Here is a 56,218-nt window from a genome sequence, read left to right as displayed (position 1 = left end):
CCGGCAAGCTGCTCGTCGTCGACTGCGGCGTGCTCTTCCCCGAGGAGCACCAGCCCGGAGTGGACGTGATCCTCCCCGACTTCACCTCGATCCGGGACCGGCTGGACGACATCGTGGCGATCGTGCTGACCCACGGCCACGAGGACCACATCGGCGGGGTGCCGTATCTGCTCCGCGAGCGGGCGGACATTCCCCTCGTGGGCTCGAAGCTGACGCTGGCGTTCCTGGAGGCCAAGCTCAAGGAGCACGGGATCAAGCCGCGTCCGGTCCGGGTGCGCGAGGGGGACCGGCGCGGCTTCGGCCCGTTCGACTGCGAGTTCGTGGCGGTCAACCATTCGATCCCGGACAGCCTGGCGGTGGCGATCCGGACCGCCGCGGGCCTGGTGCTGCACACCGGCGACTTCAAGATGGACCAGTTCCCGCTGGACGACCGCATCACCGACCTGCGGGCCTTCGCCCGGCTCGGCGAGGAGGGCGTCGACCTGTTCCTCACCGACTCCACCAATGCCGAGGTGCCCGGCTTCACCACCTCCGAGCAGGAGCTGAACCCCGCGATCGAGCAGGTGCTGCGGACCTCCCCGAAGCGGGTCATCGTCTCCAGCTTCGCCAGCCATGTGCACCGCATCCAGCAGGTGCTCGACGCGGCGCACCAGCACGGCCGGAAGGTCGCCTTCGTGGGCCGGTCGATGGTCCGCAACATGGGCATCGCCCGGGACCTGGGCTATCTGAAGGTCCCGAAGGGCCTCGTGGTCTCCGTGAAGGAGCTGGAGAAGCTGCCGCCGAGCAAGATCGCCCTGGTGTGCACCGGGTCGCAGGGCGAGCCGATGGCCGCGCTGTCGCGGATGGCCAACCGCGACCACATGATCCGGATCGGTGAGGGCGACACCGTCCTGCTGGCCAGCTCGCTCATCCCGGGCAACGAGAACGCCATCTACCGGGTGATCAACGGGCTGACCCGGTGGGGCGCCAACGTCGTCCACAAGGGCAACGCGAAGGTGCACGTCTCGGGGCACGCCAGCGCCGGTGAGCTCGTCTACTGCTACAACATCGTCAAGCCCCGGAACGTCATGCCCGTGCACGGGGAGTGGCGTCATCTGCGGGCCAACGCCGAGTTGGCCGTCCGTACCGGGGTCGACCCCGACCGGGTGGTCATCGCCGAGGACGGCGTGGTCGTCGACCTGGTGGACGGGCGGGCCTCGATCACCGGCAAGGTGCCCGCGGGGAACATCTACGTGGACGGCATGGAGGTCGGCGGAGCCACCGAGGCCTCCCTCAAGGACCGGGTCACGCTCGCCGAGGAGGGCGTCGTCACCGTCGTGGCGATCGTGGACGCCGACACCGGGGCCCTGGCCGAGGCGCCCGACTTCCTCGCCCGCGGTTTCGTCCACGACGACGCCACGTTCGAGCCGGTCGTCCCCGTCATCGAGAAGACGCTGGCGAAGGCGGCGGAGGAAGGCGTCGGGGAGGCCCACCAGCTCGAACAGCTCATCGCCCGCGCCGTGGCGGCCTGGGCCTTCCGTACGTACCGCCGCAAGCCCCTCATCATCCCCGTCGTCATCGACGCCTGAACGGGGCCGGCCGCCCGAGGCGGGCCGGCCGGTTCCCCCCTCGGGGCCCTTTGCGGCGGTACGGGACGGAATCACCCCCGCGTGGTGGGGTACCTGGTCCCGGAGGCGCGGCCCCACCGGCCCATGCAGGCGGCCGGAGGAGGAGGCAGCCTGGAGGGTGAGGGGCGCGGACGGCGAGGCCGGCGGGCCCGTGGCCGAAGGTCCGAGAGGCGTGATGGATCATGATGTTCTGGTACGACCACGATGTCGGCGGGTGGGGCTGGTTCGCCATGTCCGTGGGGATGATCCTGTTCTGGGGGTTGATCATCACGGGCGCGGTGATGCTCTTCCGGTCCCTGGGGAACCGCTCGGAGCAGCCGCAGCGGCCCGTGCCCCCCTCAGCGGAGCAGGTGCTCGCCGAACGCTTCGCGCGCGGCGAGATCGACGACGAGGAGTACCGGCGGCGTCTGGACACCCTCCACTCCGCGGGACCGCCCCGGAGCTGACCGGCCGGGTGTCCCGGCCGTGCGGGAACCGCCGCGGCCGGCGGCGGGCCGGGGGCCCGCCGCCGGCCGCTGCCGTGCCGGCCCCCCGTGCGTCACGCGGCGGTCGTGACGGTCACCGGGGCTTCGGCGTCCGCCGTTGCGCACTCGGGGCAGAGCAGCCGGCGCTCGGTGCCGTACAGCGCGGGGCCGATGACCGGGCCGCGGCGGACGGTGCGGAGCCCGATCCGGGTGTGCTCCCGGCAGACTCCGGTGCCGCAGGTGGCGCAGACGCCGGTGGCCGGGGCGGTGTCTCCGTGCAGGGCGCAGGTGAGGCAGTTCATGACAGTCTTCCTTCCGGGCCGGCGGCCGGCGCGGGGGTTCCGAACCGGTCGCGCCAGGCCAGCGATACGTAGACGAGGCCGATGAGAACGGGAACCTCGATCAGGGGGCCGACGACACCCGAGAGCGCCTGGCCGGAGGTGACGCCGAAGGTCGCGATGGCGACAGCGATGGCGAGCTCGAAGTTGTTCCCGGCGGCCGTGAAGGCCAGGGTCGCGGAGCGCGCGTAGGGCAGGCCGATGCCCTTGCCGAGGGCGAAGCTGCCGAACCACATCACCGCGAAGTAGACGAGCAGGGGGAGGGCGATGCGGGCCACGTCCAGCGGCTGGGAGGTGATCGTCTTCCCCTGCAGGGCGAAGAGGACCACGATGGTGAAGAGCAGGCCGTAGAGGGCCCAGGGGCCGATCCTCGGCAGCACCTTGGTCTCGTAGGACTCACGGCCCATGCGGCGCTCGCCGATGCGGCGGGTGAGGAAGCCCGCCAGCAGCGGGATGCCCAGGAAGATGGCGACGTTGAGCGCGATCTCCCCCATCGAGATGTCGAGGCGGCTGCCGTCGCCGAGGCCGAGCCAGCCGGGGAGCAGGTCCAGGTAGAACCAGCCGAGGAGGCCGAAGGCGAGGACCTGGAAGACGGAGTTGAGGGCGACGAGGACGGCTCCGGCCTCGCGGTCGCCGCAGGCCAGGTCGTTCCAGATGATGACCATGGCGATGCAGCGGGCCAGGCCGACGATGATCAGCCCGGTGCGGTACTCGGGCAGGTCGGGCAGGAAGATCCAGGCGAGGGCGAACATCACGGCCGGGCCGACGAGCCAGTTGATCACCAGTGAGGAGACCATCAGCCGCTTGTCGCCGGTGACGGCGTCCAGCTTGTCGTAGCGGACCTTGGCCAGGACCGGGTACATCATGACCAGGAGCCCGAGCGCGATGGGCAGCGAGATACCGCCGACCTCCACCGAGGCCAGGGCGTCGTTCATCCCGGGGACCAGGCGGCCCAGGCCCAGGCCGGCGGCCATGGCGATCAGGATCCACACCGCGAGGAAGCGGTCGAGGGTGGACAGCCTCGCGGCGACGGAGGAGCCCGGCCCCTCCGCGGTCGGGGCGAGAGGCGGGTCGGTGCGGGTCACGGGCAGGACCTCTTCGTGTCGGTGGCCTGGGAGGCGCGGGCGGTGCGGGCCAGCTCGGCGAAGGAGACGGCCAGGGCTTCGATGACGTCGGGCCGCAGCCGGTAGTACGTGTAGCGGCCGCAGGGCTCGGTCTCGACGACTCCGGCCTCGCGGAGCACGCGCAGATGGTTGGAGAGATTCGTCTGGCGGGCGCCGGTCTCCTCGACCAGGTGCGTGGTGCAGAGGGTCTCGTTCGCGAGCAGCGTCACGATCCTCAGTCTGAGCGGGTCCGCCAGCACCCGGATCAGTTCAGTGTCGACTGACGTCATCATGGGCTGATACTTTCACATCAGTGCCGGATGATGCCACTGGCCCCGGCCCCGGCCCCGGCCCTGGGTCTGGGTCTGGGTCTGGGCGTCGCACCTGTGCGCTCCGGCACGGTCCGCCCCTACGGCAAGAGAGAACCTGTGATGACCGACAAGCCCTCCGTGCTCTTCGTCTGCGTCCACAACGCCGGCCGCTCCCAGATGGCCGCCGCCTGGCTGACCCACCTCGCGGGGGACCGCGTCGAGGTCCGCTCCGCCGGTTCACAGCCCGCCGGCGAGGTCAACCCCGCCGCCGTGGAAGCCATGCGCGAGGTGGGCATCGACATGTCCGCGGAGGTGCCCAAGGTGCTGACCGTGGACGCGGTGAAGGCATCCGACGTCGTGATCACCATGGGCTGCGGCGACACCTGCCCCGTCTTCCCCGGCAAGCGCTACCTGGACTGGAAGCTGGACGACCCGGCCGGGCAGGGCGTCGACGCCGTGCGGCCCATCCGGGACGAGATCAGGAACCGGATCGAGGGCCTGATCGCCGAGATCGCCCCGGACCCGGCGGCCTGAGCGCCGCGGGCGGACCGGGGCGGGCCGTCTCCGCCGCCGTCCCCCGCGGTTGAGCCGCCGTCCGCCGGACCAGCGGATTTCCTCCGGGGCGGGCGCCCGCCCCGGGGCGCCGGCCTCGGGTCCGGGGCGGGGTGGCGCGGCCCCGTCAGCCGCAGCAGGAGCCGCCCCCGGCGGCTGCGGCCGCCGTGCCGGTGGCCGCCGGGGCGCCCTGGGCGTCCGCGGGCTTGACCGCCCGGATGATGGCGGACCGCATCCCCTCGGCGACGTCGTGCGCCGGGGTGATCTCGACGGCGCCGAACCCGGCCGCCTCCAGCCCCGCGCGGTACTCGGCGTAGGACAGTGCCCCGGCGATGCAGCCCACGTAGTTGCCGCGCTCGGCGCGCTGCTCGGGGGTGAGGTGGTCCTCGGCCACCACGTCCGAGATGCCGATGCGCCCGCCGGGCCTCAGGACGCGGAACATCTCGGCGAAGACGGCGGGCTTGTCCACGGACAGGTTGATCACACAGTTGGAGATCACGACGTCGATGGTGCCGGCGGGCAGCGGGATGGACTCGATGGTGCCCTTCAGGAACTCGGCGTTGCGGGCGCCGGCCTTCTCGGCGTTGGCCAGCGCGAGGGCCAGCATTTCCTCGGTCATGTCCAGCCCGTAGGCCTTGCCGCCCGGCCCGACCCGGCGCGCGGAGAGCAGGACGTCGATGCCGCCGCCCGAGCCCAGGTCCAGCACCCGCTCGCCTGCGCGGAGCTCGGCGACCGCCAGCGGGTTGCCGCAGCCGAGGGAGGCCGCCACCGCGTCCTCGGGGAGTGCCGCGAGGTCCTCGGCGCCGTAGGTGCGGGCGCCGAAGCTCTCGTCGATCTCCGTGGACCCGGATCCGCAGCACGCCGTGCCGCCCCCGGTCACCTGGAGCGCGGCGGCGGCGTATCCGGCACGGACGGTCTCGCGCAGGTCGGACCGGTCACTCATGGGGACTCCCCTCGATCTGGTCTGTATTGATGCTCGTGGAATCAAGAGTGAGGCCTGAATCGAAGACCGTCAACATAGAAGCATGTCGAAATGGAGTCCTTCCGGCCTCCGGGCGTCCTGCGGGGCGGGCCGATGGTGCCCCCCGGGACGACTTTCGTTGCGCGTGACCGCGACGAAAGACGGTGTCGCCGGGACGGCCCGCTGCCTAGCGTGGCCCCGTGGACGTACGGGAGAGGGTGCGGGACGCCCGGAAACTGCTGTTCGTGCGGGCCGACTGGCCGGGGCGGCGGATCGCGGGGGAGCTGGTACTGGCCGCGCTGCTGGCGCTGTCCGGAGCCGGGATGGAGGCGCTGGGGGACGCCGGGGGTCTCCGTGTGGCGGCCGCCGCGCTCGCGGTGGCCCTGCTGTCCCTGCTGCGGCGGGCGCTGCCGGCGACGGTGCTGGTGGTCGCCGCCGCCCTGTCCGGCGTCCTTCCCGGGTTCACTCCGCTGCTGATGGCCGCGGGCTGGTCCGCGGGCCGGCGGATCGAGGGGGTGGGCCGGGCCCTGGGGGCGTTCGGCGCGGCGTTCGTCCTGAGCACGGGGCTGACGGTGCTGGACGAGAACCCGGGGTTCGGGACCGCGCTGCCGGTCCTGATCGTCTTCTCCGCCGTCTTCTTCCTGGCGACGACGGTGGTGCCCGGCCTTGCCAGCCGTTACTGGTCGCAGCGCCGCACGCTGCTGCACACCCTGCGCGAGCACAACGCCCAGCTGCTGCGCGAGCGCGCCATGGTCGTACGGCAGGCGCGGCTGCGGGAACGGCAGCGCATCGCGCAGGACATGCACGACAGCCTCGGCCACCAGCTCGCGCTGATCGCCGTCCACACCGGGGCGCTGGAGGTGGACCGCGAGCTGACGGGACGGCAGCGCGAAGCGGTGGGCGTGCTGCGCGAGGCGTCGGTGGCCGCGATGCACGAGCTGCGCGAGGCCGTGGGGATTCTGCGGGACGGTACGGAAGGCCCGGAACCGGCCGCGGACGCACAGCCGGCGGCCCGCGGTGTGGCGGGCGTCGAGGGGCTGGTGGAGGCGTCGAGGGGCGCCGCGACACCGGTCGGACTGGTGCGCTCGGGCGAGCCGCGGGAACTGCCGCCGGCTGCGGGGCACGCGGCGTACCGGATCGTGCAGGAAGGGCTGACGAACGCGCACAAGCACGCGCCGGGTGCCCCGATCACCGTGCAGCTGCGGTACGAGCCGGACTCGCTGGTGGTCGAGGTGGCCAACGGACCGGTGCCGGTGGCCGGGCCCGTCCCGGTGGCCGCCGGAGCCATGGGGACGGGGCCGGACGGCGGCCGCGGCGGGCACCGTGGGCACGGTGACGGTGCGGCGGGGGGTGCGGCGGGCGGTGCGGTCCTGCCGGTGGCGGCTCCGGTCGGCAGCGAGGTGAGCGGCGGGCAGGGACTCCCCGGACTGCGGGAACGGGCCCGGCTGGTCGGCGGGATGGTGCACGCCGGCCCGGTGGAGGGCGGCGGCTTCCGGCTGGCGGGCGTGCTGCCGTACCAACCGGAGCCGGGAGCGGCCCGGGAACGGGGCGTGAGCGCCGGAGCGGGCCCGGCGGGCGCGTACGGCGCCGTGAGTGCGGTGGCGGCGGAGTCCCGCGGAGCGGGCGGGGCGGTGCCTGCCGGTCCGGCCGTCCTTCCCGCCCCGGGTGCGGCCGCCGGGACCGCCGGTACCGCGGATCCCGGCTCGTACGGGCCGCCGCGGGAGGTCTCCGGCGCGACCCGCGGCGGGAGCAGGGCCGGGGGCGTGGCCGCCGGCTGCGGGATCGCCGTACTGCTGCTGGTGGTGATGGCCGGTCTGCTCGGGTATGGCGTCGTCAAGCTGGTCCAGGCGCTGGACGAGTCGATGATCTCGCCCGGGACGTATCGGTCGGTGCGGGTGGGGGACTCCGAGGCGGCGGTGCGGAAGCGACTGCCGGACGGGAGTCCGTGGCTGACGGACGGGCTGGAGGAGCAGGGACCGCGCCGGCCGGAGGGTTCCCGCTGCCTGGCGCTGCTGTCCACCGAGTCCTCGTCGGACTGGAATGTCGATCCGGCGTTCCGCTTCTGCTTCCGGGACGGAAGACTGGTCGAGAAGCGGGCCTACGACGCCCGGCTGTAGCCGGCCCGTGCGGGGCGGCGCGGCCGCGCGGGCACGGTGCGCCGCGGTCCCGCCCGGAATCGGATGCGGGCGCGCCTTCGGGGGCGCCGCTCGGGGAAACGGCCGTCGGACAGGAGAGCTGTGATCAAGGTCCTCGTCGTCGACGACGAGCCGCTCATCAGAGCGGGCATCAGAATGATTCTCACCTCGGACCCCGGTATCGACGTCGTGGCGGAAGCGGGCAACGGCCGGGAGGCGGTCGGACTGGCCCGTGCGCACGGCGTCGACGTGGTCCTGCTGGACCTTCAGATGCCGGTGATGGACGGCCTGTCGGCCCTCCCCGAGCTGCGGCGGGCCGCACCGGCCGCCCGGGTGCTCGTGCTCACCACCTTCGGGGAGCGGGAGAACGTCCTGCGGGCGCTGGGAACGGGCGGGGCCGGATTCCTCCTGAAGGACTCGGCTCCGGGGGAGCTGATCCGGGCGGTGCGGGCGGCGGCCGCGGGAGACGCCTATCTGTCACCGGCGGCGACACGGCATGTCGTGGACTCGCTGGCGTCGGCGGGAGCGGACCGCGCGTCCGCACGGGCGGAGGAGGCGCGGCGCCGCCTGGAAACGCTGACCGAGCGGGAGCGCGAGGTGCTGGCCCTGCTGGGCGAGGGGCTCTCCAACGCGGACGCGGGGGCGCGCATCCATATGAGCGAGGCGACGGTGAAGACGTACGTCAGCCGCATCCTGGCGAAGCTCGGCTGTGAGAACCGGGTCCAGGCGGCGCTGCTGGCCCGGGACGCCGGTCTGGGGGCGTAGACGGCGCGGGCGCGGCTTCTCCCGGGAATTCCGCGGGTCCCGACCGGTGTCCGGCGTCCGGCGTCCGGCGGGCGCGGGGAGTTCCGCAGGCCGGAGGGGCCCGGGGCCCGGGGCCCGGTGGAAGAGTTATCCACAGGGGAGTGCCCGGTGGCGGCGGGCGGGGGTACGGTCGGGGCAGTCGAGGACGGGCGCCGGTGTCGGACGGCGTTCGCGTGGCGGGGGAGGCGACAGGACATGGCGGAGACGTGCGCCGACGGGCCGGTGGAGACACGGGCCGGGGTGGAGGCCGAGCCGGCCGGGGCGGAGCCGCGGCGGGAGCGGCCGGGGCACCGCCGGATTCCGGTGGTGCCGGGTTTGGCGCCCCGGGTGGATGCCGTGGTCTCCCCCAAGCGGCTGGGGAAGGAACTGCGGGAGCGGGCACCGCGCTCGGCGCACGGCGGGCTGCCCTCCGGGCCGGAGCGGCCGGGTGCGGTCCGCGCGGTGGAGGAGTCGAACGCCGGCCGGCTGCCGGAGCTGACCCCGATCCGGGTGGGCCGGATGGCCGCGAGTCCCTTCGCCTTTCTGCGCGGCTCCGCCGCGCTGATGGCGCACGACCTGGCGGCCACGCCGGTCAGCGGGATCGGCGCCCAGCTGTGCGGTGACGCCCACGCGGCGAACTTCGGCCTGTACGGCGACGCCCGGGGCGGACTGGTCATCGACATCAACGACTTCGACGAGACGGCGCACGGCCCCTGGGAGTGGGATCTCAAGCGGCTCGCGGCCTCGCTGGTACTGGCGGGACGGCAGGGCGGGGCCGATGAGGACAGCTGCCGCGCCGCCGCGTACGACGCCGCCGGCTCCTACCGGCGGACGATGCGGCTGCTGGCGAAGCTCCCGGTACTGGACGCCTGGAACGCCATCGCGGACGAGGAACTCGTCTCGCACACCGATGCCCACGATCTGCTGGGCACGCTGGAGCGGGTCTCGGAGAAGGCGCGGCGCAACACGAGCGCGCGGTTCGCCGCCAAGTCCACGGAGCGGCTGCCCGACGGCTCCCGGCGTTTCACGGACGCTCCGCCGGTGCTGCGGCGGGTGGCGGACGAGGAGGCCGCTGCCGTGGCGGGCTCACTGGGCGAGTATCTGGGGACGCTGCCCGGGGACCGGCTGCCCCTGCTCGCGCGTTTCACGGTGCAGGATGTGGCGTTCCGGGTGGTGGGCACCGGCAGTGTCGGGCTGCGGTCCTATGTGGTGCTGCTGCTGGACCACCGGGCGGCGCCCCTCGTCCTCCAGGTGAAGGAGGCCAGGCCGTCGGCGCTGCTGCCGTACGCGGAGAAGGCGGCGCTGGATCCGCGGCTGGGCCGCCCGGCTCCGGAAACCGGCCACGAGGGCCGGCGGATCGTGCTGGGGCAGAAGCAGATGCAGGTGGTGAGCGACGTCCTGCTCGGCTGGTCCACCGTACGGGGCCGGCCGTTCCAGGTACGGCAGTTCCGGAACCGCAAGGGGAGTGTGGACCCGGCCGCGCTGACCGCCGCCGAACTCGACGACTACGGGCGGATGACGGGTGCGCTGCTGGCGCGGGCGCACGCGCACAGTGCCGACCCCCGGCTGATAGCGGGCTACTGCGGCCGGAGCGAGGAGCTGGACGAGGCGGTGGCGGCTTTCGCGGTGGCGTACGCGAACCGCACGGAGGCGGACCACGCGGAACTCGTGGCGGCCGTCCGGAGCGGCCGGATCGCGGCGGAGACGGGAGTCTGAGGCTTCGGGGAGGGCCGGGCGGGACGGGCGCGGAATGCGGCCGACGGCGGGTCGGAGGCGCGCCGGCGTTGCTCGTAGGCTGTACCGGTGACGAATCCGGAAGCCGAGCAGACCGAGCCCACGCCCGAGCCCACGCCCGAGCAGCGCGAGGCCGAGCGGGCGGCCACCCAGCGTCTGGAGCGGGCGGTGCTCGCGGCCGAGCAGGCGCTGATCGAGTTCGAGATCGCGGTGGAGACGTTCCGGGTCGAGGTGGAGAACTTCTCCCGGCTGCACCACCAGCGGCTCGGCCCGATGTACTCCCGGCTGGACGAGCTGGACGCCCTGATCGCGGAAGCGGTCGCGGCGCGGACGGGCAAGCCGGAGGACGTACGCCGGGCGGAGGAGCTGCGCGGTCTGGTGCAGCCGATGCCCGGGGTCGAGGAGCTGTTCCACGGCTGGGTGGACTCCGAGGGCATCCCGCCGGAGGCCGCGGCCATGCTCAACGAGCAGCCGGTGCGGCCGCCGGCCCGGGTGCGGCCGAGTGAGGAGGCCCGGCGGATCTACCGCGAGCTGGTGCGCAGGGCCCATCCGGACCTCGCCCGGGACGAGGCCGAGCGGCAGCGCCGGGACGCCTTCATCGTGCGGGTCAACGCCGCGTACTCCCTCGGAGACGAGGAAACGCTGCGGGGGCTCACCGAGGAGTGGGAGTCCGGTCCGCGTCCGGTGGAGCGCGCGCTGGACCGGAGCGAGGAACTGTACGCCCGTCTGGAATGGCTCGCCCAGCGGAAGGAGATGCTGGCCGGCCTCGCCTCGGAGCTGGAGTCGAGCGCCATCGGCCAGATGCTGAAGATGGCTCCCGACGACCCGGACAAGCTCCTGGAGGAGATCGCCGAACAGTTGCTGGCGCAGGTCTCCGAGCGCGAGGCCGCACTGGCGAAGCTGACCAGCGGCTAGTGCGGTGACCGAGCCGGTGACCGAGCCGGTGGCGGAGCCTCCCGCGGCAGCGGGTCCCCGGCGGCTGCCGCCGGGCGCGGCCCGGGGTGCCCGTCCCGGCGCGCGCCCGCCCCGGCGCGGGTGCCGGGCCCCTGCCGCCCGGCACCCTTCCGGGCCGGATCAGCGGTCGAAGTCCAGCTCCACCCGTTCCGTGGTGGGATGCGACTGGCAGGCCAGCACATATCCGGCGTCGAGCTCGTCCGGTTCCAGGGCGAAGTTGCGGTCCATTCGCACTTCTCCCGAGACCAGCAGGGCCCGGCAGGTGCCGCAGACACCGCCCTTGCAGGCGTAGGGAGCGTCCGCGCGGTTGCGCAGCACGGTCTCCAGCAGGGATTCGCCGCTCCGGAGACTGGCCGGTCCGGAGCGGCCGTCGAGGGTCACGGCGAGTGTGCTGTCCTCCGGCCCCGGCGCCGCCGCGGCGGCCACGGCCGCTCCCTCCCCGGCCGGGGAGCCGTCCACATGGAAGATCTCCTGGTGGACGCGGTCGCGCGGGACCCCCAGAGCGCGCAGGGCCCCGGAGGCGCCCTCGACCAGCCCGTACGGGCCGCAGAGGAACCAGCCGTCGACACGGTCCACCGGCAGCAGCGCCGGGAGAAGGGCCGCCAGCCGTTCCTCGTCGAGCCGGCCGGAGGCCGGACCGGCCTGCTGCTGCTCCCGGGAGAAGGTCTGCACCAGCTGGAACCGCTGCGGATAGCGGTCCTTGAGGTCCGCGAGCTCCTCCAGGAACATCGCCGAGGCCGTGGTCCGGTCGCTGCGGACGAGGCAGAAGCGCGCCTCCGGTTCCCGCGCCAGCAGGCTCGCGACGATGGACAGCACGGGGGTGATGCCACTGCCGCCGACCACGGCGGCATACGTCCCGGGGCGCGGATCGAGGACGAACCGCCCGGCCGGGGTCATCACCTCCAGGGTGTCCCCGGCGGACAGTTCCTTGAGGGCGTGGGTGGAGAAGACGCCGCCCTCCACGAGCCGGATGCCCACGCGCAGGGTGGCGGGGCCGTCCGGATCGGTCACCGGCGCGCAGATCGAGTAGGTGCGGCGGATCTCCGCGCCGTCGATCCGCGTCCGGAGCGTCAGATGCTGCCCCGGGCGGTGGCGGAACGCCGGGCGGAGTGCGGGTGGCACGGCGAAGGTGACGGTGACCGAGTCGTCGGTCAGCCGGTCGACCGCGGCCACGCGCAGCGGATGGAACGCGCCGTGACGGGCAGCCGCGGTCATCTACAACTCCTTGAAGTGGTCGAAGGGTTCGCGGCAGGACTCGCAGCGGCGCAGTGCCTTGCACGCGGTGGAGGAGAAGCGGCTCAGCAGGGTGGTGTCCGTCGAGCCGCAGTTCGGGCAGCGCAGGGACAGCTCCACCGGCACGGGCCCGCCGGTCGCGGCGGCTCCGCCGGGGCGGGGCGGCGCGATGCCGGACTCGCGGAGCTTGCGGCGCCCTTCGGCGCTGATGGCGTCCGTGGTCCAGGGCGGGGAGAGCACGGTGCGGACGGTGACTTCCGGTATGCCGTCCTCCCGGAGTATCCGCTCGATGTCGGCGGCCATCGTGCCGACCGCGGGGCAGCCGGTGTACGTCGGCGTCAGCTCGACCTCGACCCGGCCGGGCCCGAGCAGCCGCAGCCCGCGCACGACGCCCAGTTCGGCGAGAGTGAGCATCGGCAGCTCCGGGTCGGGCACGGAACCGGCCAGTTCGCGCAGCCGCTCTTCCAGCGCCGTGCCGGTCACCAGGACGCCCCTGGGTGGCTGCGGTGCAGATGCTGCATCTCGGCCAGCATCCGGCCGAAGGGCTCGGTGTGCAGGCCCTGCCGTCCGGCGCCGGCCGCCCAGCCGCTGTGCCGGGGCCCCTCGGGGAGGGAGAGCGTGGACCGCCGGAGGACGGCCGTGATCCGGCCGGACCACTCCGTCTCCAGCTCGGCCATCGCGGCGGCGTCGAGTCCGAGCCCTTCCACCGGCTGGAACAGCTCGCCGGTGAAGCGCCACAGCTCCGCCAGCCCGGCCGCCATCCGGCGGTGGCTCTCCTCCGTGCCGTCGCCGAGGCGGAGAGTCCACAACTCGGCGTGGTCGCGGTGGTAGGCGACCTCCTTCACGGCCTTGGCCGCGATCGGTGCGAAGGGCCCGCCGCCCGCGGCGAGCCTGCCGTACAGCAGCTCCTGGTACACGGAGAAGTAGAGCTGGCGGGCGATGGTCCGGGCGAAGTCGCCGTTCGGCTGCTCCACGAGCTGGGTGTTGCGGAAGGCCCGCTCCTCGCGGAGGAAGGCGAGCTCGTCCTCGTCACCGGCGAGGGACAGCAGCAGCCGGGCCTGGCCCAGCAGATCGAGGGCGATATTGGCGAGCGCGACCTCCTCCTCCAGGACGGGGGCGTGCCCGGCCCACTCCCCCAGCCGGTGGGAGAGGACGAGGGCGTCGTCGCCGAGGGCGAGAGCCGCCGCGGCGTGCGCGGCCGGCTGGGCCGGGGCGTTCGGTGGTGTGCTCACAGGTGCGGCACCCCCTCGGGGATCTCGTAGAAGGTCGGGTGCCGGTAGGGCTTGTCGGCGGAGGGTTCGAAGAACGCGTCCTTCTCGTCCGGGGAGGAGGCGGTCACGGACGCGGAGGGCACCACCCAGATCGAGACGCCCTCGGCGCGCCGCGTGTAGAGATCGCGGGCGTTGCGCAGGGCCATCTCGGCGTCCGGGGCGTGCAGGCTGCCGGCGTGGGTGTGGGAGAGGCCGCGCCGGCTTCGTACGAAGACCTCCCACAGCGGCCAGTCGTCGTGGCTCATGCGCTTGCCTCTCCGTGCGCGGCGGGCTTCCGCCCACCGGTGCTCTGTTCCTCGGTGTGCGGCTCGGCCGTCCGGGGCCCGCCGGGCTCCCGTCCTTCCGCGCCGTGCTTCGCGGCGTACGCCGCCGCGGCCTCCCGCACCCAGGCACCCTGCTCGTGCGCCCGGCGGCGCTGGGAGATCCGCTGGTCGTTGCAGGGGCCGTTGCCGCGCAGGATCTCGCGGAACTCCTGCCAGTCGATCGGGCCGAAGTCGTAGTGCCCGCGCTCCTCGTTCCAGGCCAGCTCCGGGTCGGGGAGGGTCAGGCCGAGGGACTCCGCCTGCGGAACGCAGGCGTCCACGAAGCGCTGGCGCAGCTCGTCGTTGGAGTGCCGCTTGATCTTCCAGGCCATGGAGCGGTCGCTGTGCGAGGACTCGGCGTCCGGGGGGCCGAACATCATCAGTGACGGCCACCACCAGCGGTCGACGGCGTCCTGCGCCATCGCGTGCTGCGCCTCGGTGCCCCGGCTGAGCGCGAGGAGGAGTTCGTATCCCTGGCGCTGGTGGAACGACTCCTCCTTGCAGACCCGCACCATGGCGCGGGCGTAGGGCCCATACGAACAGCGGCACAGCGGGACCTGGTTGGTGATCGCCGCCCCGTCCACCAGCCAGCCGATCGCACCGACGTCGGCCCAGGTGAGCGTGGGGTAGTTGAAGATGGAGGAGTACCGCTGGCGGCCGCTGTGCAGCTTGTCCAGCAGCTCCGCGCGGCTCACGCCCAGCGTCTCGGTGGCGCTGTAGAGGTACAGGCCGTGCCCGGCCTCGTCCTGCACCTTGGCCATCAGGATCGCCTTGCGCCGCAGGGAGGGCGCGCGGGTGATCCAGTTGGCCTCCGGCTGCATGCCGATGATCTCGGAGTGGGCGTGCTGCGCCATCTGCCGGACGAGGGTGGCGCGGTAGTCGTCCGGCATCCAGTCCCGGGGCTCGACGCGCTCGTCCGCCGCCACCGTCGCCTCGAAGACCGCTCGTGCGGCTTCGGGGCCGGGCGGCTCCGGCGCCGGTCCCCCGGCGGGTGCCGCCGTGCCCGGCGCGGCCGCCCCGGCCCGCCCTGCCGCTGTCGTTCCAGCCGCCGTCATGCCACCCCTCGTTCCCGTGATCCGGCCCCGGCGGGCCACCGACATCCGGTCCCGGCGAGCCACCGACCGACCGATCGTTCGGTTCAATGGTGCGGGGAGGGCTGTGGGGTGTCAAGGCTGTGGATAACCTGACGGACCTGTGCCGGTCCGAGCGTGCTGAGTACCGTTCTCGGGGACCGGGGGGAAGCCAGGGAGAGGCGCGATGGACGCAGACGAGCACGGAGCGGCGGACAACGCCGGGATGGGCGCACTGTCGTGGCCCGGGCGCATAGCCGTCGCGGTGGCCCTCGGGGTCGTCACGGTCACCGCCCTGGTCCATCTGGCGATGGTGTTTCTGCACGTCGCACCGGAGAACACGGTCTCCAAGCGGCACGGCGGGACGATCGACGGCTACGTCTACCCGGAGTTCGAGCAGAACTGGAAACTGTTCGCCCCCAACCCGCTCCAGCAGAACATCGCCGTGCAGGCCCGGGCCGAGGTCATGGCGTCCGACGGCGGCATCTCGGTCACCCGCTGGACCAACCTCACCGCCCGGGACGCCGAGGCCGTCCGCCACAACCCGGTTCCCAGCCACGTCCACCAGAACGAACTCCGCCGCGCCTGGGACTTCTTCACCGGCTCGCACGACGAGGAGAACCGGCCGAACGGGCTGCGGGGCGCTCTCTCCGAGGAGTATCTGCGGCGCATCGTCCTCTCCCGGATCGGTCCCGAGACCGCCGGAACGGAGGTCCTCCGTGTCCAGGTGCGCTCCGCCACCACTCCGGTGCGCCCGCCCGCCTGGACCCCCGGCGACGGGGAGACGGCCGGCCGGCCGTCCGGCGGCGGGACGGTGCACCGGGAACTGCCCTGGTGGCCCGTCGGCCCCGGCGACGTACCGGGCAGCGCCCGCCCCGGGCAGGCAGCGGTGGTGAGTGACAAGTGAGCGTCTCCGGCGTCGCCGCCGTCCTCGCGCGGGGTGTCACCCGTGTCACGGGCGGTGCCCTGGGCCCGTACCAGTCCGCCGTGGTGCGGATCGGTTTCTCCTTCACCTGGCTGGTCTTCCTGCTGCGCGAGTGGCCGAACCGCCGGGAGCTGTACGGCCCCGACGGGCCCTGGAGCTGGGAGATGGCCCGGCAGCTGACCGACGGCAACGGCGCCTTCACGGTGCTCATGTGGTCCGACGGGCGGCTGTGGTTCGAAGCGGTGTATCTGCTGTCCGTGGCGGCGAGCGCGCTGCTGCTGCTCGGCTGGCGCACCCGCACGCTCTCCGTGCTGTTCATGGTGGGCGTGCTGTCGCTGCAGAACCGCAGCGTCTTCATGGGGGACGGCGGGGACAACGTCATCCACCTCATGGCGCTCTACCTGGTGCTGACCCGCTGCGGCCGGGTCTGGTCGCTGGACGCCCGCCGTGCGCGGCGGAGGGAACGGGCCGCGGAGGGCGGCGAGGGCGGCGAGGGCGCCGACGACGCGGCAGCCGGGGCGGGCCGGGCCCCGCGGGACGTCACCGGTGTCGTCCTCTGGTCGCTGCTCGGCCTCGTGCTGGCCCTGGCCTCCCTCCTCCCCGGTCTGGCGACCGGCTGGGCGGTGGTCTTCTGGGGCCTCTGGCTGGTGCACGCCCTGTGGTGGGCGGTGTCCCGCCACGCGCCCCGCGGCGAACTCCGCGCGGTGCTCGACATGACCGCCAACCTGGTCCACAACGCCGCCCTGTTCGTGATCATGGCGGAGGTCTGCCTGATCTACGCGACCGCCGGCTGGTACAAGGTGCAGGGCTCGCGCTGGCAGGACGGCACCGCGCTGCACTATCCGCTCAACCTCGACTACTTCACGCCGTGGCCGGCCCTCTCGGAGGCGCTCGGCTCCAACGGCGCGATGGTGATGCTGATCACCTACGGCACGGTGATCGTCCAGGTCGCCTTCCCGTTCACGCTCTTCAACCGGCGGGTCAAGAACGTCCTGCTGGCCGCGATGATGACCGAGCACTTCGCCATCTCGGTGGTCCTCGGACTGCCCTTCTTCTCGCTCGCGATGATCGCGGCGGACGCGGTGTTCCTGCCCACCGGCTTCCTGCGGGCCACGGGGCGGATCACGGACCGCGTCACCCGGCGGATCCGCGACCGGCTGCTGCCCGGCCGTCCGCCGCGCCGCGGCGGTGGCGCGGCGGATCCGTCCGGTGAGCCGGCGGCCGGCGATCCGGAGGACCGGCGGCACCGTACCCTCGTCGGGTGAGCAGCGAGAACCCCCGCGAGGCGGTGCCGCCGGCGGCACCGGACGAGCCGGCCGGGAGACCGGGCCGGGACTCCGGTCCGGAAGCCGGCCCCGGACCCGGACCCGGCACCGAACCCGTGCAGTACGACGAGGACTACACCCCCGGGACCGTCGGCGTCGGGCCGCACCCGCGGCCGTGGCCCACCGGCGACCGCTGGGATCCCGGACTGCTCGCGCACGGCGACCGCCGCAACGTCGTCGACCGGTACCGCTACTGGACGCGTGAGGCGATCGTCGCCGATCTGGACACGCGCCGCCACGCCTTCCACATCGCGGTGGAGAACTGGACCCACGACTTCAACATCGGCTCCGTGGTGCGCACCGCCAACGCCTTCCTGGCGCAGGAGGTGCACATCGTCGGACGGCGGCGCTGGAACCGGCGGGGCGCGATGGTCACCGACCGGTACCAGCACGTCCGGCACCACCCGGACACCGCGGACCTCACCGCCTGGGCCGAGGCCGAGGGACTGCCCGTCATCGGCATCGACAACCTGCCCGGCTCGGTACCCCTGGAGACCACCGTGCTCCCGCGCCGCTGCGTGCTGCTGTTCGGGCAGGAGGGGCCGGGCCTCACCGCGGAGGCGCGGAAACACGCCGCCATGGTCTGCTCGATCGCGCAGTTCGGCTCCACCCGGTCGATCAACGCGGGCGCTGCGGCGGCCATCGCCATGCACGCCTGGGTCCAGACGCACGTGTTCGGCTGAGGCCTCAGCAGCGGAACCGGTCCTCGGCGTCCAGGATCCGCTCCGCCACCCGGACCGAGTCCACCAGCGGGTGGAGGGCCAGCGCACGCAGGGCGGCGGCGCGCGAACCGCTTGCCGCGGCCTCGATCGCGGAGCGCTCCACGGCCTTGAGGGTCAGCATCAGCCCGAGCTGATCCGGTGCCACCGCCCCGGTGGCCAGCGGACGTGCGCCCCCCGCGTCCACCAGGCAGGGCACCTCCACCACGGCGTCCGCGTCCAGCCCCGGCACCGCGCCGCGCCCCGGCACGTTGAGGATCAGCTTGGTCCGCTCGTTGCGGGCGATGGCGCGCATCAGGGCCAGCGCCACCCGGTCGTAGCCGCCGCCGTCGAGATCGCAGCTGTCGCGCTGCCAGCCGCCGGTCGCCGCACGGCTCTCCGCCATGTACGTCTCCTCGCGTTCGAGGCGGGTGCGCTCCCACGCCTCGTACGGATCCCCGCCGGCGTCGCCGCCTGCGGTCTCGCCTGCGTAGAAGCGGGCCTGCTGACGGCGGAGGAATTCGCCCCGGGTGGCCTCGGCGGCGGTCAGGGAGGCCACCGTCTCCCGGGTGAAGTAGTAGTAGTGCAGATACTCGTTGGGCAGCGCGCCGAGGGCCCGCAGCCAGTCGGCGCCGAAGAGCTTCCCCTCCTCGAAGGACTCCAGGGCGGCGCGGTCGCCGAGCAGGCGGGGCAGCAGGTCGCGGCCGTCCACGGTGAGCCGGCGCAGCCAGCCCAGATGGTTGAGGCCGACGTAGTCGTAGTCGGCGCGGTCGGGGTCGGCGCCCAGGGCACGCGCGGCGCGCCGGCACAGGCCGACCGGGGAGTCGCAGATGCCGATCACCCGGTCCGGCAGGCCGCGTTCGCGGAAGACGCGGCCCATGGCCTCGGTGACCATACCCGCCGGATTGGTGAAGTTGATGACCCAGGCGTCCGGGGCGACGGCGGCGATGCGTTCGGCGATCCGTACCGCCACCGGCAGGGTGCGCAGCCCGTAGAGCACGCCCCCCGCGCCCACCGTCTCCTGGCCCAGTACGCCCTCGCCCAGCGGGATCCGCTCGTCGCGGACCCGGCCCTCCAGGCCGCCGACGCGGATCGCGGAGAAGACGAAGTCGGCGCCGCGCAGCGCCTCGTCCAGGTCGGTGGTGAGCCGGACGGCGGGCGCGGGGCCGCCGGACCCGTCGCGCTCGGCGTGGAGGGCGGCCTGGCGGGCGAGCACGGCGCCGATGGCGTCGAGACGGCCGCGGTCGGTGTCGTACAGGACCAGTTCGGTGCAGCGGCCCGCCGGATCGCCGCTGTCGCCGAGCAGCGCCCGGTACACCAGCGGTACGCGGAAACCGCCACCGCCCAGCACGGTCAGCCTCATGCCTGGACAACCTCCCCATCGCCTCGCAAGGTGTCCGTCACACTAGTGCTGCGACCGGGAGGGTCCGGCGGGAAGCCGCGCTGCCCGGTGCGGTGCGCGGCACGGCGGGGCACCGGCCCGCCGCGGACGGGGACGTCCGCGCGTGCCGGGCAATGCGGCGTGGGGGTACCCCCGGCCCACGGCCTGGGGAGCGCCGTGCCGGTCGTCGCGAAGAGGTGAACCGCCCGGTCACAGCACCGGTGACAGGTCCAGTGAGAGAGGCACGAGTGCGTTGAGCAACACCGGAACCGCCCATCCCGCGCCGTCGCGGACGCCGATGGATCCGCTGTCCGCCGTACGGCGTGAGGACGATCCGGTGACGGACGTCTTCCTGACCGGAACCGTCTTCCTCGACATCGTCTTCACCGGGCTGGACCACGCGCCGGTGCGGGGCACCGAGACCTGGGCCCGCGGTATGGGGTCCAGCCCGGGCGGGGCGGCCAATATGGCCACCGCGCTGCGCCGGCTCGGACTCCGCACCGCACTGGCTGCGGCCTTCGGCGACGACGTCTACGGCGACTACTGCTGGGAGAGCCTCGCGGACTGCGAGGGCATCGACCTCGGGCCGTCCCACCGCGCGCCCGGCTGGCACTCGCCGGTCACCGTCTCCATGGCCTACGAGGGCGAGCGGACCATGGTGTCGCACGGGCACGCGGCGCCGACCCCCTGCGTCAGCGTCGCCGAACGGCCGCGCTCCCTGGCCTGTGTGGCTTCTCTGGACCCGGGCCGGCGGCTGGACGACTGGGTGCGCCGGGCCCATGGCGAGGGCAGCAAGGTCTTCGCCGATGTGGGCTGGGACGGGAGCGGCGTGTGGGACCCGGACACGCTTGCCGACCTCACCCACTGCCACGCCTTTCTGCCCAATGCGACCGAGGCCCAGCACTACACCCGTACCGACAGCCCGGAGGCCGCGGTGCGGGCGCTGGCCGAGCTGGTGCCGGTCGCGGTGGTCACCAAGGGGGCCGCGGGCGCGGTGGCGATCGACGGGCTCACCGGGGAGAGCGCCGATGTGCCGGCCCTGGGTGTGGAGGCCCTCGACCCGACCGGGGCGGGCGACGTCTTCATGGCCGGTTTCATCACCGGCACCCTGGCCGGCTGGCCGCTCGCCGACCGGCTCGCCTTCGCCAATCTCACCGCGGCGCTGTCCGTGCAGCACTTCGGGGGATCGCTCTCGGCTCCCGGCTGGGCCGAGGTCGCCGCCTGGTGGCAGTACGCCATCAAGTGCGGCGGGCAGAGCGAGGAGGTGATGCGGCGCTACCGCTTCCTCGACGATCTCCTCCCCGCGGGTACCGCGGACTGGCCGCTGCGCCGGGCCACCCCGACCATTGGCTTCCGCACCCACTGAGCGGGGCCGCGGGCGGCCGGGAACGGCCGCCCGCGGCACACGGCCCCGCTCTCACGGTGCCCCCACGAGGGCGGGGCGGTACGGCAGCGTCAGGCGGGCCGGCGCACCTCGACCGTACGGAAGCGGTTCGCCACGAAGGCCACGTCGCACAGCGCGGCGTTCGCCGCCGGATTCCCGCCGGAGCCGTGGAAGTCGGAGAAGGCCGCGGTCTGGTTGACGTACACCCCGCCGGTCAGGTTGAGCGACAACTGGGCGCACTCCTCCAGACAGACGTCCTCCACCATGCGCTCCACCTCCTCGGAGGTGGTGTACGCGCCGACGGTCATCGCGCCGTGCTCCCGGATGGTGCGGCGCAGCAGCTCGACCCCGTCGGCCGTGGAGTCCACGGCGACCGCGAAGGCCACCGGGCCGAAGCACTCGCTGAGGAAGGCCGGCCGGTTTCCGTCGCCCTCCCACAGCTTCCGGGCGCCGTCGAGCTTGACCACGACGGGGGTGCGGACCGTGGCGCCCGGGAACTCCGCACTGGCCACCGGGCGGGAGGCGAGGGCGGTTTCGCCCAGTTCGCCGGCCTCCTCGACGCGCTTCTTCACCTGCGGATTGACCAGGGCGCCGAGCAGCGCGTTCGCCCGGGCGTCGTCACCGAGGAGCTTCTCCACGGCGGCCGCGAGGTCCGCCACCACCTCGTCGTAGGACTTCGGACCGGCATCCGTGGTGATGCCGTCGCGCGGGACGAGGAGGTTCTGCGGGGTGGTGCACATCTGGCCGCTGTACAGCGACAGGGAGAAGGCGAGGTTGGCCAGCATGCCGCGGTAGTCGTCGGTCGAGTCGACGACGATCGTGTTGACCCCGGCCTTCTCGGTGTACACCTGCGCCTGGCGGGCGTTCTCCTCCAGCCAGTCGCCGAAGGACGAGGAGCCGGTGTAGTCGATGATGCGGATCTCCGGGCGGGTGGCCAGCGTCTTCGCCAGACCCTCCTCGGGCAGCTCCGCGGCCAGCGCCACCAGATTGGGGTCGAACCCGGCCTCCGCCAGCACCTCCCGGGCCGCCGCGACGGTCAGGGCGAGCGGCAGCACGGCCCGCGGATGCGGTTTGACCAGGACCGGATTGCCCGTCGCCAGGGAGGCGAAGAAGCCGGGGTAGCCGTTCCAGGTGGGGAAGGTGTTGCAGCCGATGAGCAGCGAGATGCCGCGCGGCACGGGCGTGAAGGTCTTGGTGAGTTCGAGGGGCTCGCGCTTGCCCTGCGGCTTGGACCACTCCGCGCGCTCCGGCACCCGGGCCTGCTCGGCGTAGGCGTACGCCACCGCCTCCAGACCGCGGTCCTGGGCGTGCGGGCCGCCGGCCTGGAAAGCCATCAGGAAGGCCTGGCCGGAGGTGTGCATCACGGCGTGCGCGAACTCATGGGTGCGGGCGCTGATCCGGGCCAGGATCTCCAGGCAGACCAGGGCGCGCGTCTCGGCTCCGGCCCGTCGCCAGTCGCCCATGCCGGCCCGCATGGCGGGCAGCAACACCTCCGCATCGGGGTGCGGGTACTCCACGCCGAGTTCGAGGCCGTACGGGGAGACCTCGCCGCCCGTCCAGGCGTCGGTCCCCGGCTGGTCCAGCTCCAGGCGGCGGCCGAGCAGCGCGTCGAACGCGGCCCTGCCCTCCTCGGCGGCGTTCTCGCCGTAGGCCTTCGGGTGCTCCGGGTGGGGCGACCAGTACGCCCGGGTCCGGACGGCCTCCAGGGCCCGGTCGAGCGTGGGGCGGTGCCGCTCGGCGAGCTGGTGTGCGGTGAGATGGGGGGCCATGTCTGACCAACTCCTCGTCGAACCGGGGAACGGCGCGCCTGAGCGCTCCGTGAGAGGGACGGTGGGGTGCGGATGCGGGAACGGCTTTAGAGTAACCGAACGATCGGTCGGGACAAGGGGCTGTGGAAAACTCCGGAGAACTCCTCGTCCCCGGGTGAAAGGTATGTGCGCATGACCGAAGCCGAGCCGACGGCGACCCCGGGCGGAAAGACCCCGGCGGGCTCCGGCCACCGCCCCGCGGGCTCCGACCCGGCCACCGACCCGGCCACCGCCCTGGCCACCGCGGGATCCGGCACGCCGGCCGCCGGCCCCGCCCCGCTCGGCCCGGACCGCACCGTCGCCGTCGTCGGCACCGGCACCATGGGCGCCGGCATCGCCCAGGTCGCCCTCGTGGCCGGGCATCCCGTCCGGCTGTACGACGCCGTGCCCGGCCGGGCCGCCGAGGCGGCGGAGGGCATCGCCGCCCGCCTCGACCGGCTGGTGGACAAGGGGCGCATGGCCCCCGCCGACCGCGACGCGGCCCGCGCCCGCCTCGCCCCGGCCGCCGCGATCACCGAACTCGCGGACGCCGCGCTCGTGGTGGAGGCCGTCGCCGAGGACGCCGGGGTCAAGCGGGACCTGTTCACGGCGCTGGAGGAGGTCGTCGCGGACGACTGCCTGCTGGCGACCAACACCTCCTCGCTCTCCGTCACCGCCGTGGCGGGCGCCCTGCGGCGGCCGGGCCGCTTCCTGGGACTGCACTTCTTCAACCCGGCACCGCTGCTGCCGCTGGTCGAGGTCGTCAGCGGCTTCGCCACCGACGCCGCGGCGGCCGACCGCGCGCAGGCCACGGCCGCCGCCTGGGGGAAGACCCCGGTGCGCTGCACGGACACCCCCGGCTTCATCGTCAACCGGGTCGCGCGCCCGTTCTACGCCGAGGCATTCCGGGTGTACGAGGAGCGGGCCGCCGGTCCGGCCACCGTCGACGCCGTCCTGCGCGAGTCCGGCGGCTTCCGGATGGGCCCGTTCGAACTGACCGACCTCATCGGCCAGGACGTCAACGAGGCCGTCACCCACTCCGTGTGGGAGTCCTTCTTCCGGGACCCCAAGTTCACGCCCTCCCTCGCCCAGCGGCGGCTGGTGCAGTCCGGGCTGCACGGCCGCAAGTCCGGCCGCGGCTGGTACGACCACGGTCCGGAGGCCGAGCGGCCCGCGCCGCACACCGCGCCGCCCTGCGAGGCCCCGGCCGTGATCGCCGTCCACGGGGACCTGGGGCCGGCGGCGGAGCTGTGCGCGCTGATCGAGGAGGCGGGCATCACGGTCGTCCGGGAAGGGGCGCCGCATGCCGCGGGCGGCTTCCTGGCGCTGCCCGGTGGCACGCGCCTCGCCCTGACCGACGGGTCCGCGGCCACCACCGACGACGCCGGCACGTACATCAAGTTCGACCTGGCGCTGGACTACCGGGCCGCGGCCCGCGTCGCGCTGGCCCCGTCGGAGCGTGCCGATCCGGAGGCGGTGGCGGCCGCCATCGGACTGTTCCAGGCGCTGGGCAAGCAGGTCAGCGTGATCGCCGACGTACCGGGCCTGATCGTCGCCCGCACGGTCGCCATGCTCGTGGACTTCGCCGCCGACGCCGTGGGCCGCGGGGTGGCGACCGCCGAGGACACCGACACCGCCATGCGGCTCGGCGTGAACTACCCGCGCGGACCGCTGGAGTGGGGCGAGGCCCTGGGCGCCCGCTGGGTGCGGGACGTGCTGCGGAATCTCCACCGGGCCCATCCCACCGGCCGCTACGCCCCGTCCCCGTATCTGCTCCGCCGGGCCGCCGCCGAAGAGAACCTGCTTGAATCATGACCATGGCCAAGCGCGACACCTACACGCCCGAATCGCTCCTCGCGGTCGCCGTCGGGGTGTTCATCGAGCGCGGTTACGACGGCACCTCCATGGAGCACCTGTCGCGGGCCGCGGGGATCTCCAAGTCGTCGATCTACCACCATGTGCGCAGCAAGGAGGAGCTGCTGCGGCGGGCCATAAGCCGGGCGCTGGACGGCCTGTTCGCCGTGCTCGACGAACCGGGCGCGCGGGAGGGCCGGGCCGTCGAACGGCTGGAGCACGTGACGCGGCGCACCGTCGAGGTGCTGATGACCGAGCTGCCCTACGTGACCCTGCTGCTGCGGGTCCGCGGCAACACCGGCACCGAGCGCTGGGCGATGGAGCGGCGCCGCGAGTTCGACCAGCGGGTCGCGGCCCTGCTCAAGCAGGCGGCGGCGGACGGCGATCTGCGCGAGGACATCGACGCGCGGCTCGCCACGCGGCTGCTCTTCGGCATGATCAACTCCATCGCGGAGTGGTACCGCCCGGACGGTGGCGGAGCAGCCGAGCGCGAGCGGGTCGCGGACGCGGTGGTGCTGATGGCCTTCGGCGGTCTGCGCATCTCCTGAGCGCCTCAGCCGTCCGGGGCCTCTGCGGGACCGGGCCCGGCGGTCCGGGCCCCGACCCGTCCAGGGCCCCGACCCGTCCAGGGCCCCGACCCGTCCAGGGCCCCGACCCGTCCGGGGCCCGGACCGGCGGGGCGCGCCCGCCGTCTACGGCTCCGGGCCGAGGTCCGTCTCCTCGAAAACCAGCAGGGTGCGGGTGCTGAGCACCTCCGGGATCGACTGGATCCTCGTGAGCACCAGTTCCCGCAGCGCCCGGTTGTCCTCGGTGTGCACCAGCAGCAGCACGTCGAAGTCCCCGCTGACCAGGGCGATGTGGGCGGCCCCCGGCAGTTCCTGCAGTTGTTCGCGGACCCGGCGCCAGGAGTTCTGCACGATCTTGAGGGTGATGTACGCGGACGCGCCCTGGCCGGCCCGCTCCTGGTCGATCCGGGCGCTGAAGCCGCGGATGACCCCGTCCTCGACGAGGCGGTTGATGCGGGCGTAGGCGTTGGCGCGCGAGACGTGCACCTGCTCGGCGACGGACCGTATGGAGGCGCGGCCGTCCGCGCGCAGGATCTGCAGGATGTCGCGGTCGATGGCGTCGAGCGGCCGCGCGGGAGGTCTCGGGCCGTCGTCGGCGGCCATCTGTTCAGCGGGCATTTCCCTGTGCCACCCCCTCGTGGACGTCCTGTGCACATCCCACGCTGTGGAAAACCGTTTGTCCACAGGCTGGGGCCGCCTGTAGCCAAACTGTGCCGATGGACCGAACAATCGGTAGGGGAGTCCACCCCGCTCCGCGTTCCGAAGCCCCCGCCCCCCGGCGCACCCCGCCGGGGCAGTCCAGGAGGTGTACGTCCATGACGGTCCTGCAGCAGACCGCCGCGTCCCCCCGGCCGGTCCCGCCGCCCGCCTGGCGGCCCCGCACCGATCCGGCTCCCCTGCTGCCGGACCGGGAACCGTTCCGCGTACTCGGCACGCCCGCGGCCCGCGACGCCGACCCGGCGCTGCTGAAGCGCCTCTACGCCGCCCTGGTGCGCGGCCGCCGCTACAACACGCAGGCCACCGCGCTCACCCGGCAGGGCCGGCTCGCCGTCTACCCGTCCAGCACCGGCCAGGAGGCGTGCGAGGTGGCCGCCGGCGAGGTCCTGGCGGAGCGCGACTGGCTCTTCCCCAGCTACCGCGACACCCTGGCCGCCGTGGCCCGCGGGCTCGATCCCGTCCAGGCCCTCACCCTGCTGCGCGGCGACTGGCACACCGGCTACGACCCCCGTGAGCACCGGGTGGCCCCGCTCTCCACCCCGCTGGCCACCCAGCTCCCGCACGCCGTGGGCCTCGCGCACGCCGCCCGCCTCAGGGGGGACGACGTCGTGGCGCTCGCCATGGTGGGGGACGGCGGCACCAGCGAGGGCGACTTCCACGAGGCGCTGAACTTCGCCGCGGTCTGGCAGGCCCCGGTCGTCTTCCTCGTCCAGAACAACGGCTTCGCCATCTCCGTACCGCTCGCCAAGCAGACCGCGGCGCCCTCCCTGGCGCACAAGGGCGTCGGTTACGGCATCCCCGGCCGCCTGGTCGACGGCAACGACGTCGCCGCCGTCCACACCGTCCTGGACGAGGCGGTGCGGCGCGCCCGCGCCGGCGGCGGGCCCACCCTCGTCGAGGCCGTCACCTACCGCATGGAGGCGCACACCAACGCCGACGACGCGACCCGGTACCGGGAGGCGGAGGAGGTCGAGGTGTGGCGCGCCCACGATCCGATAGCGCTGCTGGAGCGCGAACTGCGGGAGGCGGGGCACCTCGGCGACGAGGACGTGGCGGCCGCGCGGGAGGCGGCCGAGGAGATGGCCGCCGGCCTGCGGGCCCGGATGAACGAGGACCCGGTGCCGGAGCCCATGGACCTCTTCGAGCACGTCTACGCCCGGCGCACCACGCAGCTGCGCGAGCAGGCGGAGCAGCTGCGCGCCGAACTGGACGCCGCCGAGGAGACGGAGCAGACGGAGCAGACGGGGGAGGACCACCGGTGACCACCGCACCGGCCGCCGAGAAGCCGGCCACGACCACCCGCAAGCCCGCCACCATGGCGCAGGCCCTCAACCGCGCGCTGCGCGATGCCATGGCCGCCGACCCCGCGGTGCACGTCCTCGGCGAGGACGTCGGCACCCTGGGCGGTGTCTTCCGGATCACCGACGGCCTGACCGCCGAGTTCGGCGACGACCGCTGCACCGACACCCCGCTGGCGGAGGCCGGCATCCTCGGCACGGCCGTCGGCATGGCGATGTACGGGCTGCGGCCGGTCGTCGAGATGCAGTTCGACGCCTTCGCCTATCCCGCCTTCGAGCAACTGCTCAGCCACGTCGCGAAGATGCGGAACCGCACCCGCGGTGCCATGCCGCTGCCCATCACCGTGCGGGTGCCGTACGGCGGCGGCATCGGCGGGGTCGAGCACCACAGCGACTCCTCCGAGGCGTACTACATGGCCACCCCCGGCCTCCACGTCGTCACCCCCGCGACGGTCGCCGACGCCTACGGGCTGCTCCGCGCCTCCATCGCCTCCGACGACCCGGTGGTCTTCCTGGAGCCGAAGCGGCTCTACTGGTCCAAGGCCGACTGGACCCCGGAGTCCCCGGAGCCCGTCGCCCCCATCGGCCGCGCCGCGGTCCGCCGCACCGGCCGCTCGGCGACGCTGATCTCCTACGGGCCGTCCGTGCCCGTCTGCCTGGAGGCGGCCGAGGCGGCCCGTGCGGAGGGCTGGGAGCTGGAGGTCGTCGACCTGCGCACCCTGGTGCCGTTCGACGACGAGACGGTGACCGCCTCCGTCCGCCGCACCGGCCGGGCCGTCGTGGTGCACGAGGCCACCGGGTTCGCCGGCCCCGGCGCGGAGATCGCCGCCCGGGTCACCGAGCGCTGCTTCCACCATCTGGAGGCCCCGGTGCTCCGCGTCACCGGATTCGACATCCCGTATCCGCCGCCCATGCTGGAGAAGCACCATCTGCCCGGTGTCGACCGCGTCCTCGACGCGGTGGCCCGGCTCCAGTGGGAGGCGGACTTCCCCGGCCGCGAGGGGGACCGCTGATGGCCGCCGTCCGGGAATTCGCGCTGCCCGACCTGGGCGAGGGACTGACCGAGGCGGAGATCGTCCGCTGGCTGGTGGAGGTGGGCGACGTCGTCTCCGTCGACCAGCCCGTCGTCGAGGTCGAGACGGCCAAGGCGATGGTGGAGGTCCCCTGCCCCTACGCGGGGGTGGTGACGGGCCGTTTCGGCGAGGAGGGCACGGAACTCCCGGTCGGTGCGGCGCTGCTGACGGTCGCCGTGGGCGCCGCTTCCGCGGCGGAGGGCGCCGCGGCCGGCTCCGGTGGCCCGGGGCCGGAGGACTCCCGCCCGCCCGCCGCGGCGGTGGACGGGGCGGCCGGTGAAGGATCCGGCAACGTCCTCGTCGGGTACGGCACGGGCGCGCCGCCCGCGCGCCGCCGCCGGGTCCGTCCCACGGGTCTCGGCGGCCGCGGCACCGCGGGAGCGGGCCGCGCCCCGGCGGCTCCGGGAGACGCCCGCTCCCGGAACGGCTCCCGCGCCGGAGCGGGTTCCGGCCGGGTCGGGCCCGGCGGGGCGGGCTTCCGCGAGCCGGGCGTGGAGATCGGTCCGGGCACCACGGCCGGTCCCGGCCCGGCCGCGGCCCCCGGCAGTGGAGCGTCCGCCGCCCCCGGCACCGTCCGTGCCGGTGGCGCGGACGGAGCGCCTCCCGGGACGGAGCGGCGGGACGGCCCGGTGGCCGTCATCTCGCCGCTGGTGCGCCGGCTGGCCCGGCAGAACGGCCTCGATCTGCGGCAGTTGACGGGCTCGGGCCCCGAGGGGCTGATCCTCCGCGCCGACGTCGAGAGCGCGGTGCGGCGGGCTGCCGAGCGGCCCGGCCCGGCCGCGCCCGCCACGGGTCCGGAGGCGCCGGTCTCCGCGGCCGGGCGGACGGCCGCGGCCGATGCTCCCGGGCGCGGGGACACCGGAGGACCGACGGGGACCGCACGGTCCTCCGCGGCCCCTACGGGGACCCCGCCGACGGCCGTCGCGGCGGCCGGGCGGGGCCTGCGCTCCGAGCGGATCCCGCTGCGCGGCGTCCGGGGGGCCGTCGCCGACAAGCTGTCCCGCAGCCGCAGCGAGATCCCCGACGCCACGACATGGGTCGATGCCGACGCCACCGAACTGCTGGCGGCGCGGGCGGCCATGAACACCCCCGGCCGCCCCAAGGTGTCGCTGCCGGCACTGCTGGCCCGGATCTGCACGGCGGCCCTCGCCGAGTACCCGGAGCTGAACTCCACCGTGGACACCGCGGCCCGCGAGGTGGTCCGGCTCCCGGCCGTGCACCTGGGCTTCGCGGCGCAGACGGACCGGGGCCTGATGGTGCCGGTGATCCGGGATGCCCACACCCTCGGAGCGGCCGCGCTGTCGGAGGAGTTCGCCCGGCTCACGGAGGCCGCCCGCGCGGGCCGGCTCACCCCCGCCGAGCTGACCGGGGGGACCTTCACCCTCAACAACTACGGCGTCTTCGGCGTCGACGGCTCCACACCGATCATCAACCACCCGGAGGCGGCCATGCTCGGCGTCGGCCGGATCGCCCCCAAGCCCTGGGTGCACCGTGGAGAGCTGGCCGTACGGCAGGTCGTGCAGCTGTCGTTCACCTTCGACCACCGGGTCTGCGACGGCGGCACGGCCGGCGGCTTCCTCCGCTACGTCGCCGACTGCATAGAGCAGCCGGCCCTGCTCCTGCGCACTCTCTGACCGCCCGGCCCGGACGCCCCGGCCCGGGCCGGCCCGGCACGGACGCCCCGGCCCGGGCCGGCCCGGCACGGAGCCGCCCGGCTCGTGCCGGGTCCGGCCGGTCCGGTGTGGCCGTGCGGGTCCGGTGACCGGGGCGGCCCGGCATCCGCCGCCGGTGCGGCCCGCGTGGCCGCCCTTCCCGGGGCGGCCCACGGGCGCGGGCGGGACGGCGCCCCGGCGGGCGGCCGGTTGCCCGGGCCGGCCGGGGCCCGGTGATACTCGGGGCATGACTGTGCTGGTGTACGACGCCGTGGTGCTGGCCGGCGGAGCCGCGAAGCGGCTGGGCGGCGCCGACAAACCGGGGCTGCGGGTCGGCGGCCGCCCCCTGCTGGACCGGGTGCTGAACGCCTGCGCGGACGCGGCCGAGACGGTCGTCGTCGGTGCGCGGCGCCCGACCGTACGGCCCGTGCGCTGGACGTTCGAGCAGCCGCCGGGCGGCGGGCCCCTGGCCGCGCTCAACGCGGGGGTCCGCCTGGCCGGTGCCCCCGTCGTGCTCGCGCTCTCCGCCGATCTCCCGTTTCTGACGGCGGACACCGTACGGGCTCTGCTCACCGCCCTCGACGCGCCGCACCCGGACACCGGTGCGGGCGCCGGCACGGAGACGGAGACGAAAACGGACACGGACACGGACACGGACGTGGACGCGGACACCGGCGAGCGAGTGGAGACCGGCACGGGCCGGGGCGGATCCGCCGGTGCCCCCGGGCCGGGGCTCACCGATGGCCCCGGTGAGGCCGGCGTTTCCGCGGTCTCGGGCGGCGCTGCCGGTGCGGGCCTCGGTGCCGGTGCCGTCGGGTCGCCGGGTGGCCGCGGCCGGTCGGGCCCGGCGGGATCCGTCTCTTCCGCCGTCGCGCGGCCGCCCGCCGGGGCCCGCCGCCCGGAGACCGTGCACCGCCCGGCCGGCCCGGCGCTCCCGGTCCGCCCCGACGGTGTGCTGCTCACCGACGCCGACGGCCGGGACCAGCCCCTCGTCGCCGTCTACCGCACCGAACCGCTGCGCCGTGAACTGGCCCTGATCGCGGCCGAACACGGCGGCCTCGCGCACCTCCCGCTGCGCCTGCTCACCGCCGGCCTGTCGCTCCGCCGCCTGCCGGCCCCCGACCCCGCCGCGGCCTTCGACTGCGACACCTGGGACCACCTTGCCGCGGCACGGGCCCGCATCAGGGACCATGGGCGGGTGTTGGACGAATGGATTTCCGAAGTCAAGCAGGAACTCGGCATCGAACTGGACGTGGACACCGCCGCGCTCCTCGATCTCGCGCGTGACGCCGCCCACGGGGTGGCGCGGCCCGCCGCCCCGCTGACCACTTTCCTGGTGGGGTACGCGGCCGGCCACTCCGGCGGCGGCTCCGAGCAGGTACTGGCCAACGTCCGCCGGGCGGCGGCACTGGCCGCGCGCTGGGCCGAGGAGGCGGGCAAGGACCCGGGGAAGACCACGGAATGACACACCGGGGAGCGGACCGAGGCGCCGCCGGTGCCGACCGGGAGGTCGACGAGGCCCTGGCGATCGCCAACGACGGCCCGCCGTCACCGCGTTCGGCGGCCGGGTCCGCCGGGGAGCCGGAGCTGCCGGCCGCCGGCGCGTCCCCCGGGAGATCCGCCGGTCCGCTCGCCGGTCCGCCCGCCGGGCCGAGCGGCGGGCCGAGCGGCGTGACCCTTGCGGGACCGCCGGCCGGGGAGGACGACGCCTGGGACCCGTGGGACCGGATCAACGGTGAGGAGCACCCCGAAGGGGCGTCCGGCACCCGGCCGTCCGGGCCGGATGACGGCGGCCGGCCGGATGACGGACGTGGGCACGGGCACGCCCGCACCCACGAGCAGCCGGGCCGTTACGGCCCCCCGGAGACCCCGGCGAGCCGTGGCGGAGGACCGGGCGCCCCGGCACCACCGGGGGAACGCCGCGGGCACCGGCACGGAGCCATGCCCTGGTCCGAGGCCCGTGCCACCGCCGCCCGTGCGGTGCGCGGCCCGCTGGGCCCGGAGGTCCGTCACCTGCCGGAAGCGCTGGGCACGGTGCTCGCCGAGCCGCTCACCGCGCTCACCGATCTGCCGTCCTTCGACTCCTCCGCCATGGACGGCTGGGCCGTGTCCGGCCCGGGCCCCTGGCGGATCGCCACCGGCGAGCCGGGGGTCCTGGCCGGGGACGACGGTCTCGTCCCGCTGGAGGACGGTCACGCGGTCCGCATCGCGACGGGGGCGCGGGTGCCGCCGGGCACCACCGGCGTGCTCCGCAGCGAGTACGGCGAGATCCGCCGGCGCCCGGCCCGCGGCTCCGGTTCCGGCCCGGGCCGGGAGGGCGGCGTTCCGGACGGCGTCCCGGAGCACGGTGCCGGGGACGGCGGCGGCAGCGGCGGAGAGGACCGCCGGCCCGCCGGCCCTCGTGGAGCGGACCGGAACCGGGCCGACGCCGGCCACCCCACCGGCCACCCCACCGGCCACCCCACCGGCGCACCCTCCACCAGCGCCCCGGACGCGGGAACGCCCGCACCCGGCGACGCCTGGCTGCACACGGCCGGCGGCCGTACCGTCGTGCCCGGCCAGGACATCCGCCCGCGCGGCCAGGAGTGCCGCAGCGGCGACCGGCTGCTGGCGGCCGGGACGGCCGTCACCCCCGCCGTGCTCGGTCTCGCCGCCGCCGCGGGCTACGACGAGCTGCGGACGGTGCGCCGCCCGCGCGTGGAGGTGCTGGTGCTCGGTGACGAGCTGCTGCACTCAGGGCTTCCCCGTGACGGCCGCATCCGGGACGCGCTCGGCCCGATGCTCGGCCCCTGGCTGGAGGCGCTGGGCGCGGAGGTCACCGGGACGCACCGGCTCGGCGACGACGCCGGAGTGCTGCACACCGCGGTCACCGCGTCGGACGCCGACCTGGTCGTCACCACCGGCGGTACGGCCGCCGGCCCGGTCGACCATGTGCACCCCGTGCTCCGCCGGGCCGGGGCGGACGTGCTGGTGGACGGCGTCGCCGTGCGCCCCGGGCACCCCATGCTGCTGGCCCGGCTCGCGCCCGGCCGGCACCTCGTCGGTCTGCCCGGCAACCCCCTCGCCGCCGTCTCGGGGCTGCTGACGCTCGTCGAGCCGCTGCTCCGCGCGCTCTCCGGCCGCGCGCCGCGCGCCGCCGCGTACGTCCCGCTGGCCGGGGGCGCCCCGGGCCACCCCCGGGACACCCGGCTGGTGCCCGTGGTGCGCCGGACGGGCGCTCCGGCCGCGTACCCGCCCGGCCGTTCCGCGCGGCCCGGACACTCCGGCGGCCGCGGCGCGGGCACCCATGGGACCGGCGCCGGGACCGCCGCGCGCACTGGCGCGGGGGCCGGCCACCGGGCGGTGCCGTTGCGCTTCAACGGACCGGCTATGCTCCGCGGGATCGCCGCCGCCGACGGGCTCGCCGTCGTCCCGCCGGGCGGCGCCGAGGACGGATCCATGGCGGAGATTCTCGAACTCCCCTGGTTCGAGGGGGAAACCGAGTGAAGCTGCCCAGTTACGACATCGCCGCACGGGACGCCCCGGACGCCACCGGCTTCCGCATCCAGCTGCCGCGCCGCATCGCCGTGCACCCGCTGCGCCAGGTGGCGCAGCGGCTGCTGCTGGCGCTGCTGGTCCTGCTGACCACCGTGCTGATCGTCTACCTGGACCGCGAGGGCTACACCGACAACACCGACAAGAACGTCGACTTTCTCGACGCCGTCTACTACGCCACCGTCACCCTCTCCACCACCGGCTACGGCGACATCATCCCGGCCAGCGACGGCGCCCGGCTCGTCAACGTCCTGGTGGTGACGCCGCTGCGGGTGATGTTCCTGATCATCCTGGTCGGCACGACCCTGGAGGTCCTCACGGAGCGCACCCGTGAGGAGTGGCGGCTGGCCCGCTGGAGGACCCACTTGCGCGACCACACCGTCATCATCGGCTTCGGCACCAAGGGGCGGTCGGCCGTGCAGACCCTGAACGCCAAAGGGCTGCCGAAGGACCAGGTCGTCATCGTCGACCCGAGCAGCAAGGTGATCGACTCGGCCAACGCCGAGGGCTTCGTGGGCGTGATCGGGGACGCCACCCGCAGTGACGTCCTGCTGCGCGCCGAGGCGCAGAAGGCCCGCCAGATCATCATCGCCACCCAGCGCGACGACACCGCCGTCCTCGTCACTCTGACGGCCCGTCAGATGAACCGGGCGGCGAAGATCGTGGCGGCCGTGCGGGAGGAGGAGAACGCGCCGCTGCTGCGCCAGTCCGGGGCCGATGCCGTGATCACCAGCGCCAGCGCCGCCGGCCGGCTGCTCGGCCTCTCCTCCCTCAGCCCCAGCGCGGGCATGGTCATGGAGGACCTCATCCAGCAGGGCAGCGGGCTCGACATCGTCGAGCGCCCGGTGGTCAAGGCCGAAGTGGGCCGTTCCGTGCGGGAGACGGAGGACCTGGTGGTCTCCGTCCTCCGCGGGCACCGGCTGCTGGCGTACGACGACCCGACCGCCGGCCCGCTGCGCTCCACCGACCGCCTCATCACCATCGTCCGGGCCCGCCCCCGCGGGCAGACCGCGGAGCCGGAGGACCGCCGTCCGCGGGAGTAGCCTCGCGGACATGTCCATTCACGCGATCACCATCCCCGAACCCGGCGGACCCGAGGCCCTGGTGTGGGCCCCGGTCCCGGATCCCGTACCCGCTGAGGGGGAGGTGCTGGTCGAGGTGGCCGCCAGTGCCGTCAACCGCGCCGACGTCCTTCAGCGCCAGGGCTACTACGACCCGCCGCGGGGCGCCTCGCCGTATCCCGGACTGGAGTGCTCCGGGCGGATCGCGGCGCTGGGCCCGGGAGTCGCCGGCTGGTCCATCGGCGACGAGGTGTGCGCGCTGCTCTCGGGCGGCGGTTACGCGGAGAAGGTGGCCGTGCCGGCCGGGCAACTGCTGCCGCTGCCGGAGGGCGTCGACGCGGTGACGGCCGCGGCCCTGCCGGAGGCCGCCTGCACGGTCTGGTCCAACGTCTTCATGATCGCCCACCTCCGGCCCGGCGACACCCTGCTGGTGCACGGCGGGGCGAGCGGCATCGGGACCATGGCGGTCCAGCTGGCGAAGGCGGCCGGCGCCCGGGTCGCGGTCACCGCGGGCAGCCCGGAGAAGCTGGAGCGCTGCCGGGAGCTGGGCGCGGACATCCTGATCGACTACCGCGAGCAGGACTTCGTCCAGGAGCTGCGCAAGGCCACCGAGGGCGCGGGGGCCGACGTCATCCTGGACATCATCGGCGCCAAGTACCTGGACCGGAACGTGAAGGCCCTCGCGGTCAACGGCCGGCTCGCCATCATCGGCCTGCAGGGCGGTGTCAAGGGAGAACTCAACCTGAACGCCCTGCTGTCGAAGCGGGCGGCCGTCACCGCCACCTCACTGCGCGCCCGCCCGGAGGCGGAGAAGGCGTCGATCGTCGCGGCCGTGCGCGAGCACGTGTGGCCGCTGATCGCCGCCGGCCGGGTGCGGCCGGTCGTGGACCGCACGCTGCCGATGCGGGACGCCGCCGAGGCGCACCGGGTGCTGGAGGCCGGCGGCCACGTCGGCAAGATCCTGCTGGTGCCGTAGCGGCGCGCCTCCGCCCGGAGAGCCGCGGGACGCCGGACCGCCGGGATGCCGGACCGCCGGGATGCCGCACCGCCGGGATGCCGGTAAAGGCCCCCCGTGTGACGCTGGACACTCCAACCGTTCCGGTCCGGGAAGGGGGCCGAGCGTGACTCCGGTGTTCCGCTCACGGCTCGCGTCGGGACTGCTGGCAGCCGTGGTGCTCGTTCCCGCGCCCCTCGTCCTCCTGCACGACCACCTCTCCGGGGACGCGGAACCGCGGGCCGCGGCCTCCCCCACCGCCCGGCGCGGGGCCGACACCCCGGCGGGACGGCGGGCGGCCGTGGGCCGCACCCGGCCGGGCCGGGCCGCCCTCCCGGACCGCATCCCGCCCGGTGACCCCGCCCCGTGGGCGCCACCCGCGCGGGACCACGGGACGGGGCCGGACGAAGGGCAGCGCCCGGACGAAGGGCAGCGCCCGGACGTCTTCCCGTACGGGCACGCGGACGAGCCACGGCCGTACGACCCGCTTCCGTACGGGCGGAGCCCCGGCGGGCCGGGCACGCCCGGGAGGGAGCCGGGCGGCGGTGCGGAGCCGGACGGCACGGGTGGGGCCGCGGACCAGGGACCCGGATCCGGATCCGACGCCGGGTCCGGCACCCCGGCCGCCGTGCCGGACGGCCGACCGGCGGCGCGGGTGCTGCCGTTCGGCACCGGTCTGGTCCTCTTCGGTCTGGGGCTCGGTTACTTCGGCTTCCGGCTGCGCCGCCGCGGCTGAGGCCGCGGCCGGACCGCCTACCACCCGCGGCGGTCTGTGACGATCGTCTCTCCGCGCCCCTCCCCGCCGGTCCCGGGGCGCGTGCGCGAGAATGGCGGCATGGAGAAGCCGAGGAATGAACGGTCGCAGGAGAGCTCCCATGTCCTGGTCGTGGGACCGGACGGGATGGCTCTCGGAAGCGCCGCTTCCGGTGGCGGGGAGGAGCAGGACGAGTCCCGCGAGACCCCCCTGACGGAGATGGTCGAACAGCCCGCCAAGGTCATGCGCATCGGCAGCATGATCAAGCAACTGCTGGAAGAGGTCCGGGCGGCTCCTCTCGACGAGGCGAGCCGGGTACGGCTCAAGGAGATCCACGCCAGCTCCGTCAAGGAGTTGGAGGACGGCCTCGCCCCGGAGCTGGTGGAGGAACTGGAGCGGCTCTCGCTGCCGTTCACCGACGACGCGGTGCCCACCGAGGCGGAGCTGCGCATCGCCCAGGCGCAGCTGGTCGGCTGGCTGGAGGGCCTCTTCCACGGCATCCAGACCGCTCTCTTCGCCCAGCAGATGGCGGCCCGAGCCCAGCTGGAGCAGATGCGCCGCGCGCTGCCCCCGGGAGTCCACCTGCCCGAGCCCGAGAACGAGGAGGAGGAGGCCGGCCGGCCCGGCGGCGGCGCCCGCTCCGGCCCGTACCTCTGATGGGCCGGGCGCCCCGCGGACACGGCCGGACCGATGCTCCGCGGGGAGCGCCCGGGCCGGTGAACGGCAACGGCCGGGGCCCGGCACGCACGGCGCGCATCGCACGCCGCGTGCCGGGCCCCGGCCGTCGTCGCCGGCTCCGCGCCCGGGGCCCCGCGCTCGCGCCGGGCCGGGGCCGGGGCCGGAGGCCGCCTATTCGGGCTTGCCCGTGGCGACCGTCAGCGTGATCGTGTCCTTGTCCGGGTCGAACGGCTCGCCCTTGCGGGGGATCTGCTCCAGAACGGCGTTCTTCCCCCAGATGGAGGAGTCCTCGTACTCGAGGTCGTTGTACTTCCAGCCCGCCTCGTTCATGCAGTCCTTCACCGACGCGATGTGGCGGAAGCGCAGATCGGGCATGGTCACCGCGTCCTTGTCGTCGTAGTGCTCGTAGGCGTCGGTGCACTTCTCCGGGTCGATCGTCCGGCTCTTGTCCTCCGGGACCTCCTTGACCGGAGCGGCTTCGCCGCCCTCGCCGCCCTCGGCGTCGGCGGTCCCGCCGGCCGACGGGTCCGCCGGCCCGGTCTGCCCGCTGCCGGCCTGCTGCTTGTCGCCGCCGTCATCGGCGCCGTTGTTGAGGACCAGGGCCGTGATCAGACCGCCCACGGCCAGCAGGCCCACGACGAGGGCGCCCACCAGGAACGGCATGGTGCTCCTGCCGCCGCCCGTGCCGCCCGTGCCGGCCGTACCGCCCCCGCCGGGCTGCGGCGAGAGGCTGTACGGTGCGGCCGGGCCGGAGGGCCCGTACGGGGAGGGCGTCGGATAGCCCTGCCGGCCCATCGGGTAGCTGGGCGGCGGCGGAGTGGAGGGACCGAAGCCGCCCGGCCCCGGGGAGCCCGGTACGGGCGACGGCTGGTACGGGGTCTGCGCGCCCGGCACGCCCTGCGCACCCTGCGCGTACGCGGCGGGGTTCTGCTGGTCCAGCGGCGGGAAGACGGCCGAGCCCACCCCCGCACCGCTGTTCCGCGCTCCCGCCCAGCCGTCGCTGATCGCCGGGGCGGCGCCGGTCTGGCCCGCGGACGCCACCCGCGCGCACTCGGCGCGCATCGCCTCCGCCGTGGGGAAGCGCTCGTTCGGGTTCTTCTTCAGCGCCCGGGCGATGAGCGCGTCCACCGCCGGGGGCAGGGAGCGGTTGACGGACGACGGGACGGGCGGCTCCTCCTGCACATGCGCGTAGGCGATGGCCAGCGGCGAATCGGCGTCGAACGGCAGCTGCCCGGTGAGCAGTTCGAAGAGCAGGATGCCGACCGAGTAGAGGTCGGAGCGGGCGTCGACGCCGCGCCCCAGCGCCTGCTCCGGCGAGAGGTACTGGGGGGTGCCGACGACCATGCCGGTCTGCGTCATCGACGTGACGCCGGACTGCATGGCCCGCGCGATGCCGAAGTCCATGACCTTGACCACGTCGCGCTTGTTCATCATGACGTTGCCCGGCTTGATGTCCCGGTGGACCAGGCCCATCTCGTGGCTGACCTCAAGGGCCGCCAGCACGTCGCCCGCGATCCGCAGGGCCTTGTCGGCGGGCATCGCGCCGTACCGGGCGATGTCGTCGTCGAGCACGGAGCGCAGCGGGCGCCCCTCCACGTACTCCATGACGATGTAGGGCATCTTGCCGCCGCCCTCGGCATCGGAGAGGGTGTCCTCGCCGGTGTCGAACACGGAGACGATGTTGGTGTGGGAGAGTTTGGCGACCGACTGCGCCTCGCGCCGGAACCGCTCGCGGAACGCCTCCTCGCGGCCCAGCTCGGTGTGCAGGACCTTGATGGCCACCTGCCGGTCCAGCACCGTGTCGTACGCCAGGTGCACGGAGGCCATTCCGCCCGCGCCGAGGAGGTCGCGCAGCCGGTACCGCCCGCCCGCGACCGAGCGCCCCTCGTAGCGGCCCTGCCCGCCGTCCTCGCTCATGTGACTGACTCCCCCTGTGCGGACGGCCGTGTGGATGCGGGCCCCGGCCGGCTGCTCGAACAACCGTGATTACCGGCCAAGTCTGCCGCAGGGGTCGGCCACGTCAAGCCGGGTGCCCGTTCCGTGACCGGATGGGCGAGAAGAGTTCGGGAAGCGTTACAGCATCCCCACGGACGGACCCGGGATTTGCCTCCGCACCCCCTCAGCGGATTGGATGGTCTGTCCACCGGGGGACGGCGCGCCGTGCGGAGGCTGTAGCGTGCCTCCCGGAAGACCCCAGGGTCCCGAGCCGGCGGCAGGGGATTCGACGAGGGGGACCCGGACCGCGCACAGCGGACAGATGACTACGGCGAGGACTGATGGCACAGACGCGCTCCGGGGGCCCGTCCGAATCCGAACCGGCGAACGGCGGCAACGGGAACGGGAACGGCGGCCCCGGTGACTCCCCCGAGCTGTGGGGCGACGGCGGACTGGTCGGGGACGGGCGCTACCGCCTGACCCACCGGCTCGGCCGCGGTGGCATGGCGGAGGTCTTCGCCGCCGAGGACGTACGGCTCGGCCGCACCGTCGCGGTGAAGCTGCTGCGCTCCGATCTCGCGGAGGACCCGGTCTCGAAGGCCCGCTTCACGCGCGAGGCCCAGTCGGTCGCGGGCCTCAACCACCACGCGGTCGTCGCGGTCTACGACTCCGGCGAGGACGTGATCGGCGGAAGCACCGTCCCCTACATCGTCATGGAGCTCGTCGAGGGCCGGACGATCCGGGATCTGCTGATCGACTCCGAGGCGCCGCCGCCGGACCAGGCACTGATCATCGTCTCCGGGGTGCTGGAGGCGCTGGCCTACAGCCACCACCACGGCATCGTGCACCGCGACATCAAGCCCGCGAACGTGATCATCACCAACACGGGCGCGGTCAAGGTCATGGACTTCGGCATCGCCCGTGCGCTGCACGGCGCGCAGTCCACGATGACGCAGACCGGCATGGTCATGGGCACCCCGCAGTACCTCTCGCCGGAACAGGCCCTCGGCAAGACCGTGGACACCCGCTCCGACCTGTACGCCACCGGCTGCCTGCTCTACGAACTGCTGGCGCACCGCCCGCCGTTCACCGGCGAGAGCCCGCTGTCGGTGGTCTACCAGCACGTCCAGGACATGCCGGTGCCGCCGTCCCGGGTGTCGGACTCCGTGCCGCCGGAGCTGGACGGGCTGGTGATGCGCTCGCTGGCCAAGGATCCGGACGACCGGTTCCAGACGGCCGAGGAGATGCGCGGGCTGGCGCAGTACGCCCTGCAGATGCTGACCGAGCACGGCGGCCACACCGGCAGCTGGGACACCGGCACCGTCGCCGCGGCGGGCGCCGCCCCGACGGCCGGCCCGGCCGCCGGCGCGACCGCCATGATGCCGGCGGGCGGTGACACCTCGCAGATCCCCGCCCCGCTGCTGGGTCCCCCGCGGGGCGACGACGGCGGCTTCGACGGCACCCGCTATGACGGGGGCCGGGGCGGCTCCGGCCGGGGCCGCGGCCCGCTGCTGCTCGTGGCGGCGCTGGCGGCGGTCGCCATGGCAGTGGGGATCGTCTTCGCGCTCGACTGGGGCGGTGGCGGCAAGGAGCCGGACCAGAAGCCGTCGCCGACCGCCTCCCGGAGCCAGGACGACACCGAGAGGTCGCAGTCGCCGGAGGGCGAGGCCACCCAGGACCCGGAGACGGCGCCCGGCACCGGCGGCCAGGACCAGGACTACACGCCCGAACAGCCGAGCGGCGAGTACACCCCGTCCCAGGATCCGACCGCCGGTGAGACGACCACCAGCGCCCCGCCCGAGTCCCCTTCGGCGCCTCCGTCCGAGAGCACCCCGAGTGACCCGGGCAGCGACCCCGGCGCCACCGGGGATCCCGGTGGCGACACGGGCGACCCGGGCGGTGCCGGCGGCGACCCGGGCGGTGTCGGCGGGACCGACGAGGGCGTGACGACGGGAGGGGCGGCCGAGGGCTGATCCCCCGGTTCCCCTGTCCGGCTTTCCCGTGGCCGCAGCGGTGAGCAGGCCCCTTCGCACCGGAGCTCCCTCCGGCACGGAGGGGCCGCCGTCGTTCCGGGGGCCGTCCGCCCCGGCCGGTTCCCCGGCCCTCAGGTGGTGAAGGCGTCCCGTACCGCGTCGTAGTGCTCGGTCCACCACACGGCCAGGGCCGCCGCCGCGGGGAACTGGGCGTCGGCGCGCGGGTCGCGCAGTTCGTAGCGCCAGCGCAGCATCCAGAAGTCGTTCAGCCGTTCCCACCACACCCGGTGGACGGCCGCGGCCAGTTCGCCCGGGGCCGCTCCGGAGGCCCGCCGGTAGCCGCGCGCGTAGCAGCGGACCTTGGGCAGGGCGAGGGGGCCGCGGGGACGGACGAAGAAGATCGCCGCGGCCCGTACGGCCTCCTCGGCGCGCGGCTGGACGCTCAGCCGGTCCCAGTCGACGATCGCGGCCGGTTCGGTGCCCCGGTAGAGGAGGTTCAGCGGATGGAAGTCGCCGTGCACCCAGCCCGCGGCGGGCTCGGCACCCGGCCGGGGGCGCCGGTGGGCGTGGCGGCCGAGCAGGGCGCGCCGCTCGGTGAGCCGGTGCTCGGCGAGTTCGTCGAAGGCGTCGCGCTGCGGGCGGCGGCGGGCGCGGGCCAGGAGCTCCTCGATCAGGGCGTAGGTGTCGGCGGGGTCGGCGCTGGCCAGGGCGGGCGGGCTGGTGGGGGAGGCGGGTCGGCGCTGGCCGGGTAAGCGGAGGCGGTCGCCGGGCGCGGTGCCGCCCGCCCCCGGTGCCGCGCGCGGCGCGGGCGGCATGGTCCGTTCCAGCGCGGTGTGCACCCGGCCGAGGAGTTCGCCGAGCTGTCCGCATTCGCCGCGGGTGAGCTGGGCCCCGTAGCGGTGCCGGCCGTCGATCCAGGGGTGCAGGGCGAAGCAGCGCCCCCCGGTGACGGCGACGGTGGATCCGCCGGTGTCGGCCAGCGGCGGAACGGCGGGCAGGCCGAGCGCCGCGAGCCGGGCGGTCGCGCGGTGCTGGCGGGAGATGGCGGGGCTGTCGCCGTCGAGATGGTGTTTGAGGAAGAAGCGGCCGCGGGTGGTGACCAGGGCGTAGCCGCGGTTGAGCAGGCCCTGCGTCACCCGTTCGCAGGACAGCGCCTCGCCGAGCCCGTAGCGGCGCAGCAGGACGGCCAGGGTGCCCGCGCCGGGGGTCTCCGCGCCGGGGCTGCCGGGACCGCTGCCCGGCCGGACCGCCGGAGAGAGGGCTGCCGCCGGGGTGACGGGGCCCTGGAGGGGGTCCGGGACGGGATCCGGCGGAGCGGGGGCAACGGATGAGCGCGGCACTCGTCAAATGTTAGATCACGCTGCGTACCCGATCCGGAACCGGGGCCTCAATAAGACGGGCTCTCGCTCCGGCTTATCCCCGCGAACTCTTCCCGTGCTCTTGCCCCCCGGGTTAACGTGCCGTAGTCCCGGCTGTCGCAGGGCTGTGACCAGTGGTGTTCCCCGACCTACCCGATTTACTTGGAAATCCAAGCAAAATCCCAGGTCAGAGGGGGTTTCGCAGGAATGCGGGCCACTGGGTAACGTGCGTCCTGCGGCCAGATCCGGGCGCCTGTCACGCCCGGTCCGGCAGCCGCACCCACCCCGTGCGCCGTTCGAATCGGGTGAGCCCCCCCTGCCGTCGGCAAGGGGACCTACTGGGCCACCGGCGACCCCGGGGGCCGGACAGACGGAGGAGCACACCGTGACCGTGGAGAGCACCGCGGGGCGCAAGCCACGCCGCACCACAGCGAAGCGCGCCGGCGCCAAGAAGCCACCGGCGGGGGCACCGGACACCGCCGGGCAGCCCGAGCTCGTACAGCTACTGACGCCCGAGGGCAAGCGCGTCGAGCACCCCGAGTACTCCATCGACCTCGGCCCGGAGGAGCTGCGCGGGCTGTACCGGGACATGGTGCTGACCCGCCGCTTCGACGCCGAGGCCACCGCGCTCCAGCGCCAGGGCGAGCTGGGCCTGTGGGCCTCCCTGCTGGGCCAGGAGGCCGCGCAGATCGGCTCCGGCCGCGCCCTGCGGGACGACGACTACGTCTTCCCCACCTACCGCGAGCACGGCGTCGCCTGGTGCCGGGGCGTGGACCCGACCAACCTGCTGGGCATGTTCCGCGGCGTGAACAACGGCGGCTGGGACCCGACGGGCAACAACTTCCACCTCTACACGATCGTCATCGGCTCCCAGGCGCTGCACGCCACCGGCTACGCCATGGGCGTGGCCAAGGACGGCGCCGACTCCGCCGTGATCGCCTACTTCGGCGACGGCGCGAGCAGCCAGGGCGACGTGGCCGAGGCGTTCACCTTCTCAGCGGTCTACAACGCTCCGGTGGTCTTCTTCTGCCAGAACAACCAGTGGGCCATCTCCGAGCCCACCGAGAAGCAGACCCGCGTCCCGCTGTACCAGCGCGCCCAGGGCTACGGCTTCCCCGGCGTCCGGGTCGACGGCAACGACGTCCTGGCCTGCCTCGCCGTCACCCGCTCCGCGCTGGAGCGCGCCCGCCGCGGCGAGGGCCCGACCCTCGTCGAGGCGTTCACCTACCGCATGGGCGCCCACACCACCTCCGACGACCCGACCAAGTACCGGCGGGACGAGGAGCGGGAGGCCTGGGAGGCCAAGGACCCGATCCTGCGGCTGCGCGCCTACCTGGAGGCCGAGGGCATCGCCGACGCGGCGTTCCTCGCCGCGCTGGACCAGGAGAGCGAGGAACTGGGCCGCCATGTGCGCGAGGCGATCCGGCTGATGCCGGACCCCGACACCACGGCGATCTTCGAGCACATCTACGCGGACGGCCACGCCCTGGTCGACGAGGAACGCGCGCAGTTCGCCGCCTACCAGGCGTCCTTCGCCGAGGAGGGCAACTGACATGGCCGCCGAGAAGATCATGAAGCTTCCCATCGCCAAGGCGATCAACGAATCCCTCCGCAAGGCCATGGAGGACGACGCCAAGGTCCTGGTCATGGGCGAGGACGTCGGCAAGCTCGGCGGCGTCTTCCGCGTCACCGACGGCCTGCAGAAGGACTTCGGCGAGGACCGGGTCATCGACACCCCGCTCGCCGAGTCCGGCATCGTCGGCACCGCCATCGGCATGGCGCTGCGCGGCTACCGCCCCGTCGTGGAGATCCAGTTCGACGGGTTCGTCTTCCCCGCGTACGACCAGATCGTCACCCAGCTCGCCAAGATGCACGCGCGGGCCCTCGGCAAGATCAAGCTGCCCGTGGTCATCCGCATCCCCTACGGCGGCGGCATCGGCGCGGTGGAACACCACAGCGAGTCGCCGGAGGCGCTGTTCGCGCACGTCGCCGGGCTCAAGTGCGTCTCCCCGTCGAACGCCTCGGACGCCTACTGGATGATGCAGCAGGCGATCCGCAGCGACGACCCGGTCATCTTCTTCGAGCCCAAGCGGCGCTACTGGGACAAGGGCGAGGTGGACACCGCCGCCGTCCCCGGCCCGCTGCACGAGGCCGTCACCGTCCGCGAGGGCACCGACCTCACCCTCGTCGCCTACGGCCCGATGGTGAAGGTCTGCCTGGAGGCCGCGGCCGCGGCGGCGGAGGAGGGCAAGTCGCTGGAGGTCCTCGACCTCCGCTCGATGTCCCCGATCGACTTCGACGCGGTCCAGCGCTCGGTGGAGAAGACCGGGCGGCTGGTCGTCGTGCACGAGGCTCCGGTATTCCTGGGTACGGGATCGGAGATCGCCGCCCGGATCACCGAGCGGTGCTTCTACCACCTGGAGGCCCCGGTGCTGCGCGTGGGCGGATACCACGCGCCGTACCCGCCGGCCAGGCTGGAGGAGGAGTACCTGCCCGGCCTGGACCGGGTGCTCGACTCCGTCGACCGCGCTCTGGCGTACTGAAGGGACGGGGAAAGTGACGATGACAGCGACTTCCCAGCGCTTCCGCGAGTTCCGGATGCCCGACGTGGGCGAGGGACTCACCGAGGCCGAGATCCTCAAGTGGTACGTGGCACCCGGCGACACCGTGTCCGACGGGCAGACCGTCTGCGAGGTCGAGACCGCCAAGGCGGCCGTGGAACTGCCCATCCCCTTCGACGGCGTGGTGCGCGAACTGCACTTCGAGGAGGGGGCGACGGTCGACGTCGGCGCCGTCTTCATCACCGTCGACACCCGGCCGGGTGGTGACGGCGACGACGACGGCGGTGCCGCGCCCGCGGCGGAGGCGGCCCCCGCCCCGGCCGCGGAGCCGGCGGCCCCCGCCGAGCCGGAGCAGCCCCAGGAGCGGCAGCCGGTGCTGGTGGGCTACGGCGTCTCCGCCGCGTCCACCAAGCGCCGCGCGCGCAAGCCGCAGCCGGGTGCCGGTGCCGGTGCCGGGCAGGCCAACGGCGGGCCGGTCGTGCCCGCCGCGGAGCCCCCGGCCGCCGTTCCGGCGCAGGCCCCGCCGGCCGGTGCCCCGGAGGCCGCCCGGCCGCTCGCGAAGCCGCCGGTCCGCAAGCTCGCCAAGGACCTCGGCGTCGATCTGGCCTCGGTCGTCCCGACCGGCCCGGACTCCATCGTGACCCGCGAGGACGTGCACGCCGCCGCCGCGGCCGCCGCGGCGACGGCCCCTCCGGCGGCGCCGCCGGAGACGGCCCCGGCCCCCGCTCCCGCCGCACCGGCCGCCGCGCCCGTGTCCGCGCCCGCCGGCGGACGCGAGACCCGGGTGCCGATCAAGGGCGTGCGGAAGGCCACCGCCCAGGCGGTGACCGGCAGCGCCTTCACCGCCCCGCACGTCACGGAGTTCATCACCGTCGACGTGACGCGGACGATGAAGCTCGTCCAGGAGCTCAAGCAGGACCCGGAGATGGCCGGGCTGCGGGTCAACCCGCTGCTGCTGGTCGCCAAGGCGCTGCTGGTCGCGATCAGGCGGAACCCGGAGATCAACGCGGCCTGGGACGAGGCCGGCCAGGAGATCGTGTACAAGGAGTACGTCAACCTCGGCATCGCCGCGGCCACTCCGCGCGGTCTGATGGTGCCGAACATCAAGGACGCGCACGCCAAGACCCTGCCGGAGCTCGCGCGGGCGCTGGGCGAGCTGGTGGCCACCGCCCGGGAGGGGAAGACCTCCCCGGCGGCCATGCAGGGCGGCACGGTCACCATCACCAACGTCGGCGTCTTCGGCGTCGACACCGGTACGCCGATCCTCAACCCCGGCGAGTCCGCGATCCTCGCCTTCGGCGCGGTGAAGGAGCGCCCGTGGGTGCACAAGGGCAAGGTCAAGCCGCGTCAGGTGACGACCCTCGGCCTGTCCTTCGACCACCGGCTGGTCGACGGTGAGCTGGGCTCGAAGGTCCTCGCGGACACCGCGGCGATCCTGGAGCACCCCAAGCGGCTCATCACCTGGGCCTGACCACGGCCTGACGGCCCCGGGCCGGACCGGCCCGGCCCCGCAGTGCTCGACCCCGGAAGCCCGGACGCCACGCGCGTCCGGGCTTCCGGGCGTTCAGCCGCCCGTCCCGTCCGCATCCCGGACCGCTCCGAAGCCGTTCATCTCTTGTATCTAAGCTGTGTCCATGCTGTCCGCCCTCACCCCCGGCACCGCTCCCGGCACCGCTCCCGGCACCGTCCCCGGCAAGCGGCCGCCCGCCGCCGAGCGGGTCTACGCCCACGTCAAGCAGGCCGTCCTGGACCGCCGTTACGAGGGCGGCGCGCTGCTCACCGAGGGCCATCTCGCCGAGGCCACGGGCGTCTCCCGGACCCCGGTGCGCGAGGCCCTGCTGCGGCTGGAGGCCGAAGGGCTGCTCAAGCTCTACCCGAAGAAGGGCGCCCTGGTGCTGCCGGTCTCCGCGCAGGAGATCCGCGACGTGGTCGAGACCCGCCTGCTCGTCGAGGAGCACGCCGCCCGCCGGGCCGTCCCCGCGAGCCCGCGCCTGCTGGAGCGGCTGGAGGAACTCCTCGACGAGCAGCGGCGCCACGCGTCCGCCGGCGACCTGCCCGCCTTCTCCGTCAGCGACCGCTGCTTCCACGCCGAGATCGTGCGCAACGCCGGCAATCTCATCCTGGAGCGCCTCTACGACCAACTGCGCGACCGGCAGCTGCGGATGGGTGTGGCCGTGATGCACGCCCACCCCGACCGCATCGCCAAGAACATCGCCGAGCACACCGAGATCCTGCGCGCCCTGCGCGCGGGGGACGCCGACGCGGCCGCCGCGGCCGTGAGCGGGCATATCGGCCGGGTGCGGGAGCTGGCCGGAGGCGATGGCCGGTGAGCTCCGCGGCGTCTTCCGGCGGCCCCGCGTCCGCCTTCCCCGGCTCCGCCGTGCCCGACCCCCGCGGCGGCGGGCGGGCCGCCTTCGTCTGGGGTATCGGGGTCCTGGTCTACTTCCTGGCCGTCGCCTACCGCACCAGCCTCGGGGTGGCCGGGCTCGACGCCGCGGACCGGTTCGGGGTGAGCGCCTCCGCGCTGTCGACCTTCAGCATCCTCCAGCTCCTGGTCTACGCGGGGATGCAGATACCGGTGGGTCTGCTCGTCGACCGGCTGGGCACCAAGCGCGTCCTCATCCTCGGCATCTCCCTCTTCACCACCGGCCAGTTCGGCTTCGGCCTCTCCGACTCCTACGCCATGGCCCTGGCCGCGCGGGCGCTGCTCGGCTGCGGTGACGCCATGACGTTCATCAGCGTGCTGCGGCTGGGCTCCCGATGGTTCCCCGCCCGCCGCGGCCCGCTGATCGCCCAGGTGGCGGCGCTGATCGGGATGGCCGGCAATCTGCTCTCCACGCTGGTGCTGGCCCGGCTGCTCGGCGCCTTCGGCTGGACCCCGGCCTTCGCGGGCAGCGCGGCCGGCGGCGTGGCGGTGCTCGCCCTGGTGCTCGTCTTCCTCAAGGACCACCCGGAGGGCGGCGCCCCCGCCCCGGAACCCGGCGCCGGGAAGGGGACGGGCAGGACGCCGGCGCCGCGCTTCGGTGTCGGCCGGCAGATCGCCGACGCCTGGCGCGAGCCCGGCACCCGGCTGGGTATGTGGGTGCACTTCACCACCCAGTTCCCGGGCATGGTCTACCTGTTGCTGTGGGGGATGCCGTTCCTGGTCGAGGCCCAGGGGAGGTCCCGGGAGGAGGCCGGGGAACTGCTGACCCTGGTGGTGCTCTCCAACATGGCCGTCGGCCTCGTCTACGGGCAGCTCATCGCCCGGCACCACGGGGCCCGGATGCCGCTCGCGCTCGGCACGATCGGCCTGACCGCCCTCCTCTGGGGCACCACGCTGGCCTGGCCGGGCACGGCACCGGCGTGGCTGCTCGTCGCGCTCAGCCTGGTGCTGGGACTCTGCGGCCCCGCCTCGATGATCGGCTTCGACTTCGCCCGCCCGGCCAACCCGCCGGAGCGCATCGGCACCGCCTCCGGCATCGTCAACATGGGCGGCTTCACCGCCTCCATGACGACGCTGCTGGCCATCGGCGTGCTGCTGGACGCGACCGGGGACAACTACCGCGCCGCCTTCGCCTCCGTGTTCGTCCTGCAGGCGCTGGGCGTCGCGCAGATCCTGCGGCTGCGGGGGCGGGCGGACCGGCGGGAGCGGGAGCGGACCGTCGCCAGCCGGGTGGAGACGCTGCACGTGCCGGCCGTACGCCAGGGCTGACGGGACCTCAGCCGAGTGGCGGGAGCGGGGAGCGGGGAGCGGTCGGCGGACCGCGCCGGCATCCGCCCCGGAGGTCACGGACCGCGGGTGGGGCCGCGGTCCGGACGGAACGACGGAAGACGGTACGGAGGTGGGGGGACCCGGGACCCCGGGGCCCGGGGCCCGGGGTCCCGGTGAACGGCTGACCGGGGAACGGGCGGTCCGGAACGGCACAGGCGGGCCCGGCCGGGCCCGCGGCGGCCGCGCGCACCCGCGACCCCTGCGGCTTCGGCTTCCCTACGGCGTCGTCGAGAAGTTCCGCAGGATGGCCTCGGCGAGCTTCTGGTCGCCCTCCGTCTTGATCCGGTCCGCCACCGCCGCCGGCTTGACCCGGCCGCAGGCCAGCAGAACGTACGTCTCCCAGTCCAGGGTGAGCGTCACCGCCGGCCCCAGTGACGGGCTGCCGCTGACGGAGCCCCGGCCCTGCGCATCCACCCGCACCGTGCGCATGAACTCCACCGGCCCGTGCACGTCGATCACCACGGCCGTGTTCGGCGGGGCGCCCGCGTCCTTGGCGACGACCTTCGGCAGCCCCTCCAGCAGCAGGTCACGGGCCACCAGCGCACCCGGCGAATCCAGATGACCCGGCTGCCGCAGCGCCCGGCGCAGATCCTGCTCGTGCACCCAGACGTCGAACGCCCGCAGCTGCAGGCAGCGTTCCAGCGTCAGCTCCGCGCCGCCCAGCGGCCCCCGGACCTTCGTGCCGGGGTCGCGGCCCTCGTTGCGGAGCTGCCGCGAGCGGCGGATGATTGTGTACTCCAGCTCGGCGGTCATCTCCGGCCCCGTGTGGCAGCGCCGCACATCGACCTGGACCTCCATGTAGCGGGTCAGCTCGTCCGTCACGTGGTACAGATCGCGCGGCAGCGTGTGGATCGGCCGGGGATCGCCCAGCATCTCGCACTCCACTCCGATCACATGGGAGACGACGTCCCGCACGGACCAGCCGGGACAGGCGGTCGCGCGGTTCCACTCACCCTCGACGAGCGGCGTCACCAGCTCGGAGATCGCCTCGATGGAGTGGGTCCAGGCGTCGATGTAGGGCTGCAGGCTTGGGTGGACGGTCACGTGACCCCTCGGCGGTTCGTACGCGGGCTGGGTGCTTGAGCCACCGGCTCACGCAGTTAAGTTACGCTGCGCGTGGGCACACCGGCAGTGCTTTCGTGTGACGATCGTAGGCCCGTCGCTGCGGGCCGAAGGCCGAGAGTGGTGGTACCGTGCGCGCCTCCCTGCTGCAGATTGCCGTCAATGCGGAGGAAACGGTCGAAGCGCGCCGGGAACGGGTGGCCGCGCTCGTCCGGGACCAGGCCGGCTCCGGCCTGGTCGTCCTCCCCGAACTCTGGCCCACCGGCGCCTTCGCCTACGACCTCTTCGAGGAGTACGCCGAGACACTCGACGGCCCCACCGTCACCGCCATGGCCGCCGCCGCGGCCGATGCTTCGGTCTGGCTGCACGCCGGGTCCGTCGTCGAACGCGCCCCCGACGGCACCCTTTACAACACCTCCGTCGTCCTCGGCCCGGACGGCGGCCTCCGCGCCTCGTACCGCAAGATCCACCGCTTCGGCTTCGACAAGGGCGAGGCCGCCATGATGGGCGGCGGCGAGGAGATCGCCACCGTCCGCCTCCCCGACAGCGGGACGGGGACCGTGGCCGGGACGGAGACGGAGACCGGACCCGACACCGACACCGACACCGAGCCCGGGACCGTGGCCGGCCTGGCCACCTGCTACGACCTGCGCTTCCCCGAGCAGTTCCGCCGGCTCACCGACGCCGGAGCCGAACTCCTCGTCATCCCCGCCGGCTGGCCCGCCCGCCGCCGGGAGCACTGGACCCTGCTGGCCCGCGCCCGCGCCGTCGAGAACCAGGCGTACGTCCTCGCCTGCTGCTCCGCCGGCACGCACGGCGGCGTCGAACAGGCCGGGCACAGCCGGATCATCGACCCCTGGGGCGAGGTGATCGCCGAGGCCGGCGAGGACGAGGAGATCCTCACCGCCGACCTCGACCTCTCCCGCGTCGCGAAGACCCGCGCCGACTTCCCCGTCCTCCGCGACCGAGTCCTCGGCCTGCCGGACCCACGGCCGGGCGCGCGGGACGCCTGAGCGGGGTACGCACCAGGGCGCGAGGGCCCAAGACGCGGCGGCACCCCGCGCCCCCGTCAGTCGTACGTTCGCAGCGTGGCCACGAGTTGCCGTGCCTCCCCCGCACCTCGCCGCATCAGGGCAGCGGCCACGGTGTGCAGCTCGTTCCACGCGTGGGGGCGGCCGATCTCGGCAGCGTCGGGCACGATGGCCAGCGCGACCGAGGCGGCGTGCGACGCCTCGCCCGCTTCGGCCAGCGCGTGTGCCAGGCAGGCCCGGTACCACGTCTTGTCGCGCCGGTAGTCGTCCGGCAGCGCCGCCAGCCCGGCCGTGAGGTGGCGCACCGCCGTCTTTCCGTCGCGCAGGTGCAGTGCGGCCATCCCCCGTTGCAGCGTGAACCACGTCTCGCCGTAGAAGTACATCCACGGGGGCTCGTCCTCCGGGCGCTGCGCCGCGCGGCCGATGAGTTCCTGCGCTTGGTCCAGGAGCCGCTCGGCGTCGTCGGCATCGCCGCCCAGTGCGTGACCTCGGGCGGCCATCTGAGCGGCCATGCCCTGGACTCCGAGGGACGTTCCCGGGGCCGACCAGCGAGCCGCCTCCGCCAGACGCACACACCGGTCCCCACGGCCGCCCGACCACGCCATGTGCGCCTTCATGCTGAGCGTCGTGGCCGCCATAGTGGCGTCACCGGCCTCCAGCGCCCACTCATGGCTGCGGTCGTACCAGGCGAGGGCGGCTGCCGTCTTCCCCTGATCCTGCGCCATCCACGCCAGGAACTGCGCGTGCTCGGACGCCAGGCGTACCACCCGGCTCGCCAACGGGCCCCGGGCGTTGCCGTACAGGTCCACCACCGTCCGGAGTTGCCGGCGCATCAAGCCCGCCAACGGCCGCGAACCGATCTCGTCCTCGGCCCGGCGATGCTCCGCCAGGAGCCGGTCGAGCCAGTCGAGCGTGGCGGCGTCCACGGGGTGCTCTCCGTCGACCACGCTCGTCACGCGAGCCAGCAGGTCCTCGTCCGGCCCGGGGCCGGGCCCGGCGAGCGCGGGCACCGGTGAGCCGGCGCCCGGCCGGTCGGCTGCCAAGAGGTGGGCCGGGACGCGGAGCCCTTCCACGATCCGCTGCCGCACCTCGACCGAAGTGACGTGCCTCCGGCCGCGCTCGATGTTGGACACCTCGGGCTGAACGAGGCCGACGCGCTCCCCGAGCTTCGTCTGGCTCATCCCGGTGAGCTGCCGGTACGTACGAAAGACGGCGCCCCAGTCCCCGGCGGCGACCGTCGACACCAATTGCGGGTGGGACCACACGTCCGCGCGATTTTCCCCCATACGCCCAATATAGGGCGCACCCATAGGGCCGTGGCATGGCTTTGCGCGGGAACGGGCGCGAGGGTCTTCGCGAAAGGACCCCCGCGACCGTGGCGACGGCCCGGGGGCATGGCCACCAACCTGGCTTGGAGGTTGACGACATGCTCAAAACTACCGAGAGGCTCCTTCGTCCGCTGCTGCGGTTGCTGCTTCCTCCTGGGGGGCGCCACCGGTCAACGGGGGCAACCTCGTTGTCCGCGGCACCCACCGTTCCCCGGTGTCCGGGACCGCCCGCGCTGGACGGCGCAGCCATCGGACTCGTCCGGCCGTACCTCATCGCCCATGAACGAAGGACCGAGCGCGAACGACGACACCGCCGCCGCATCCGGCTGTTGCTGGTGCCACAGGGCATCGACCTGCCGGGGGTGGTCGCGTGACACCCGCCCCCGCCTCCTGCCGTGGTCCGACTCCGGCAAACCGGCCTACCTCCGCACCAGCGACCCGAACAGCATGCTGTCCCGGCTCGCCGACGAGATGGAGGAGGCCCAGCTCGGCATCGGCGAGAGCGTGCTGGCCGCCGCCAAGAGGATCTTGCGCGATCCGAAGGCGTCCGCGTCCGAGATGCGGTTCACCGCGACCCGGCTCAGTGAGTGCCTGTTCGACGCACTGAGAGTCGCCACGTCGCGCGGCGCCCGTCTGACGGACGCCGACGAGGAGGACGATTCGCCCGTTGACGACGCGGGGCCGACCGCGCAGGATCCGTCCCGCAGGTGTGAGGGCGGCAAGAACGACGGCCGGATCCCGGCGGACGGTCGCTGAACCGAGCATGAGCGGAGGCCGGTCCCCAAAGGCCGGCCTCCGCGTTCACGGCGCGCCTGGCGCCAGTTGTCCACCGGCGGGTGCCTCGGCGTCGTGTCCCCGCTCGGCGTCGGCCATCTCCGCCTTGATGGCATCAATGCGCTCGCGCTTCTCCGGGGTGATGTCGGCCGTCAGGTCGGCCATCGTGCCGAGTTTCATCTGCCCTGCCCAGGAGAAAGACGCCCCGCCGTCGGGGTCGAAGACGAACAGCATCCGGATGCCAGGTGCCTCGACCCAGTCCAGCACATCTTCGGAGGACCGCGCCCAACTCCCGCTCCAGTCGGAGGCGGACGGTCACCTCTCCGCGTCGTCGTCGGGCTGCTTCACGAACGACCCGCGGCCGGGAACCGTGTAGATCAAGCCGCGCTCACGCAGCACGGTCAAGGCCCGCTGGACCGTCGACGCCCCGGATGAGTATTCGCGGCGCAACTCCAGCTCCGACGGGACCCGGCCGGACAGTTCGCCCGACGTGATCTCTTCCGCGAGGTGGTCGGCGATCTGCTGGTACGGGTGACGCGGGTCGTCGGGATTAATGGTGCGGACCATGAGCCAATGGTGCGCCCGTTGGCACACCCGTGCGCATTGGTGTGGACTGGTGCGGCATGGTGCGGTGCGCGTACCGTTGGTCATGGAGAACCCCGGCGCCGCTGGCACGGCCCGGGGCATGGCCGATCGCTGCGAGGAGCGAACGACGATGCGAAGCCTACTGACCCCTGTCCGCCTTCTTCCATGGCCCGGACCAGAGGGCCGACGCGCATACATTCCGGACGGCGACCCCGGCGGCTTCCTGACCAAGCTCGCCGACAACGTCGAGGCCGCGCAGCTCAAGACCGGCGCGGACGTCCTGGACCTCGCGCGCGGAGTTCTGGACGACCCGAAGGCGACGGTGTCCGAACTGCGCTACGCGGCGAAACGGCTCGCCGAGTGCCTGGCCGATGCCCTGCTGGTCGCCGAGTCACGCGGCGGCCGACTCGGGTCGCCGGACCCAGACGAAGCCGTGCTGCCGTGACGCGCTGAGACCGCCCCCGGGACGCCTGGGCGGCCCCGGCCATGCCTGTGCCCGGCGTCCGGGCCTCGCCCGTCGTCGGGCACGATGGAGGGATGGCAAAGCACGCACGCGTCCGCGCTCCCGAACTGATCGGCAAGGGCGGCTGGCTCAACACCGGCGGTACCTCGTACACCCTCGCCGACCTGCGGGGGCGCGTTGTGATCTTGGATTTTTGGACGTTCTGCTGTGTGAACTGCCTGCATGTGCTCGACGAGTTGCGGGAGTTGGAGGAGAAGCACCGGGACACGGTCGTGGTGATCGGGGTCCACTCGCCCAAGTTCGTGCACGAGGCCGAGCACCAGGCCGTCGTGGACGCCGTCGAGCGCTACGAGGTGCACCACCCCGTGCTCGACGATCCCGAGCTGGCCACCTGGAAGCAGTACGCCGTGCGGGCCTGGCCCACGCTCGTGGTCATCGACCCCGAGGGCTACGTCGTCGCCCAGCACGCCGGTGAGGGCCACGCCCATGCCATCGAGCGGCTCGTGGCGGAGCTGGAGGAGGAGCACGCCGCCAAGGGGACCCTGCGGCGCGGCGAGGGACCGTACGTCGCGCCCGAGCCGGTGCCGACCGATCTGCGGTTCCCCGGCAAGGCCGTCCGGCTGCCCGGCGGCACCTTCCTCGTCTCGGACTCCACCCGGCACGCCCTGGTGGAGCTGGCCGCCGACGGCGAGACCGTCCTCCGCCGGATCGGCAGCGGTGAGCGTGGCCTGGCCGACGGCGGTTCGGACGAGGCGCGGTTCAGCGAGCCGCAGGGCCTGGCGCTGCTGCCCGACGGCAGGGTCGCGGTGGCCGACACGGTCAACCACGCGCTGCGGGCGGTGGACGCGGAGACGGGCCGGGTGACGACGATCGCGGGCACCGGCCGCCAGTGGTGGCAGGGCTCCGCGACCTCCGGGCCCGCCTGGGAGACGGATCTCTCCTCGCCCTGGGACGTGGCGTGGTTCGCGGACCGGCTGTGGATCGCCATGGCCGGCGTTCACCAGCTCTGGACGTGGACCCCGCCGGCGGACGCGGGCGCGGGCGCGGGCGGGGACGGGGACGGGGACGGTGGCGCCACCGTCGAAGCCGTTGCCGGTACAACCAACGAGGGTCTGGTGGACGGGCCCGCCGCAGAGGCGTGGTTCGCGCAGCCGTCCGGGCTCGCGGCCGCCGGGGACCGGCTGTGGATCGCCGACTCCGAGACCAGCGCCCTCCGCTGGATCGAGCGCGCCGAGCCGGCCGGACCGGGCGAGCCGGCCGGACCGGATGAGCGGGCCGGATCGGCCGAACCGGGTGCCGCGGGCGGGGAGTTCATCGTCCGCACGGCTGTCGGCACCGGCCTCTTCGACTTCGGGCACCGCGACGGCCCCGCCGGGCAGGCCCTGCTCCAGCATCCCCTGGGCGTCACCGCGCTCCCGGACGGCTCGGTCGCCGTCAGCGACACGTACAACCACGCGCTGCGCCGCTACGACCCGGCCACCGGCGAGGTGACCACCCTCGCCACCGATCTGCGCGAGCCCTCGGACGCCGTGCTCGACGGCGACGCGATCGTGGTCGTCGAGTCCGCCCGGCACCGGCTGACGCGGCTGCGGCTCCCGGAGGAGGCGGTGCGCGTCGAGCCGGTGGCGCACCGGACGCGGCGCGCGGCCACCGAGGTGGCGCCGGGGCGGCTCCGGCTCGACGTGGTGTTCCGGCCGCCCGCCGGGCAGAAGCTGGACGAGCGCTACGGCCCCGCGACCCGGCTCGTCGTCAGCGCGACGCCGCCGGAGCTGCTGGCGGAGGGCTCCGGTACGGACACGGGGCTCGGGCGCGATCTCGTCCTGGCCGAGGGGTTCACCGAAGGGGTGCTGCACGTCTCGGCGATGGCGGCGTCCTGTGACGACGACCCGGCGCAGGAGTACCCGGCCTGCCATGTGCACCAGCAGGACTGGGGAGTTCCGGTGACGGTGTCCGAGGGCGGCGCGGACCGCCTCCCCCTGGTGCTGGCGGGACTCGACACGCCCTGACGGCCGTGAGGCCGTGACACGGCCCGGGCCCGGGTGAGCCCGCCGGAGCGCGGGTTTGTCTGCAGCCGCTCATGCGGTGGCCGGGACGTTCACGGCCTGGGCCCGCTCGTACAGGGCCTGGGCCGCCCGGTTTCGTGCGTGGGGACGGATGAGAGCCTTCATGACGGCTACCCGTTCGTCCGCCCGGCCGGAGTGGACCAGCGGGTAATCATCCAGCACGCGGTGCCAGGTGGCACACGCCGCTTCCAGGTGGCCGAGTTCCAGCTGGCGTTCCGCCAACATCGCGTCATAGCGAACGCGGGTCCGGCGGTACACATCGTGGCGGAGGCGGGATGACTCCTTCATGTTCTTCACGGACCCGGACAGGTCTCCCAGACCGTACTGGACCTGGGCTATGTGGTACGCCAGGGACGAGGGGTCATAGCTCCCGAACGTCTTTGCCCGGGACTCCGCCTTGTCCATGGCCACTTCCGCCTCCCGTATGTATCGCAGGGCGGTGACACGGTCGCCGCCGGCCGCGTAGGCGTGAGCCTGTTGCCCGGACAGGAAGGCGCGCATACGGGGCCCGGCGTTGCGGGAGGCCGCGGCGGCGGCATCGGCCAGACGGAGGGCGTGGGCATGGTGGCCGAGGTCCACGGCCTGGAGGCTCATTCCGCGCAATGTGGTGCAGTAGGTCAGGCGGTCGTCGGCTGCCCCGGCCAGCTCCAGGGCCTTGACGTAATACCGCTGTGCCAGGCCGTGAAGCCCTTCGTCCACGGCCATGTACCCGGTCAGGTACAGGAGGTCCGAAGCGGCGGAGAGCATGGCCTTGCGTACGCCGTCGGAAGCGTCGGCGCGGAGGTGGGGGGTGACCGTATTGACCAGGAAAGCGGCGGCCATGGGCCTGGCG

51 protein-coding genes and 1 pseudogene (2 of these 52 running past the window's edge) are annotated in these 56,218 nt (G+C 74.1%); 33 read left to right on the top strand and 19 right to left on the bottom strand.

The window, feature by feature from the left end; genetic code table 11:
* Positions 1 to 1,568, top strand: partial view of a ribonuclease J gene (locus KBZ10_RS01285; protein WP_210985558.1) — the 3' portion only. It extends 118 nt beyond the left edge of the window; 1,568 of the gene's 1,686 nt are visible here — the last part of the coding sequence; its start codon lies off the left edge, out of view; its stop codon occupies positions 1,566 to 1,568.
* Between the two features lie 221 nt (positions 1,569 to 1,789).
* Entirely contained in the window at positions 1,790 to 2,053 is a 264-nt protein-coding gene (locus KBZ10_RS01280) for an SHOCT domain-containing protein (RefSeq protein ID WP_210985557.1), read from the top strand.
* Positions 2,054 to 2,145: 92 nt separating this feature from the next.
* Here KBZ10_RS01280 and KBZ10_RS01275 read toward each other — a convergent pair whose 3' ends face one another.
* Genes KBZ10_RS01275 through KBZ10_RS01265 form a run of 3 tightly spaced genes read right to left on the bottom strand, consistent with a single transcriptional unit; the run spans position 2,146 to position 3,805 of the window.
* Complete coding sequence (locus KBZ10_RS01275; RefSeq protein ID WP_210985556.1) at positions 2,146 to 2,373, bottom strand: DUF2180 family protein; 228 nt, start codon at positions 2,371 to 2,373, stop codon at positions 2,146 to 2,148.
* The gene (gene arsB, locus KBZ10_RS01270) at positions 2,370 to 3,494 is read right to left on the bottom strand and encodes an ACR3 family arsenite efflux transporter (RefSeq protein ID WP_210985555.1); all 1,125 of its coding nucleotides are present in this window, start codon (positions 3,492 to 3,494) and stop codon (positions 2,370 to 2,372) included. The genes KBZ10_RS01275 and arsB overlap by 4 nt, the downstream gene beginning before the upstream one ends.
* Positions 3,491 to 3,805 (bottom strand): helix-turn-helix transcriptional regulator, encoded by a 315-nt coding sequence (locus tag KBZ10_RS01265; protein ID WP_210985554.1) that lies wholly within the window; start codon positions 3,803 to 3,805, stop codon positions 3,491 to 3,493. The genes arsB and KBZ10_RS01265 overlap by 4 nt, the downstream gene beginning before the upstream one ends.
* A gap of 138 nt (positions 3,806 to 3,943) precedes the next feature.
* On the opposite strand from KBZ10_RS01265, the gene KBZ10_RS01260 reads away from it, so the two are divergent.
* Positions 3,944 to 4,357: an arsenate reductase ArsC gene (locus KBZ10_RS01260; protein ID WP_210985553.1), complete on the top strand. Its 414-nt coding sequence runs from the start codon at positions 3,944 to 3,946 to the stop codon at positions 4,355 to 4,357.
* Positions 4,358 to 4,502: 145 nt separating this feature from the next.
* On the opposite strand, the gene arsM is transcribed toward KBZ10_RS01260, so the two are convergent.
* Complete coding sequence (arsM, locus tag KBZ10_RS01255) at positions 4,503 to 5,318, bottom strand: arsenite methyltransferase (protein ID WP_210985552.1); 816 nt, start codon at positions 5,316 to 5,318, stop codon at positions 4,503 to 4,505.
* 218 nt (positions 5,319 to 5,536) lie between these two features.
* Here arsM and KBZ10_RS01250 point away from each other — a divergent pair, with 218 nt between their 5' ends.
* The 4 genes from KBZ10_RS01250 to KBZ10_RS01235 all read left to right on the top strand — a co-directional run bounded on the left by KBZ10_RS01250 (position 5,537) and on the right by KBZ10_RS01235 (position 10,903).
* Complete coding sequence (locus KBZ10_RS01250; protein ID WP_307847108.1) at positions 5,537 to 7,453, top strand: histidine kinase; 1,917 nt, start codon at positions 5,537 to 5,539, stop codon at positions 7,451 to 7,453.
* A 120-nt stretch (positions 7,454 to 7,573) separates the two neighbouring features.
* Positions 7,574 to 8,236, top strand: a complete 663-nt coding sequence (locus tag KBZ10_RS01245; RefSeq protein WP_210985551.1) for a response regulator transcription factor — start codon at positions 7,574 to 7,576, stop codon at positions 8,234 to 8,236.
* 234 nt (positions 8,237 to 8,470) lie between these two features.
* Positions 8,471 to 9,970 carry a DUF2252 domain-containing protein gene (locus KBZ10_RS01240; protein WP_210985550.1) on the top strand — a complete coding sequence of 500 codons (1,500 nt, stop codon included), beginning with the start codon at positions 8,471 to 8,473 and terminating at the stop codon, positions 9,968 to 9,970.
* Positions 9,971 to 10,057: 87 nt separating this feature from the next.
* Positions 10,058 to 10,903, top strand: coding sequence for a hypothetical protein (locus KBZ10_RS01235; RefSeq protein WP_210985549.1), 846 nt, complete (start codon positions 10,058 to 10,060; stop codon positions 10,901 to 10,903).
* 159 nt (positions 10,904 to 11,062) lie between these two features.
* Here KBZ10_RS01235 and paaE read toward each other — a convergent pair whose 3' ends face one another.
* From paaE to paaA, 5 genes are read right to left on the bottom strand one after another with little or no spacing between them, the layout of a single operon-like run.
* On the bottom strand, positions 11,063 to 12,157 hold the full coding sequence (paaE, locus tag KBZ10_RS01230) for a 1,2-phenylacetyl-CoA epoxidase subunit PaaE (RefSeq protein ID WP_210985548.1): 1,095 nt from the start codon (positions 12,155 to 12,157) through the stop codon (positions 11,063 to 11,065).
* Positions 12,158 to 12,661 carry a 1,2-phenylacetyl-CoA epoxidase subunit PaaD gene (gene paaD / locus KBZ10_RS01225; RefSeq protein ID WP_210985754.1) on the bottom strand — a complete coding sequence of 168 codons (504 nt, stop codon included), beginning with the start codon at positions 12,659 to 12,661 and terminating at the stop codon, positions 12,158 to 12,160.
* A complete protein-coding gene (gene paaC, locus KBZ10_RS01220; RefSeq protein WP_210985547.1) occupies positions 12,655 to 13,407 on the bottom strand; it encodes a 1,2-phenylacetyl-CoA epoxidase subunit PaaC in 753 nt (250 codons plus the stop codon). The genes paaD and paaC overlap by 7 nt, the downstream gene beginning before the upstream one ends.
* Positions 13,404 to 13,691, bottom strand: coding sequence for a 1,2-phenylacetyl-CoA epoxidase subunit PaaB (gene paaB / locus KBZ10_RS01215; RefSeq protein ID WP_210985546.1), 288 nt, complete (start codon positions 13,689 to 13,691; stop codon positions 13,404 to 13,406). Before paaB ends, paaC begins: the two co-directional genes overlap by 4 nt.
* On the bottom strand, positions 13,688 to 14,803 hold the full coding sequence (gene paaA / locus KBZ10_RS01210) for a 1,2-phenylacetyl-CoA epoxidase subunit PaaA (RefSeq protein ID WP_247701604.1): 1,116 nt from the start codon (positions 14,801 to 14,803) through the stop codon (positions 13,688 to 13,690). The genes paaB and paaA overlap by 4 nt, the downstream gene beginning before the upstream one ends.
* A gap of 202 nt (positions 14,804 to 15,005) precedes the next feature.
* Here paaA and KBZ10_RS01205 point away from each other — a divergent pair, with 202 nt between their 5' ends.
* From KBZ10_RS01205 to KBZ10_RS01195, 3 genes are read left to right on the top strand one after another with little or no spacing between them, the layout of a single operon-like run.
* The gene (locus KBZ10_RS01205) at positions 15,006 to 15,725 is read left to right on the top strand and encodes a DUF5819 family protein (protein WP_210985545.1); all 720 of its coding nucleotides are present in this window, start codon (positions 15,006 to 15,008) and stop codon (positions 15,723 to 15,725) included.
* Positions 15,722 to 17,008 carry an HTTM domain-containing protein gene (locus KBZ10_RS01200; RefSeq protein ID WP_210985544.1) on the top strand — a complete coding sequence of 429 codons (1,287 nt, stop codon included), beginning with the start codon at positions 15,722 to 15,724 and terminating at the stop codon, positions 17,006 to 17,008. Before KBZ10_RS01205 ends, KBZ10_RS01200 begins: the two co-directional genes overlap by 4 nt.
* Positions 17,005 to 17,751: a TrmH family RNA methyltransferase gene (locus KBZ10_RS01195; protein ID WP_374223285.1), complete on the top strand. Its 747-nt coding sequence runs from the start codon at positions 17,005 to 17,007 to the stop codon at positions 17,749 to 17,751. Before KBZ10_RS01200 ends, KBZ10_RS01195 begins: the two co-directional genes overlap by 4 nt.
* Positions 17,752 to 17,755: 4 nt before the next feature.
* Here the strand turns inward: KBZ10_RS01195 and KBZ10_RS01190 are convergent, their stop codons facing one another.
* A complete protein-coding gene (locus KBZ10_RS01190; protein ID WP_210985543.1) occupies positions 17,756 to 19,129 on the bottom strand; it encodes a 6-phospho-beta-glucosidase in 1,374 nt (457 codons plus the stop codon).
* A gap of 316 nt (positions 19,130 to 19,445) precedes the next feature.
* On the opposite strand from KBZ10_RS01190, the gene KBZ10_RS01185 reads away from it, so the two are divergent.
* Positions 19,446 to 20,513 carry a carbohydrate kinase family protein gene (locus KBZ10_RS01185; RefSeq protein WP_210985752.1) on the top strand — a complete coding sequence of 356 codons (1,068 nt, stop codon included), beginning with the start codon at positions 19,446 to 19,448 and terminating at the stop codon, positions 20,511 to 20,513.
* 89 nt (positions 20,514 to 20,602) lie between these two features.
* On the opposite strand, the gene paaN is transcribed toward KBZ10_RS01185, so the two are convergent.
* On the bottom strand, positions 20,603 to 22,300 hold the full coding sequence (paaN, locus tag KBZ10_RS01180; protein ID WP_210985542.1) for a phenylacetic acid degradation protein PaaN: 1,698 nt from the start codon (positions 22,298 to 22,300) through the stop codon (positions 20,603 to 20,605).
* A 171-nt stretch (positions 22,301 to 22,471) separates the two neighbouring features.
* On the opposite strand from paaN, the gene KBZ10_RS01175 reads away from it, so the two are divergent.
* Both KBZ10_RS01175 and KBZ10_RS01170 read left to right on the top strand, forming a co-directional pair.
* Positions 22,472 to 24,133: a 3-hydroxyacyl-CoA dehydrogenase gene (locus KBZ10_RS01175; protein ID WP_210985541.1), complete on the top strand. Its 1,662-nt coding sequence runs from the start codon at positions 22,472 to 22,474 to the stop codon at positions 24,131 to 24,133.
* Complete coding sequence (locus tag KBZ10_RS01170; protein ID WP_210985540.1) at positions 24,130 to 24,720, top strand: TetR/AcrR family transcriptional regulator; 591 nt, start codon at positions 24,130 to 24,132, stop codon at positions 24,718 to 24,720. Before KBZ10_RS01175 ends, KBZ10_RS01170 begins: the two co-directional genes overlap by 4 nt.
* A gap of 144 nt (positions 24,721 to 24,864) precedes the next feature.
* Here KBZ10_RS01170 and KBZ10_RS01165 read toward each other — a convergent pair whose 3' ends face one another.
* Positions 24,865 to 25,356: an Lrp/AsnC family transcriptional regulator gene (locus KBZ10_RS01165; RefSeq protein WP_210985539.1), complete on the bottom strand. Its 492-nt coding sequence runs from the start codon at positions 25,354 to 25,356 to the stop codon at positions 24,865 to 24,867.
* 197 nt (positions 25,357 to 25,553) lie between these two features.
* On the opposite strand from KBZ10_RS01165, the gene pdhA (KBZ10_RS01160) reads away from it, so the two are divergent.
* The 10 genes and pseudogenes from pdhA (KBZ10_RS01160) to KBZ10_RS01120 all read left to right on the top strand — a co-directional run bounded on the left by pdhA (KBZ10_RS01160) (position 25,554) and on the right by KBZ10_RS01120 (position 36,478).
* Positions 25,554 to 26,717 carry a pyruvate dehydrogenase (acetyl-transferring) E1 component subunit alpha gene (pdhA, locus tag KBZ10_RS01160; RefSeq protein WP_210985538.1) on the top strand — a complete coding sequence of 388 codons (1,164 nt, stop codon included), beginning with the start codon at positions 25,554 to 25,556 and terminating at the stop codon, positions 26,715 to 26,717.
* A 53-nt stretch (positions 26,718 to 26,770) separates the two neighbouring features.
* Positions 26,771 to 27,766, top strand: coding sequence for an alpha-ketoacid dehydrogenase subunit beta (locus KBZ10_RS01155; protein WP_210985751.1), 996 nt, complete (start codon positions 26,771 to 26,773; stop codon positions 27,764 to 27,766).
* Positions 27,766 to 29,460: a dihydrolipoamide acetyltransferase family protein gene (locus KBZ10_RS01150; protein ID WP_210985537.1), complete on the top strand. Its 1,695-nt coding sequence runs from the start codon at positions 27,766 to 27,768 to the stop codon at positions 29,458 to 29,460. The genes KBZ10_RS01155 and KBZ10_RS01150 overlap by 1 nt, the downstream gene beginning before the upstream one ends.
* Before the next feature lie 265 nt (positions 29,461 to 29,725).
* A pseudogene (locus tag KBZ10_RS30435) lies at positions 29,726 to 30,016 on the top strand (NTP transferase domain-containing protein); the annotation flags it as partial.
* A gap of 144 nt (positions 30,017 to 30,160) precedes the next feature.
* Complete coding sequence (locus tag KBZ10_RS30430) at positions 30,161 to 30,943, top strand: DUF6457 domain-containing protein (protein WP_374223290.1); 783 nt, start codon at positions 30,161 to 30,163, stop codon at positions 30,941 to 30,943.
* Positions 30,940 to 32,964: a molybdopterin molybdotransferase MoeA gene (locus KBZ10_RS01140; protein WP_210985535.1), complete on the top strand. Its 2,025-nt coding sequence runs from the start codon at positions 30,940 to 30,942 to the stop codon at positions 32,962 to 32,964. Before KBZ10_RS30430 ends, KBZ10_RS01140 begins: the two co-directional genes overlap by 4 nt.
* A complete protein-coding gene (locus KBZ10_RS01135) occupies positions 32,961 to 34,055 on the top strand; it encodes a TrkA family potassium uptake protein (RefSeq protein WP_210985534.1) in 1,095 nt (364 codons plus the stop codon). The genes KBZ10_RS01140 and KBZ10_RS01135 overlap by 4 nt, the downstream gene beginning before the upstream one ends.
* A gap of 16 nt (positions 34,056 to 34,071) precedes the next feature.
* Positions 34,072 to 35,049, top strand: a complete 978-nt coding sequence (locus tag KBZ10_RS01130) for an NAD(P)H-quinone oxidoreductase (RefSeq protein ID WP_210985750.1) — start codon at positions 34,072 to 34,074, stop codon at positions 35,047 to 35,049.
* Between the two features lie 145 nt (positions 35,050 to 35,194).
* Positions 35,195 to 35,803 carry a hypothetical protein gene (locus KBZ10_RS01125; protein ID WP_210985533.1) on the top strand — a complete coding sequence of 203 codons (609 nt, stop codon included), beginning with the start codon at positions 35,195 to 35,197 and terminating at the stop codon, positions 35,801 to 35,803.
* A gap of 99 nt (positions 35,804 to 35,902) precedes the next feature.
* On the top strand, positions 35,903 to 36,478 hold the full coding sequence (locus KBZ10_RS01120; RefSeq protein ID WP_210985532.1) for a bacterial proteasome activator family protein: 576 nt from the start codon (positions 35,903 to 35,905) through the stop codon (positions 36,476 to 36,478).
* A gap of 192 nt (positions 36,479 to 36,670) precedes the next feature.
* Here the strand turns inward: KBZ10_RS01120 and KBZ10_RS01115 are convergent, their stop codons facing one another.
* Positions 36,671 to 38,416 (bottom strand): protein kinase, encoded by a 1,746-nt coding sequence (locus tag KBZ10_RS01115; protein ID WP_210985531.1) that lies wholly within the window; start codon positions 38,414 to 38,416, stop codon positions 36,671 to 36,673.
* Positions 38,417 to 38,775: 359 nt separating this feature from the next.
* On the opposite strand from KBZ10_RS01115, the gene KBZ10_RS01110 reads away from it, so the two are divergent.
* Positions 38,776 to 40,407, top strand: a complete 1,632-nt coding sequence (locus KBZ10_RS01110) for a protein kinase (RefSeq protein WP_210985530.1) — start codon at positions 38,776 to 38,778, stop codon at positions 40,405 to 40,407.
* Between the two features lie 131 nt (positions 40,408 to 40,538).
* Here KBZ10_RS01110 and KBZ10_RS01105 read toward each other — a convergent pair whose 3' ends face one another.
* Positions 40,539 to 41,597, bottom strand: a complete 1,059-nt coding sequence (locus KBZ10_RS01105; protein WP_210985749.1) for a phosphotransferase — start codon at positions 41,595 to 41,597, stop codon at positions 40,539 to 40,541.
* Positions 41,598 to 42,150: 553 nt separating this feature from the next.
* Here KBZ10_RS01105 and pdhA (KBZ10_RS01100) point away from each other — a divergent pair.
* From pdhA (KBZ10_RS01100) to KBZ10_RS01080, 5 genes are all read left to right on the top strand, one after another.
* Positions 42,151 to 43,317 carry a pyruvate dehydrogenase (acetyl-transferring) E1 component subunit alpha gene (gene pdhA, locus KBZ10_RS01100; RefSeq protein WP_210985529.1) on the top strand — a complete coding sequence of 389 codons (1,167 nt, stop codon included), beginning with the start codon at positions 42,151 to 42,153 and terminating at the stop codon, positions 43,315 to 43,317.
* 1 nt (position 43,318) lies between these two features.
* Positions 43,319 to 44,308, top strand: coding sequence for an alpha-ketoacid dehydrogenase subunit beta (locus tag KBZ10_RS01095; protein ID WP_210985528.1), 990 nt, complete (start codon positions 43,319 to 43,321; stop codon positions 44,306 to 44,308).
* A gap of 19 nt (positions 44,309 to 44,327) precedes the next feature.
* A complete protein-coding gene (locus KBZ10_RS01090) occupies positions 44,328 to 45,797 on the top strand; it encodes a dihydrolipoamide acetyltransferase family protein (protein WP_210985527.1) in 1,470 nt (489 codons plus the stop codon).
* Positions 45,798 to 45,960: 163 nt separating this feature from the next.
* Positions 45,961 to 46,656 carry a GntR family transcriptional regulator gene (locus KBZ10_RS01085; RefSeq protein ID WP_210985526.1) on the top strand — a complete coding sequence of 232 codons (696 nt, stop codon included), beginning with the start codon at positions 45,961 to 45,963 and terminating at the stop codon, positions 46,654 to 46,656.
* On the top strand, positions 46,653 to 48,020 hold the full coding sequence (locus KBZ10_RS01080; protein ID WP_210985525.1) for a nitrate/nitrite transporter: 1,368 nt from the start codon (positions 46,653 to 46,655) through the stop codon (positions 48,018 to 48,020). The genes KBZ10_RS01085 and KBZ10_RS01080 overlap by 4 nt, the downstream gene beginning before the upstream one ends.
* Before the next feature lie 276 nt (positions 48,021 to 48,296).
* Here the strand turns inward: KBZ10_RS01080 and KBZ10_RS01075 are convergent, their stop codons facing one another.
* Entirely contained in the window at positions 48,297 to 49,124 is an 828-nt protein-coding gene (locus KBZ10_RS01075) for a maleylpyruvate isomerase family mycothiol-dependent enzyme (RefSeq protein ID WP_210985524.1), read from the bottom strand.
* Positions 49,125 to 49,273: 149 nt separating this feature from the next.
* On the opposite strand from KBZ10_RS01075, the gene KBZ10_RS01070 reads away from it, so the two are divergent.
* Positions 49,274 to 50,155, top strand: a complete 882-nt coding sequence (locus tag KBZ10_RS01070) for a carbon-nitrogen family hydrolase (RefSeq protein WP_210985523.1) — start codon at positions 49,274 to 49,276, stop codon at positions 50,153 to 50,155.
* A 56-nt stretch (positions 50,156 to 50,211) separates the two neighbouring features.
* On the opposite strand, the gene KBZ10_RS01065 is transcribed toward KBZ10_RS01070, so the two are convergent.
* Positions 50,212 to 51,459, bottom strand: coding sequence for a helix-turn-helix domain-containing protein (locus KBZ10_RS01065; protein ID WP_210985522.1), 1,248 nt, complete (start codon positions 51,457 to 51,459; stop codon positions 50,212 to 50,214).
* 321 nt (positions 51,460 to 51,780) lie between these two features.
* On the opposite strand from KBZ10_RS01065, the gene KBZ10_RS29040 reads away from it, so the two are divergent.
* Complete coding sequence (locus tag KBZ10_RS29040; RefSeq protein WP_247701602.1) at positions 51,781 to 52,257, top strand: hypothetical protein; 477 nt, start codon at positions 51,781 to 51,783, stop codon at positions 52,255 to 52,257.
* 45 nt (positions 52,258 to 52,302) lie between these two features.
* Here KBZ10_RS29040 and KBZ10_RS29035 read toward each other — a convergent pair whose 3' ends face one another.
* Entirely contained in the window at positions 52,303 to 52,542 is a 240-nt protein-coding gene (locus KBZ10_RS29035) for a hypothetical protein (RefSeq protein WP_247701601.1), read from the bottom strand.
* Positions 52,543 to 52,590: 48 nt separating this feature from the next.
* Positions 52,591 to 52,842, bottom strand: a complete 252-nt coding sequence (locus tag KBZ10_RS01050) for a GntR family transcriptional regulator (RefSeq protein ID WP_210985521.1) — start codon at positions 52,840 to 52,842, stop codon at positions 52,591 to 52,593.
* Between the two features lie 148 nt (positions 52,843 to 52,990).
* Here KBZ10_RS01050 and KBZ10_RS01045 point away from each other — a divergent pair, with 148 nt between their 5' ends.
* Positions 52,991 to 53,305 carry a hypothetical protein gene (locus KBZ10_RS01045; RefSeq protein WP_210985520.1) on the top strand — a complete coding sequence of 105 codons (315 nt, stop codon included), beginning with the start codon at positions 52,991 to 52,993 and terminating at the stop codon, positions 53,303 to 53,305.
* Between the two features lie 92 nt (positions 53,306 to 53,397).
* Complete coding sequence (locus KBZ10_RS01040) at positions 53,398 to 55,329, top strand: NHL domain-containing thioredoxin family protein (RefSeq protein ID WP_210985519.1); 1,932 nt, start codon at positions 53,398 to 53,400, stop codon at positions 55,327 to 55,329.
* A 69-nt stretch (positions 55,330 to 55,398) separates the two neighbouring features.
* On the opposite strand, the gene KBZ10_RS01035 is transcribed toward KBZ10_RS01040, so the two are convergent.
* Positions 55,399 to 56,218 carry the 3' portion of a tol-pal system YbgF family protein gene (locus KBZ10_RS01035; protein WP_210985518.1) on the bottom strand. It continues 512 nt past the right edge of the window, so only the last 820 of its 1,332 coding nucleotides appear in the window; the start codon falls outside the window, past its right edge; the stop codon is at positions 55,399 to 55,401.

Origin of the sequence: Streptomyces sp. F63 (genome assembly GCF_018070345.1) — a bacterium.
Taxonomy (GTDB): Bacteria; Actinomycetota; Actinomycetes; order Streptomycetales; family Streptomycetaceae; genus Streptomyces.
This window is presented reverse-complemented; position numbering and strand designations above follow the sequence as displayed.

Bases quoted from the DNA above. Each gene is read 5' to 3' on its own strand.
- KBZ10_RS01280 (WP_210985557.1), top strand. From the start codon at position 1,790: ATGATGTTCTGGTACGACCACGATGTCGGCGGGTGGGGCTGGTTCGCC.
- KBZ10_RS01275 (WP_210985556.1), bottom strand. From the start codon at position 2,373: ATGAACTGCCTCACCTGCGCCCTGCACGGAGACACCGCCCCGGCCACC.
- KBZ10_RS01265 (WP_210985554.1), bottom strand. From the start codon at position 3,805: ATGATGACGTCAGTCGACACTGAACTGATCCGGGTGCTGGCGGACCCG.
- KBZ10_RS01260 (WP_210985553.1), top strand. From the start codon at position 3,944: ATGACCGACAAGCCCTCCGTGCTCTTCGTCTGCGTCCACAACGCCGGC.
- arsM (WP_210985552.1), bottom strand. From the start codon at position 5,318: ATGAGTGACCGGTCCGACCTGCGCGAGACCGTCCGTGCCGGATACGCC.
- KBZ10_RS01240 (WP_210985550.1), top strand. From the start codon at position 8,471: ATGGCGGAGACGTGCGCCGACGGGCCGGTGGAGACACGGGCCGGGGTG.
- paaE (WP_210985548.1), bottom strand. From the start codon at position 12,157: ATGACCGCGGCTGCCCGTCACGGCGCGTTCCATCCGCTGCGCGTGGCC.
- paaB (WP_210985546.1), bottom strand. From the start codon at position 13,691: ATGAGCCACGACGACTGGCCGCTGTGGGAGGTCTTCGTACGAAGCCGG.
- paaA (WP_247701604.1), bottom strand. From the start codon at position 14,803: ATGACGGCGGCTGGAACGACAGCGGCAGGGCGGGCCGGGGCGGCCGCG.
- KBZ10_RS01205 (WP_210985545.1), top strand. From the start codon at position 15,006: ATGGACGCAGACGAGCACGGAGCGGCGGACAACGCCGGGATGGGCGCA.
- KBZ10_RS01190 (WP_210985543.1), bottom strand. From the start codon at position 19,129: ATGAGGCTGACCGTGCTGGGCGGTGGCGGTTTCCGCGTACCGCTGGTG.
- KBZ10_RS01185 (WP_210985752.1), top strand. From the start codon at position 19,446: ATGGATCCGCTGTCCGCCGTACGGCGTGAGGACGATCCGGTGACGGAC.
- paaN (WP_210985542.1), bottom strand. From the start codon at position 22,300: ATGGCCCCCCATCTCACCGCACACCAGCTCGCCGAGCGGCACCGCCCC.
- KBZ10_RS01175 (WP_210985541.1), top strand. From the start codon at position 22,472: ATGACCGAAGCCGAGCCGACGGCGACCCCGGGCGGAAAGACCCCGGCG.
- KBZ10_RS01170 (WP_210985540.1), top strand. From the start codon at position 24,130: ATGACCATGGCCAAGCGCGACACCTACACGCCCGAATCGCTCCTCGCG.
- KBZ10_RS01165 (WP_210985539.1), bottom strand. From the start codon at position 25,356: ATGCCCGCTGAACAGATGGCCGCCGACGACGGCCCGAGACCTCCCGCG.
- pdhA (WP_210985538.1), top strand. From the start codon at position 25,554: ATGACGGTCCTGCAGCAGACCGCCGCGTCCCCCCGGCCGGTCCCGCCG.
- KBZ10_RS01155 (WP_210985751.1), top strand. From the start codon at position 26,771: ATGGCGCAGGCCCTCAACCGCGCGCTGCGCGATGCCATGGCCGCCGAC.
- KBZ10_RS01150 (WP_210985537.1), top strand. From the start codon at position 27,766: ATGGCCGCCGTCCGGGAATTCGCGCTGCCCGACCTGGGCGAGGGACTG.
- KBZ10_RS01140 (WP_210985535.1), top strand. From the start codon at position 30,940: ATGACACACCGGGGAGCGGACCGAGGCGCCGCCGGTGCCGACCGGGAG.
- KBZ10_RS01120 (WP_210985532.1), top strand. From the start codon at position 35,903: ATGGAGAAGCCGAGGAATGAACGGTCGCAGGAGAGCTCCCATGTCCTG.
- KBZ10_RS01115 (WP_210985531.1), bottom strand. From the start codon at position 38,416: ATGAGCGAGGACGGCGGGCAGGGCCGCTACGAGGGGCGCTCGGTCGCG.
- KBZ10_RS01110 (WP_210985530.1), top strand. From the start codon at position 38,776: ATGGCACAGACGCGCTCCGGGGGCCCGTCCGAATCCGAACCGGCGAAC.
- KBZ10_RS01095 (WP_210985528.1), top strand. From the start codon at position 43,319: ATGGCCGCCGAGAAGATCATGAAGCTTCCCATCGCCAAGGCGATCAAC.
- KBZ10_RS01090 (WP_210985527.1), top strand. From the start codon at position 44,328: ATGACAGCGACTTCCCAGCGCTTCCGCGAGTTCCGGATGCCCGACGTG.
- KBZ10_RS01085 (WP_210985526.1), top strand. From the start codon at position 45,961: ATGCTGTCCGCCCTCACCCCCGGCACCGCTCCCGGCACCGCTCCCGGC.
- KBZ10_RS01065 (WP_210985522.1), bottom strand. From the start codon at position 51,459: ATGGGGGAAAATCGCGCGGACGTGTGGTCCCACCCGCAATTGGTGTCG.
- KBZ10_RS29040 (WP_247701602.1), top strand. From the start codon at position 51,781: ATGAACGAAGGACCGAGCGCGAACGACGACACCGCCGCCGCATCCGGC.
- KBZ10_RS01050 (WP_210985521.1), bottom strand. From the start codon at position 52,842: ATGGTCCGCACCATTAATCCCGACGACCCGCGTCACCCGTACCAGCAG.
- KBZ10_RS01045 (WP_210985520.1), top strand. From the start codon at position 52,991: ATGCGAAGCCTACTGACCCCTGTCCGCCTTCTTCCATGGCCCGGACCA.
- KBZ10_RS01040 (WP_210985519.1), top strand. From the start codon at position 53,398: ATGGCAAAGCACGCACGCGTCCGCGCTCCCGAACTGATCGGCAAGGGC.